The 57,671-nt window shown below is 58.3% G+C and carries 53 protein-coding genes and 4 pseudogenes (2 of these 57 running past the window's edge); 10 read left to right on the forward strand and 47 right to left on the reverse strand.

Annotation, left to right across the window (positions count from 1 at the left end):
• Positions 1-966, reverse strand: partial view of a zinc metallochaperone GTPase ZigA gene (gene zigA / locus BLU25_RS14465; RefSeq protein ID WP_016782911.1) — the 5' portion only. The gene continues 243 nt to the left of window position 1, outside the view; 966 of the gene's 1,209 nt are visible here — the first part of the coding sequence; it begins with the start codon at positions 964-966; its stop codon lies beyond the left edge, outside the window.
• Between the two features lie 93 nt (positions 967-1,059).
• A complete protein-coding gene (locus BLU25_RS14470; protein ID WP_016782910.1) occupies positions 1,060-2,271 on the reverse strand; it encodes an N-acetylmuramoyl-L-alanine amidase in 1,212 nt (403 codons plus the stop codon).
• A gap of 127 nt (positions 2,272-2,398) precedes the next feature.
• Between BLU25_RS14470 and folE2 the strand changes: the two genes are divergently transcribed.
• The 5 genes from folE2 to BLU25_RS14495 are packed head-to-tail and all read left to right on the forward strand — an operon-like array spanning position 2,399 to position 6,276.
• Positions 2,399-3,295, forward strand: coding sequence for a GTP cyclohydrolase FolE2 (gene folE2, locus BLU25_RS14475; RefSeq protein ID WP_016782909.1), 897 nt, complete (start codon positions 2,399-2,401; stop codon positions 3,293-3,295).
• Entirely contained in the window at positions 3,292-3,951 is a 660-nt protein-coding gene (locus BLU25_RS14480) for a metal ABC transporter ATP-binding protein (protein ID WP_016782908.1), read from the forward strand. The genes folE2 and BLU25_RS14480 overlap by 4 nt, the downstream gene beginning before the upstream one ends.
• Positions 3,951-4,817, forward strand: coding sequence for a metal ABC transporter permease (locus BLU25_RS14485; RefSeq protein WP_016782907.1), 867 nt, complete (start codon positions 3,951-3,953; stop codon positions 4,815-4,817). The genes BLU25_RS14480 and BLU25_RS14485 overlap by 1 nt, the downstream gene beginning before the upstream one ends.
• An 11-nt stretch (positions 4,818-4,828) precedes the next feature.
• The gene (locus BLU25_RS14490; protein WP_016782906.1) at positions 4,829-5,719 is read left to right on the forward strand and encodes a metal ABC transporter substrate-binding protein; all 891 of its coding nucleotides are present in this window, start codon (positions 4,829-4,831) and stop codon (positions 5,717-5,719) included.
• Positions 5,716-6,276, forward strand: a complete 561-nt coding sequence (locus tag BLU25_RS14495) for a gamma carbonic anhydrase family protein (protein ID WP_016782905.1) — start codon at positions 5,716-5,718, stop codon at positions 6,274-6,276. The genes BLU25_RS14490 and BLU25_RS14495 overlap by 4 nt, the downstream gene beginning before the upstream one ends.
• Here BLU25_RS14495 and BLU25_RS14500 read toward each other — a convergent pair whose 3' ends face one another.
• A complete protein-coding gene (locus BLU25_RS14500; protein ID WP_016782904.1) occupies positions 6,277-6,795 on the reverse strand; it encodes a DUF3617 domain-containing protein in 519 nt (172 codons plus the stop codon).
• A 134-nt stretch (positions 6,796-6,929) separates the two neighbouring features.
• Here BLU25_RS14500 and cls point away from each other — a divergent pair, with 134 nt between their 5' ends.
• Positions 6,930-8,369 carry a cardiolipin synthase gene (cls, locus tag BLU25_RS14505; protein ID WP_016782903.1) on the forward strand — a complete coding sequence of 480 codons (1,440 nt, stop codon included), beginning with the start codon at positions 6,930-6,932 and terminating at the stop codon, positions 8,367-8,369.
• Positions 8,370-8,479: 110 nt separating this feature from the next.
• Positions 8,480-8,965, forward strand: a complete 486-nt coding sequence (locus BLU25_RS14510) for a hypothetical protein (protein ID WP_016782902.1) — start codon at positions 8,480-8,482, stop codon at positions 8,963-8,965.
• Here the strand turns inward: BLU25_RS14510 and cfaB are convergent.
• From cfaB to BLU25_RS23750, 8 genes and pseudogenes are all read right to left on the reverse strand, one after another.
• On the reverse strand, positions 8,956-10,140 hold the full coding sequence (cfaB, locus tag BLU25_RS14515) for a C17 cyclopropane fatty acid synthase CfaB (protein WP_029611656.1): 1,185 nt from the start codon (positions 10,138-10,140) through the stop codon (positions 8,956-8,958). The genes BLU25_RS14510 and cfaB overlap by 10 nt on opposite strands.
• 119 nt (positions 10,141-10,259) lie before the next feature.
• Positions 10,260-12,170, reverse strand: coding sequence for a cation-translocating P-type ATPase (locus BLU25_RS14520; protein ID WP_083369695.1), 1,911 nt, complete (start codon positions 12,168-12,170; stop codon positions 10,260-10,262).
• Positions 12,167-13,225: a protease modulator HflK gene (gene hflK / locus BLU25_RS14525; protein ID WP_083369696.1), complete on the reverse strand. Its 1,059-nt coding sequence runs from the start codon at positions 13,223-13,225 to the stop codon at positions 12,167-12,169. The genes BLU25_RS14520 and hflK (BLU25_RS14525) overlap by 4 nt, the downstream gene beginning before the upstream one ends.
• Positions 13,222-14,130, reverse strand: a complete 909-nt coding sequence (gene hflC / locus BLU25_RS14530; protein WP_016782898.1) for a protease modulator HflC — start codon at positions 14,128-14,130, stop codon at positions 13,222-13,224. The genes hflK (BLU25_RS14525) and hflC overlap by 4 nt, the downstream gene beginning before the upstream one ends.
• A gap of 116 nt (positions 14,131-14,246) precedes the next feature.
• Entirely contained in the window at positions 14,247-16,181 is a 1,935-nt protein-coding gene (hflK, locus tag BLU25_RS14535; RefSeq protein WP_016782897.1) for a protease modulator HflK, read from the reverse strand.
• A 712-nt stretch (positions 16,182-16,893) separates the two neighbouring features.
• On the reverse strand, positions 16,894-18,228 hold the full coding sequence (locus BLU25_RS14540) for a serine hydrolase domain-containing protein (RefSeq protein WP_016782896.1): 1,335 nt from the start codon (positions 18,226-18,228) through the stop codon (positions 16,894-16,896).
• Positions 18,229-18,331: 103 nt separating this feature from the next.
• Positions 18,332-19,057: a LysR substrate-binding domain-containing protein gene (locus BLU25_RS14545; protein ID WP_228795948.1), complete on the reverse strand. Its 726-nt coding sequence runs from the start codon at positions 19,055-19,057 to the stop codon at positions 18,332-18,334.
• Positions 19,058-19,102: 45 nt separating this feature from the next.
• Positions 19,103-19,246, reverse strand: a pseudogene (locus BLU25_RS23750) (helix-turn-helix domain-containing protein); the annotation flags it as partial.
• A 246-nt stretch (positions 19,247-19,492) separates the two neighbouring features.
• On the opposite strand from BLU25_RS23750, the gene BLU25_RS14550 reads away from it, so the two are divergent.
• Positions 19,493-20,455, forward strand: coding sequence for a bifunctional GNAT family N-acetyltransferase/nucleoside diphosphate kinase regulator (locus BLU25_RS14550; RefSeq protein WP_016782894.1), 963 nt, complete (start codon positions 19,493-19,495; stop codon positions 20,453-20,455).
• A 621-nt stretch (positions 20,456-21,076) separates the two neighbouring features.
• On the opposite strand, the gene BLU25_RS14555 is transcribed toward BLU25_RS14550, so the two are convergent.
• The 15 genes and pseudogenes from BLU25_RS14555 to BLU25_RS14625 all read right to left on the reverse strand — a co-directional run bounded on the left by BLU25_RS14555 (position 21,077) and on the right by BLU25_RS14625 (position 35,160).
• Entirely contained in the window at positions 21,077-22,228 is a 1,152-nt protein-coding gene (locus BLU25_RS14555) for a S1C family serine protease (protein ID WP_003116645.1), read from the reverse strand.
• 19 nt (positions 22,229-22,247) lie between these two features.
• Positions 22,248-23,211: pseudogene (locus BLU25_RS14560) on the reverse strand (zinc metalloprotease HtpX).
• Entirely contained in the window at positions 23,198-23,686 is a 489-nt protein-coding gene (locus tag BLU25_RS14565; protein ID WP_004152114.1) for a phosphate-starvation-inducible PsiE family protein, read from the reverse strand. Before BLU25_RS14565 ends, BLU25_RS14560 begins: the two are co-directional and overlap by 14 nt.
• Positions 23,687-23,697: 11 nt before the next feature.
• Positions 23,698-23,829, reverse strand: a complete 132-nt coding sequence (locus tag BLU25_RS23850; RefSeq protein WP_255311540.1) for a diguanylate cyclase domain-containing protein — start codon at positions 23,827-23,829, stop codon at positions 23,698-23,700.
• A complete protein-coding gene (locus tag BLU25_RS23755) occupies positions 23,799-24,725 on the reverse strand; it encodes a GGDEF domain-containing protein (RefSeq protein WP_255311541.1) in 927 nt (308 codons plus the stop codon). Before BLU25_RS23755 ends, BLU25_RS23850 begins: the two co-directional genes overlap by 31 nt.
• Positions 24,722-26,428, reverse strand: coding sequence for a cation:proton antiporter domain-containing protein (locus BLU25_RS14580; RefSeq protein ID WP_016782893.1), 1,707 nt, complete (start codon positions 26,426-26,428; stop codon positions 24,722-24,724). Before BLU25_RS14580 ends, BLU25_RS23755 begins: the two co-directional genes overlap by 4 nt.
• 3 nt (positions 26,429-26,431) lie before the next feature.
• Positions 26,432-26,872, reverse strand: a complete 441-nt coding sequence (gene trx-GI / locus BLU25_RS14585; RefSeq protein WP_000787151.1) for a heat resistance system thioredoxin Trx-GI — start codon at positions 26,870-26,872, stop codon at positions 26,432-26,434.
• On the reverse strand, positions 26,862-28,007 hold the full coding sequence (locus BLU25_RS14590; RefSeq protein WP_029611654.1) for a hypothetical protein: 1,146 nt from the start codon (positions 28,005-28,007) through the stop codon (positions 26,862-26,864). Before BLU25_RS14590 ends, trx-GI begins: the two co-directional genes overlap by 11 nt.
• A 98-nt stretch (positions 28,008-28,105) precedes the next feature.
• Entirely contained in the window at positions 28,106-28,717 is a 612-nt protein-coding gene (locus BLU25_RS14595; RefSeq protein WP_000993372.1) for an HdeD family acid-resistance protein, read from the reverse strand.
• A gap of 85 nt (positions 28,718-28,802) precedes the next feature.
• Complete coding sequence (locus BLU25_RS14600; protein WP_016782891.1) at positions 28,803-29,690, reverse strand: YfdX family protein; 888 nt, start codon at positions 29,688-29,690, stop codon at positions 28,803-28,805.
• 102 nt (positions 29,691-29,792) lie between these two features.
• On the reverse strand, positions 29,793-30,701 hold the full coding sequence (yfdX1, locus tag BLU25_RS14605; RefSeq protein WP_016782890.1) for a heat resistance protein YfdX1: 909 nt from the start codon (positions 30,699-30,701) through the stop codon (positions 29,793-29,795).
• A 21-nt stretch (positions 30,702-30,722) separates the two neighbouring features.
• Positions 30,723-31,181: a small heat shock protein sHSP20-GI gene (hsp20-GI, locus tag BLU25_RS14610; RefSeq protein ID WP_016782889.1), complete on the reverse strand. Its 459-nt coding sequence runs from the start codon at positions 31,179-31,181 to the stop codon at positions 30,723-30,725.
• A gap of 146 nt (positions 31,182-31,327) precedes the next feature.
• Positions 31,328-34,177 carry a heat shock survival AAA family ATPase ClpK gene (gene clpK / locus BLU25_RS14615; protein ID WP_016782888.1) on the reverse strand — a complete coding sequence of 950 codons (2,850 nt, stop codon included), beginning with the start codon at positions 34,175-34,177 and terminating at the stop codon, positions 31,328-31,330.
• Positions 34,178-34,274: 97 nt separating this feature from the next.
• Positions 34,275-34,844, reverse strand: coding sequence for an Hsp20/alpha crystallin family protein (locus BLU25_RS14620; protein WP_016782887.1), 570 nt, complete (start codon positions 34,842-34,844; stop codon positions 34,275-34,277).
• Positions 34,845-34,878: 34 nt separating this feature from the next.
• A complete protein-coding gene (locus BLU25_RS14625; RefSeq protein ID WP_016782886.1) occupies positions 34,879-35,160 on the reverse strand; it encodes a helix-turn-helix domain-containing protein in 282 nt (93 codons plus the stop codon).
• Between the two features lie 501 nt (positions 35,161-35,661).
• Here BLU25_RS14625 and BLU25_RS23450 point away from each other — a divergent pair.
• On the forward strand, positions 35,662-35,925 hold the full coding sequence (locus BLU25_RS23450) for a transposase (protein WP_001446199.1): 264 nt from the start codon (positions 35,662-35,664) through the stop codon (positions 35,923-35,925).
• Positions 35,882-36,034, forward strand: a pseudogene (locus BLU25_RS23455) (transposase domain-containing protein); the annotation flags it as partial. The gene BLU25_RS23450 and the pseudogene BLU25_RS23455, both read left to right, overlap by 44 nt.
• Positions 36,035-36,324: 290 nt before the next feature.
• Here the strand turns inward: BLU25_RS23455 and BLU25_RS14635 are convergent.
• From BLU25_RS14635 to rsmG, 21 genes and pseudogenes are all read right to left on the reverse strand, one after another.
• A pseudogene (locus tag BLU25_RS14635) lies at positions 36,325-36,426 on the reverse strand (ATP-binding protein); the annotation flags it as partial.
• 91 nt (positions 36,427-36,517) lie between these two features.
• Positions 36,518-38,140, reverse strand: a complete 1,623-nt coding sequence (locus BLU25_RS14640) for a Tn7-like element transposition protein TnsE (RefSeq protein ID WP_016782884.1) — start codon at positions 38,138-38,140, stop codon at positions 36,518-36,520.
• Positions 38,133-39,635, reverse strand: a complete 1,503-nt coding sequence (locus BLU25_RS14645) for a TnsD family Tn7-like transposition protein (protein WP_000273849.1) — start codon at positions 39,633-39,635, stop codon at positions 38,133-38,135. The genes BLU25_RS14640 and BLU25_RS14645 overlap by 8 nt, the downstream gene beginning before the upstream one ends.
• Position 39,636: 1 nt before the next feature.
• Complete coding sequence (locus BLU25_RS14650; protein ID WP_016782883.1) at positions 39,637-41,247, reverse strand: ATP-binding protein; 1,611 nt, start codon at positions 41,245-41,247, stop codon at positions 39,637-39,639.
• On the reverse strand, positions 41,240-43,300 hold the full coding sequence (locus BLU25_RS14655) for a Mu transposase C-terminal domain-containing protein (protein ID WP_037001634.1): 2,061 nt from the start codon (positions 43,298-43,300) through the stop codon (positions 41,240-41,242). Before BLU25_RS14655 ends, BLU25_RS14650 begins: the two co-directional genes overlap by 8 nt.
• A 13-nt stretch (positions 43,301-43,313) precedes the next feature.
• Positions 43,314-44,141: a heteromeric transposase endonuclease subunit TnsA gene (locus tag BLU25_RS14660; RefSeq protein WP_000017067.1), complete on the reverse strand. Its 828-nt coding sequence runs from the start codon at positions 44,139-44,141 to the stop codon at positions 43,314-43,316.
• A 144-nt stretch (positions 44,142-44,285) separates the two neighbouring features.
• Complete coding sequence (glmS, locus tag BLU25_RS14665; protein WP_016782881.1) at positions 44,286-46,121, reverse strand: glutamine--fructose-6-phosphate transaminase (isomerizing); 1,836 nt, start codon at positions 46,119-46,121, stop codon at positions 44,286-44,288.
• 9 nt (positions 46,122-46,130) lie between these two features.
• The gene (locus BLU25_RS14670) at positions 46,131-46,898 is read right to left on the reverse strand and encodes a DeoR/GlpR family DNA-binding transcription regulator (RefSeq protein WP_016782880.1); all 768 of its coding nucleotides are present in this window, start codon (positions 46,896-46,898) and stop codon (positions 46,131-46,133) included.
• 269 nt (positions 46,899-47,167) lie between these two features.
• A complete protein-coding gene (gene glmU / locus BLU25_RS14675; protein ID WP_016782879.1) occupies positions 47,168-48,535 on the reverse strand; it encodes a bifunctional UDP-N-acetylglucosamine diphosphorylase/glucosamine-1-phosphate N-acetyltransferase GlmU in 1,368 nt (455 codons plus the stop codon).
• A 115-nt stretch (positions 48,536-48,650) separates the two neighbouring features.
• Positions 48,651-49,070: a F0F1 ATP synthase subunit epsilon gene (locus BLU25_RS14680; protein WP_029611653.1), complete on the reverse strand. Its 420-nt coding sequence runs from the start codon at positions 49,068-49,070 to the stop codon at positions 48,651-48,653.
• 56 nt (positions 49,071-49,126) lie between these two features.
• Positions 49,127-50,506: a F0F1 ATP synthase subunit beta gene (gene atpD, locus BLU25_RS14685; protein WP_016782877.1), complete on the reverse strand. Its 1,380-nt coding sequence runs from the start codon at positions 50,504-50,506 to the stop codon at positions 49,127-49,129.
• Positions 50,507-50,533: 27 nt separating this feature from the next.
• Entirely contained in the window at positions 50,534-51,394 is an 861-nt protein-coding gene (gene atpG, locus BLU25_RS14690; RefSeq protein ID WP_003438003.1) for a F0F1 ATP synthase subunit gamma, read from the reverse strand.
• A 50-nt stretch (positions 51,395-51,444) separates the two neighbouring features.
• Complete coding sequence (gene atpA, locus BLU25_RS14695; protein WP_016782876.1) at positions 51,445-52,989, reverse strand: F0F1 ATP synthase subunit alpha; 1,545 nt, start codon at positions 52,987-52,989, stop codon at positions 51,445-51,447.
• Between the two features lie 21 nt (positions 52,990-53,010).
• Positions 53,011-53,547, reverse strand: a complete 537-nt coding sequence (locus tag BLU25_RS14700; protein WP_016782875.1) for a F0F1 ATP synthase subunit delta — start codon at positions 53,545-53,547, stop codon at positions 53,011-53,013.
• Between the two features lie 12 nt (positions 53,548-53,559).
• Positions 53,560-54,030 (reverse strand): F0F1 ATP synthase subunit B, encoded by a 471-nt coding sequence (locus BLU25_RS14705; RefSeq protein ID WP_016782874.1) that lies wholly within the window; start codon positions 54,028-54,030, stop codon positions 53,560-53,562.
• 57 nt (positions 54,031-54,087) lie between these two features.
• On the reverse strand, positions 54,088-54,345 hold the full coding sequence (gene atpE, locus BLU25_RS14710) for a F0F1 ATP synthase subunit C (RefSeq protein WP_002555987.1): 258 nt from the start codon (positions 54,343-54,345) through the stop codon (positions 54,088-54,090).
• Positions 54,346-54,467: 122 nt separating this feature from the next.
• Entirely contained in the window at positions 54,468-55,337 is an 870-nt protein-coding gene (atpB, locus tag BLU25_RS14715) for a F0F1 ATP synthase subunit A (protein WP_016782873.1), read from the reverse strand.
• 16 nt (positions 55,338-55,353) lie between these two features.
• A complete protein-coding gene (locus tag BLU25_RS14720) occupies positions 55,354-55,761 on the reverse strand; it encodes a F0F1 ATP synthase subunit I (RefSeq protein WP_003437994.1) in 408 nt (135 codons plus the stop codon).
• 148 nt (positions 55,762-55,909) lie between these two features.
• Positions 55,910-56,782, reverse strand: coding sequence for a ParB/RepB/Spo0J family partition protein (locus BLU25_RS14725; protein WP_016782872.1), 873 nt, complete (start codon positions 56,780-56,782; stop codon positions 55,910-55,912).
• Positions 56,783-56,791: 9 nt separating this feature from the next.
• A complete protein-coding gene (locus tag BLU25_RS14730) occupies positions 56,792-57,583 on the reverse strand; it encodes a ParA family protein (protein ID WP_016782871.1) in 792 nt (263 codons plus the stop codon).
• Between the two features lie 18 nt (positions 57,584-57,601).
• Positions 57,602-57,671: the end of a 16S rRNA (guanine(527)-N(7))-methyltransferase RsmG gene (gene rsmG, locus BLU25_RS14735; protein WP_016782870.1), read on the reverse strand. Its footprint extends 575 nt past the window's final position; the window shows 70 of its 645 coding nt (coding positions 576-645); its start codon lies beyond the right edge, outside the window; its stop codon occupies positions 57,602-57,604.

Consider the following 57,671-nt stretch of genomic DNA (forward strand, 5'->3'; position numbering starts at 1 on the left):
AAAGCGCCACCAGCGCCCGGCAAACCCATAGCGCATCAACCCGCCCGCCTGGGACCAGCTACCCGCCTCCTGAAATTTACTGGCCAGCCAGAAAAAACCCTTGGAGCGCAGCAGCTTGCCGTTGGTCCAGGGGCGCTCGATAAAATCAAAAAAACGTTGTGGGTGAAAAGGTCGGCGCGCGCGATACGCACTGGAAGCGATGCCATATTCTTCGGTCTCAGGCACATGCTCACCGCGCAATTCTTGCAACCAGCCAGGTGCTTGCGCTGCCCGTTCAAAATCAAAACGCCCGGTATCGAGAATTTTATTGAGCGCAACTGCCCCCATGACCATCGGAATTATTTCGGCCTGAGCGTTCAGGCGTTGCAGAATGGCAATTAATTCTTGCCGTTCGTCGGAACTTATCAGGTCAATTTTGCTGATTAAAATGACGTCCGCGAACTCGACTTGTTCGATCAATAAATCAGTAATTGACCGTTCGTCGGATTCTCCAAGGGTTTCACCCCGTGAATCCAGGCTCTCAGCGGCTTGATAATCCTGCAGAAAATTCAACCCGTCGACCACCGTAACCATCGTATCCAGGCGGGCAATATCGGCCAGGCTTTGTCCTGATTCATCGCGAAAAGTAAAAGTTTCTGCCACAGGCAGCGGTTCTGAAATACCGGTCGATTCGATCAATAAATAATCAAATCGACCCTCCCTGGCCAGTGCGCTGACCTCTTCAAGCAAGTCTTCACGCAGGGTGCAACAGATGCAGCCGTTGCTCATTTCGACCAGTTTTTCTTCAGCCCGGTTCAAGGTCACATCGCGCTGAACTTCACCGCCATCAATATTTATTTCGCTCATGTCGTTAACGATCACGGCCACGCGCAAGTTGTCGCGGTTGCGCAAAATATAATTGAGCAGCGTGCTTTTACCTGCACCTAAAAAGCCTGAGAGAACAGTTACAGGAAGACGATTCGACATCTGGATATTTCCTCATCAGGGCTGCAGGTCAAAACGCCCGCTTGGCAGTCAATCCGATACCGGATCGACAAATGATACATTATAACAATGCATTCAAGACAACCCTGAAGTGACGAACGTACTGTTTTTCTGTTCGTTTACCCACGCCATATGGCTGTTGGTGGGCGGATTTTTCTGAAAATAAGCGATTAATCCGTTAAATAAACCGTCGGCTACCGCCTGTTGATGACGCGCCGTGATCAAGCGCTCGCTGTCGCGGGGGTTGGACATAAAGCCGGTTTCTACCAGAATCGACGGAATATCCGGCGACTTGAGCACGGCAAAACCGGCCTGTTCCACACGTTTTTGATGCAGTGAGGTGATGCCCGAAAGGCTGCCCAGAATGGTATTGCCCAACTGCAAACTGGCCGCGATGGTGGCATTCATGGACATATCGAGGATCACGCCAGCGAGCATCGGATCTTTGTCTTTGAGGTTCAAAAGGCGAGTGGCACCCAGCAAGTCCACGCCGTTTTCACGCTGTGCCATGTAGCGTGCTGTGGCCGATGTAGCCCCACCCTCCGAGAGCGCGTACACCGACGCTCCAGACGCCGTGAGACGCGGCGCGGCGTCTGCATGCACCGAAATAAACAGGTCGGCATTGTGCTTGTGGGCCACTTCTACTCGCTTGCGCAGGGGTACAAAAAAATCATCATTGCGCACCAGTCGCGCATCAAAGCCTTTCTCACGCTTGAGCCGCTTGGCCAGCAGCTGGGCGATAGACAACACAACATCTTTTTCGCGATGACCTTTGGCACTGGTCGCGCCCGGATCCTTGCCCCCGTGGCCGGGGTCAATCACCACAATAATGTCGCGTTTGGGGTGTACCTGGCTGGGCGTTGCCACTGCGGCGTTCAGTTGTGGGACCGCGCTTTTGGTCAGATCAAGCACCAGCCTGTGACCTTGCCCGTCCTTGGGCGGCAGCAGAAAACTGCTGAGCTGCACCGGCTCATCCAGATCCAGCACGATGCGCGTAATGCCCTGGCCAAAATGCCCGGAGCGAATGGCACGCAGGCCTGTATTGGCCAGTACCAACTCGCTGAAATCACCCCTCAGGCTGGCACCGCTCACATCAATAATCAGTCGCTCGGGAGCCGTCAAAGAGAAGGTTTTGTACTGCACCGGCCCACTCAGGTCCAGAACCAGACGCGAGGTCTTGCCGGTGCGCCATAGCCTGGCGTGCTGGATTTGGGCGGCTGAAACGCCCAGCGGTAATGTGAAGACGGAACTGGCAAGCAGCCAGTGGAGCAATTGACGTCTGTGCATGGCCTGTACCGCAGATAAGGGAGCATCCGTACTCAACATTGCTGTGTGTTTGCCCCAGCAAAAAAAGCATCGTCGACTTTATCGTTATAATATAACATGTCGAAATACTCTGTAACGGATCTCTCATATGAATGCGCTGACCTTGCCGGATATTGCCGCGCAGTCATCCCAACAAGCGATTGCGCTTGAGTGGGTGGGCATGTGTGGCATTGCTTCTCCCGTGCTGATTGACGGCCAACGTCTCAGCGCAAAAATCGACGCCGGGGTGAACCTGAAAGATGCCACTGCTCGGGGGATTCATATGTCTCGCCTGTATCTAGCGCTGGATATGCTGGAAACAGAAAACCTCACACCCGCCCTGCTAAGACGACTTCTGCAGCGTTTCCTCGATAGCCACCAAGGTCTATCTGATAAAGCCTATGTGCGGATTCACAGTGATTTACTGCTCAAACGCCCGGCGTTGGTCAGCCCATTGGCGGGCTGGAAAAGCTATCCGGTAACCCTCGAAGCGAGTTTGAAAAACGGAATGTTCCACGTGGAACTAAAAATTCTCGTGAGTTACTCGTCCACTTGCCCCTGCTCAGCAGCACTGGCCCGGCAATTAATTCAGCAACAATTTATCGATGACTTTGCCAACCAGGCCCTGCAACACGCCGATGTTTTGGCATGGCTCGGCAGCCCTAAAGGCATTGTCGCCACACCCCACAGCCAGCGCAGTTCGGCAGATTTGTCGATCATTCTGGATCATCAGCACCCCTGCCTACCCCTGAAAAACATTATCGACAACGCTGAAAGCTCGCTTGGCACTGCTGTACAAACCGCAGTCAAGCGCGCAGACGAGCAGGCTTTCGCCTTGGCCAACGGCCAAAACCTGATGTTCTGTGAAGATGCTGCGCGACGGCTGAATACGGCACTGCAGAAAACAACGGGCGTAAACGCCTTCAAACTGAAAGTGACCCACGCGGAAAGTTTGCACAGTCATGACGCCGTCGCTGAAAGTTTTTGGAACTGGGAGGCCCCATGATCCGCTGCCAGAACCTGACCTGGGGTGCGCCCGGTCAGCCGCTCACGCCGGCACTTGATGTTGCGATGGCCAAGGGCAGTTTGACTGCCGTTATTGGAGCCAACGGTTGCGGCAAAAGCAGCTTGCTTAAAGTCATTGCAGGCCTGCAAAAACCACTTACCGGCAAAGTCCTGCTGGATGTTCCACGGCGTGGCAACGTGGCGTATATGCCGCAACAGCAGTTCATGGATCGGCAATTCCCCATCAGTTTGCAAGCATTGGTGGCCGCAGGATTCTGGGGCAAGAAGCAAACAGCGCAGCAACGAAGTGCTCGGTTGAATACGGTATTGGCGAACTGGCATTTGAGCGGCCTGGAACATCGCCCACTGATGGCCTTGTCGGGTGGTGAATTGCAACGCGCTTTATTGGCGCGCTTATGCCTGGCCGATGCCCCGTTGTTATTGCTCGATGAGCCTCATGCAGCATTGGATGAACTGGGGCAGGAACTGCTCTGGCAGCACATCAACACTTGGCAGGCCGAGGGCCGAACATTGCTGGTGGTGTGTCATGACCTGGCCGCAGTGCGCAAACACATGCCCCAAACGCTGTTGATCAAAGGCAGCGGCAGCGTTCTGGCGGCGAGTACCCAACTGATAAAACCGCCGCAGGTCGCCTGATGGTTATCGCCAGCCAGTTATGGCAACCCTTTCAAGAGTTTGTGTTTATGCGCCGCGCCTTGTTCGGCGGTTTGCTTCTGGCGTGTAGCACGGCACCACTGGGTGTTTTTTTGATCTTGCGGCGAATGAGCCTGATTGGTGATGCCGTCGCACACGGCATTTTGCCGGGTGCGGCTCTGGGTTTTTGGTTCGCCGGTTTGAGCTTGCCCGCTCTAACCATGGGCGGATTGGGGGCGGGCTTGAGCATGGCCGGGCTGTCAGCGTGGATCACCCGGCGCACCGGTTTGCGTGAAGATGCCAGCCTCGCGGCGCTTTATCCGATCTCACTGGCCAGCGGCATATTGATTCTGGGCATCGCCGGTAAACGTCTGGACCTTCTCCATCTGCTGTTCGGTTCGGCTTTGGCCGTCGACAGCCAGACACTGACGGGCATGTTCTGGGTAACCACCTTCAGCATGCTGCTGATGGCAGCCATCTACCGCCCGTTGTTGCTGGATACCCTTGACCCCCTGTTCCTGCGCAGCGTCAGCCGACTGGGGCCATTGGCTCACGGGCTGTTCCTGACCCTTGTGGTATTGAACCTGGTGATCGGCTTTCAGGCCATCGGCGCATTAATGGTCGTGGGTCTGATGATGCTGCCCGCCATTGCCTCACGGTTCTGGAGCCGTCGGCTGCCTGTGCTGATCCTGATCTCGGCGGTGATTGGCTGCGTTTCAGTTTGGCTGGGCCTGCTGCTGTCGTTCTATTACTCACTGCCCAGCGGCCCGGCCATTGTGTTGATGGCGGGTTGTGGCTATGCGCTGTCTGTCATTTTCGGTCCGGTACACGGCTTGCTGCGCCGACCGCCTTTGCTGTCATCCCAATGAGGTGCTACACGATGCGCGCTCTACCCGTGTTGTTCAGTGTGTTTCTGGTAATGGGTTCTTCACTGTCGTTCGCCGCCGAAAACCCGAAAATCCCGGTCGTCACCAGCTTCAGTATTCTGGGGGACATCACCCGGAAAATAGGCGGTGAACGTATTCAGGTCATGGCCCTGGTCGGCCCAGATGAAGACGCTCACACCTACGAGCCTTCACCCGACGACGCCAAGGCTTTGCTCAAGGCCAGGCTGATTATTAAAAATGGATTGGGCTTTGAGCCCTGGCTTGATCGTCTGGTAACCAGTACCGAAACCAGGGCAACGCTGGTCACCGCCAGTGAAGGGGTAACTGCACATTCAATGGAGGAGGATGGCGCGATCATCCCCGACCCCCATGCCTGGCACGATCTGGCGAATGCCAAGTTGTATGTAAACAACATCACCCGGGCCTTGATCGAGGCTGACCCTGCCGACCAGGCCGACTACACCCGTAACAGCCAGGCCTACCTCAAGGCGCTGGATCATCTGCAAGCCCAGGCCAAAACCAAACTCGGCAACCTGCCCGCTGGCAACCGCCGTATCGTGACGTCCCACGATGCCTTCGGTTATTTGGGCCAGGCTTATGGCATCGACTTTATGGCGCCTCAAGGTCTGTCGACTGAACGGGAACCCTCTGCCGCTGAAGTCGCTGCGCTGATTCGCCAGATCCGCGACGACAAGGTCAAAGCCGTGTTTATGGAAAACATCAAGGACTCGCGCCTGTTGCAGCAAATTGCCGATGAAAGTGGCGCACAGATTGGCGGCACCCTGTACTCCGATGCCCTGGCGAGTAAAGGCCCGGCCAGCACCTTCCTGGGACTCTTCGAATACAACCTCGACACCCTGAACGCTGCATTGAGCAAACCATGATCAGAAAAAACCCTTCCGGGGATTTACCCGTGATTGCCGAGTCCGCCTATGTAGACCGCACCGCAATCATCTGCGGCAAGGTGGTGATTGGCGAGAATGTGTTTGTCGGGCCCTATGCCGTGATCCGTGCCGATGAAGTCGACCAGGACGGCGGCATGCAACCGATCAGCATCGGCGCCAATTCAAATATTCAGGACGGCGTAGTGATTCACTCAAAGTCCGGCGCCGCGGTCACTATCGGTGAAAGCACTTCGATTGCGCACCGCTCCATCGTTCACGGGCCATGCCGAGTGGGCGATCGAGTGTTTATCGGTTTCAACAGTGTGCTGTTCAATTGCGAGCTGGGTGACGGCTGCGTGGTGCGGCATAACTCGGTGGTCGATGGCCGCGACCTGCCGGACAACTTCTATGTGCCGTCCACGACCCGCATCGGACCCAACACTGACCTGAGCCAGTTTGCGCCGGTCAGTGTCAGCGCATCGGAGTTTTCAGAGGATGTAGCGCGCACCAATGTGGATTTGGTGCGCGGCTATAAAGCGCTGCAAAACGAGTTTTGATCAGGTGCGCGGTTTAACTGTTCCACAGTTTTGCCCCAACCACACAGCACGGGTATCCATGCTGCCCTTCTGCTGAATCCCGGTCGCATTAAAGGTGCCATTTACTTGGGTGGTGAATTCACGATCACTGGCAAACGTTGCCACACCTGCGCCCTGGGCTTTTGGACAACTAAAGCGAAACTTCCACTGATTTCCACTACGCTCAGTGATCTGCTGATTGCACCCTGACTTGGGGTCTGTCAGCGGAATGTTGTCTGACTTCACTTGCTCGGGCGTCAGGCACACTCGCACCCCTTTACCCGCCATGGTCAGCCCTTGGCTTTCCAGTTGGGCTTTTTGTTCCGGGGTCAGCATATTCTGTAATTGGCCTAACATTACCTGCAGTTCAGGCAACTGTTGGCCATCTACCTGCATATTGCTGGAGCTGAGCTCCCAAAGCCCCGGTTGCAGCATTTGGGCCTGAGCCACAGGAATCGACAAACCACAAGCCATGAACAGCCCAAGCAGACGAACATTCATCAAGCAACTCCTACGCGATTGTCAGCGTTAGACGTCAAAAAAGGGCAAGTGTTGCGCCCACAAACAAATAGGACATTCATAACAGATCCTGGTCTGTTAGTACTGGCATTAGACATTTTGGAGTAAGGAGACGCATGGATTATCTAGGCCCGCACGTACTTGGTTATCTGATTCTATTAATCCACAGCTTAGGCCTGATTGCCGCCGTGCATGCGGTGCTGACGGTCAGGACTGCGCAGGGCTCGATTGCCTGGGCCATGTCGCTGTTCTTTATTCCTTACTTCACGCTGATCCCGTATCTGATTTTTGGCCGTAGCACTTTTGACGATTACATTCGCGCCCGACGCGATGCCAACCAGGAAATGCGTGAAGCCATCACCCATTTGAGCTGGCGCCCGTGGGTCGAAGAAGCTCTCGCGGCACGCAGCTCCAAGGCATACGCCTCGCTGCGCGCGATGCCCAGGCTGGGGCGCATGCCTTGCCTGGCAAACAACTCGGTACGGTTGCTGATCAATGGCACGGCCACTTTCGACGCGATCTTCGCTGCCATCCGCAGTGCGAAAGAAGTGGTCCTGGTGCAGTTTTTCATTATCAAGGACGATGACCTGGGCATGAGGCTGCAGGCGCTGCTCCTTGAAAAAGCCGCTCAAGGGGTTGCGGTGCATGTGCTCTATGACAGCATCGGCAGCCATGCCCTGCCAAAAGTTTATGCCGAGACCTTGCGCGCAGGTGGCGTGCAAACTTATGCGTTTGCCACCCGTGGCGGCTGGATCAGTCGTTTCCAGGTCAACTTCCGTAACCATCGCAAAGTGGTGGTGGTGGATGGCGTGCGCGGTTTTGTCGGCGGGCACAACGTAGGTGACGAGTACCTTGGCGCCAAGCCGCCGTTGTCACCGTGGCGCGATACCCATGTGGAGGTCACCGGGCCTGTGGTCGCCTGCCTGCAGGAGTCCTTTGCCGAAGACTGGTTCTGGGCCGCCCGCAAACTGCCGCCTTTGCTTCTGCCACAGAGCTACCCCGACGGTGGCGTGCTTTGCCAGTTCCTGGCCAGCGGCCCGGCAGATCCATACGAAACCTGCTCGCTGTTTTTCGTTGAGGCCATCCATGCCGCCAATCAAAGGGTGTGGATTACCAGCCCCTACTTTGTGCCTGACGAAGCGGTGTTTTCCGCGCTCAGGCTGGCCGTTCTGCGCGGTGTGGATGTGCGCATCCTGATCCCGTCCCGCCCGGACCACAAGATTGTTTACGCAGCATCCAGCCTCTATGCCTTCGAAGCCGTTCGCGCAGGCGTGCGGATCTTCCGTTACCAGCCCGGTTTTGTGCATCAAAAAGTAGTGTTGATAGACGACGAAATCAGCGCCATCGGCAGCGCCAACATGGACAACCGTTCATTCCGTCTCAACTTTGAAGTGATGTTGCTGACCGTCGATGAAACGTTTGCCCGTGAGGTCGAGCATATGTTGCTCGATGACTTCGCCCTGGCGCGTGAAATCACCGAAGCGGATATCAAGTCCACGCACCGGCTACAGCAACTGGGCATGCGAGTAGCGCGGCTGGTTTCGCCTGTTCTATAAGCCTGTAGGAAGGGTCTGAATTTCTCGGAGCAGGCAAAAGCATCAAGCAGGTTTCCATAAACTGAACGGCCCGGAATACCCCGGGCCGTTCAGTGTAAGGAATAAAAACAATGCGATTCTCGTTACTGGGCATGCTCTTTAGCATCAGCACGCTGGCTTCAGCTCAAGCCAAGGTCACACCGCTCTCCCCGCCGCTAATCAACGTGGAAGTAGGCCAGCCGACATTTATCCACCGGCTGCACTACAAGAAGATGTACAGCGAAAAACCCTTTGAAGAAGCGGTGCTGTATTACTACGACAATGGTCTCTACAAAATCATCTCCCCGGGAGAGAACCACTACGGGGTGTATGTGGTGGAGGGAGCGTTCACTGACGACCAGTACCGCATCAGTTACATCTCCCTCCCCTCACCGGACTGGGGCGGCAATGTTGCCCGCCACGATCTTGTGTTCAACAAAAGCTCACTGACGTTTGAACAAAATGCCCTGGCCAAGGTTGACCAAAACATCGGCCTGCAGGATGGGCGCTTTGTCCTGGACCAAAACCGGGTACAGGACCCGCAACCCATCACCTGGGAAAACCACACTCAGCGATAAATGTCCGCCCGGGTCGGTGGCAGCTCCAGCGAGCCATCGGCATGGGGTTTGGTCGCCAGAATCTGGTCGATGTTGATCCAGCCGTGGGCAAAGGCGTAGGCACAGCCTGCCAGGTACAAACGCCAAATCCGCAGGGCTTGCTCCGGCACTTGCTTGGCGGCGGCATCCAGCTTTTGCTCCAGGCGCTGGCTCCAATGATCCAGCGTACGCGCGTAATGCAGACGCAAGCTTTCAACATCGACCACTTCCAGCCCGGCTTCGCTGATCTCGGCAGTCATCATCGACAGATGGGGCAACTCGCCGTTGGGGAACACATAACGGTCGATAAAATCCCCCGCGCCACGCCCGACCTGACGACCATCGGTGTGCTTGGAGGTGATGCCGTGGTTCATGACCAACCCGCCCTCGCGCACCGCTCTGGAGAGGATTTCGCAATATTCGCGCAGGTTGGCGTGCCCGACGTGTTCGAACATCCCGACGCTGACGATCTTGTCGAACCGGCCATCCTGCGGCAGGTCACGATAATCGAGCAGTTGCAGGTCGACCTTGTCTTGCAGGCCTTCGGCGTTGACCCGCTCGCGAGCGAGTTTGAGCTGCTCCTTGCTCAAGGTAATACCGAACACCTTGACGCCATATTCCCGCGCGGCAAAACGCGCCAGCCCACCCCAGCCACAGCCAACATCCAGCAAGTATTCGCCGGGCTTGAGCCGCAGCTTGCGGCACAGCAGGCGGAACTTGGCTTGCTGGGCTTCGTCCAGGCTCTCTTCCCCGGTTTCAAAATATCCACAGGAATAGGCCATGTCGCGGTCAAGCCACAACTGGTAGAAGTCGTTGGACAGGTCGTAGTGATAAGAGATGGATTCGGCGTCGGTCGCCTTGTCGTGGTAAACCCGCGGTGGCGGAGCGTAGTCATCATCGTCCACCAGTGCCTGGCTTAACTCATCGCATACGCGGATCGCTTCGCTGATGGAGCCCTCCAGCTCCAGCCGGCCCTCAACAAAAGCGCTGCCCAGCAAGTCGAGACTGGGGTGGGTGAATTGAGCTACCAGGGTCGGGTCCTTGACCACGATCGTGACGCTGGGCGTCGGGCCGAAATTGAACTCGTGTCCGTCCCAGAGCCTTAGCCGTAATGGAAGTTGAAGTTTCTGTAAGGCCGGTGGAAGTTGCGCGAGCATCTGTGTTCCTCCTTCATTTCAGATATCAAAACTATAGGTTAGCCGAATAACCAAAACTGTCAGTTTCGCGGACAGGAGGTCGACGCTAGAGCGGGCGCGACCGTTTATCCGAATCACTTTCACGCAGGCTTCAACGCCTGCAGGGGTTCATGAAAACGTAGCAGGCGCCCGGCATTGCCCAGCACCAACAATGTGCTGAGGTTATGCAGCACCGCGGCGATCATCGCCCCGGCAACACCCAGCCAGCCAAAAGCCGCAGCCGCGACAATGGCCAGGGTCCAGCCCAGGCCGATGATCACGTTGACCTGCAAGGTGTGACGGCACTCACGGCTCAGACGCACGCAGGTGCCCAGCCGACGCAAGTCACTGCCGATCAATACGATATCCGACGACGCCAGCGCGATATCCGCACCGCCTGCCCCCATCGCAACACCAACCACTCCGGCCTTGAGCGCCAGCGAATCGTTGATGCCATCGCCCACCACCATCGGCCGGAAACCGTTGCCGATTTCACTCAGTACTCGGTCGAGCTTGTCTTCGGGCAGCGCCTGCGCCTGGACTTCGTGGATGCCCACCGCGTGCGCCAAATGCTCAGCCACACTCTGGCGGTCACCGGTCAGCAGCACCTGGCGCCCGAGCCCCAGTTCGCGCAGCTCACTCAACGCCTGCCGGGCTTCGGGTTTGATGCTGTCAGCCAACAACATCCAGCCCAGAAACTGGCCATTGAGCGACAGCCCGGCGATGGGCCCGTCGTGCTCAGGCACGGCGGTGGTGGTGATCTGCAATTGGTGAAACAACTCGGGGCGGCCCAATGCCGCTTCGCCCTGCCCGGTGCCAGCCACAACCCCCAACCCCTGACGCTCGCGCACATCAGTGAGGGGCAGCATCTGCTCGTGGCTCACCAATCCGGCCAGGGCCCGGCTTACCGGGTGGCTACTGGCCGCGCCCAAACTGGCAGCCAGTTGCAGCAGCGGCTGCGGGTCTGTCACATCGGTTTCAACTGCTTGCAGATGCAAGGTGCCATAGGTCAGGGTGCCGGTTTTATCCACAACCAGTGACGTGAGGTCGGCCAGCTCTTCCAGAAACGCCGAACTGCGGATCAGGATCCCGTGACGTGCAGCCACGGCAATCCCGGCAATCGCCGTAGCCGGTGCCGACAACACCAACGCACACGGGCAGGCCGCCACCAGCACCGCGAGCATGGCCTGGGCATCGTTGGTGATAAACCAGGTGACAGCCGCGATCATCAACACCAGCACCATATAGCTGCCTGCATAGCGCTCGAGCAAACGGGTGATCGGAGGTTTTGCACGCTCGGCGCTTTGCATCAGGGCGATGACTTTACCCAGCGTCGATTCCTCGCCGGTACGGGTAACTTGCACCCGCAGCAGGCCATCCAGGTTAATGGCACCACCAAAGATCGGCATGCCGCTACTAACTTCCAGCGGCACTGACTCACCGGTAATCGAGGCCGTGTCGAGGCTGGCCTGCCCTGCCAGTACCAGGCCATCGGCGGGTACCCGGTCACCGGCACGCACCTCGACCTGATCACCGCTCTTGAGGGTGGCGTTATCGACTTCCCGCAAGCTGCCGTCAGCCTGAAACAATCGCGCCTGGCTGCGGGTCAGTTTGCCCAGGGCATGGATCGCTTCCTGGGAGCCAATCACACTGCGCTCTTCCAGCACATGGCCAAAAATCATGATGATCGGCAGCAAAGCTGCCGTCAGCAAATCGCCGGTAGCCCAGGCACCGAGCATGGCCAAGGCAATCAACTGATCAGTGATGCCATGCAAACTGGGGTAACGCAGGCTGTACCAGGCCGAACGCATCACCGGCACGGCCACCAATAATGAAGCCACGCCCAGCAGCAACTGACTGACACCGACCTGCGCAGGCATCAGCCAGCGCCACACCAGCCCCAAGGCCAAAAGGCCCAGCGCCAGCATGGCCAGGGTCAACTGGCGCGCAGCGCGACGTTGTTCAGTACCTGTCAGCAGGCTCGCGACGGGTTGAGTGGCAGACGCGTTCATTGTTCAGCTCCCTGAATAATCAGGCGGGAATCATCGTTGGGATCAACACTGGTGACCGATCCGGCCTGCCCCAGAATCCGTGGCATGCGTTCGCGATACAAACGCAGCATCAAGCCCGGGTCGTTGCCAGCCTGCTGCACCTTGGCCAGATTGCTGATGGTGGCTGTATCCGCCTGGGCCTTGGCCACACGCTCACTGGCCTGGGCTTGCGCCTGCTCGACGGCGCGATCGGCCTGTTGCGTGGCTGACTGAGTGACCTTGGCTGCCTCGTTGCGCGCCGTGGCCACCGCTTGCTCGGCATGCTGACTGGCCGTCAGTACCGCATTGAAGGCATTCACGGCCGGGCCGGGCAAACTCGATTGCACGTCCACCCGTACCACTTGCACACCAATGCCCTGCCCGGTGGTACTCAGGGCGGTAAGTTGCTGGTTGATGCCCTGTACCAGATCCCCACGCAAACGCTCACGGCGTTCGGCGGCCTGGCTGTCAGTGCCGATCAGCTCCGGGCGCGCCACCAGGATCGTGTCCAGATCGCGGGCGGCGGTCAGCGCCACGGCACTGCGCGTCACCAACCGGTCCAGCGCAGGCAGTACATGCTCGCCTTGCAGCACAAAGGCATAAGGCTCGGTAACGTTGTAGAACACCCGCACATCCAGTTGCACCACCCCGGCATCGCCGGTTAACAAATACCCGGAGCCGGCCAGGGCATCGCTGACCGGTGTGGCAAACGAAGCTTTGCGATCGGCCTGCAACGCCACATCCGAACGCAGCAGGTTTTCAATCCGGCGTTCGCTCACGCGATCAGCTGCCGGCACGATCACCACTTGCTCGAAAGGCCTTGGCCAGGCCCACAACAAACCGGAATTTTGAATGCGATCCAGCGCGCCCATGCGCAACACCACGGCGCGGTTTTGCGGATCGATCTGACGCACGTTGGAAACACCCCAGGCAACCGCCGCGAACACCGTCACCGCGTACAAGCCCAAAAATGCCAACCGCCCGGCCTGTTGCCAGGGGCTGCTGACACCTTTTATCTCGTCATGGGCCTGGCTCATGGTTGCAACTCGGCCTTGGCGTCCAGCGTCGGTGGGCCGTCAACCAACACCCGGAACGGCGCCGCATCGGTGCGCAAAATAATTTTTGTGCCCGGATTGACCATGCTGCCCAGGGTATCCAGGGAGCGCAGCTCGTTGTACAGCGCAGGCGAACTGGCATAGGCGCGGCCGTAGATTTGCGCAGCTTCGACCCGGGACTGGGCTTCGATATCAGCCGCCTTGATGCTGGCATCGGCCTGCAGGATGCGCGCATCGCGCTCGGCAGCGGAGCGGATTTGCGCCGCTTCGCGTTTGCCTACGGCAGTGCGTTCAGTGGCGATGGTTTCGCGCTCGGCGCGCATGCGGTCAACGGTGGCCGTGAGCGTGACCGAGGGCAACGTCAGGCGCTCAACCCCCACCTGCAACACACGCACACCATAAGTGCTGAGCAATTGCTGTTCGATCTGCTGGCGCAGTTGCGCTTCGAAGTCGGCAATTCTGACCTGGCTGGCATCGGTATTTACCAGGCTTGAAAGGTCGAAACTGGCAGCGGTGGTTTCCAGTGCCGAGCCTACAAAGGTACGAATCTGACGGGCCGCTTCATCAGGCTGATTTTGCACGGCGCGCATAAAGCGCTGCACATTGTCGGCATCGGGCTGCACCTGCCACGCCACATAAGCCTGCACAATAATCCGCAGACCATCGCGGGTGCCCACATCTTGCAAGCCGCTGGAAGTGGTGCGCAAACGCAGATCCACCGGCACGCTGACTTCGAACGGCGCCGGCCAGCGCCAGCCCAGGCCGGGCTCCAGCAGCACCCGGGCCGGGTTGCCGAAGCGGGTAATCACCGTCGCTTCTCCGGAGCGCACTTGCACCAGGCTCGCCGCCGCAACGGCAAACAGCACCAGCAACGCCGCCCAGCCCATGCGTCGCCACGGGAAGGGGCCTGGCTCATGGGCATCGCCCGGGTGGTGATGGCCGTGGTGTGAACAGCCGTGATGATGGCCGCTGTGATCGTGGGATTGAGACAAGAGAAGGCTCCTTACTGAGCAGCTTTACGCGGCGCGACAGGATCGGCCGGCAGCGTGAAAGAACGCAGGTCGAGGGTCGGCGCACTGCTGCCCCCGAGGCGATGGTCGAGGATCAGCAATTTGGCGTTGTTCAGCCCCAGGCTTAACTGGCTTAGGTACTGTTCCAACAGGAACGCATGACCGGCACTGGCGTAGGCTTTTTGCTCGGCGCCAAAGCGCAGGTCGGCCGTTTGCGCGGTGGCGTTGACTTCACGCGCCAGCGCATGGGCCTGGTCCAGTTCAACGCTGGCCTGCAATTGCGCCACATTGGTTTGTTCGCTAGCCGCTCCCCGCTCGCGGGCAATCAGCGCCTGGGCACTGATCTGCGCAGCCTGGACACCGTGATAGGCATTGGCTGCCCCCGCCGGCGGGTGAATGGCTTCCACTACCGTGGCAAGAATTTCGACGCCGCTGTCCAGAGCATCAAGATCGGCCTGTACCGCGCGGCCGATATCATCGGCCAATGCACTGCGCTGCTCGCCCAGCACGCCATCGAGCGTGCGTGAGGCAAAGTCATGAACCAGAATGCGACTCGCGGTGCTGCGAATCAGCGTCGGTACATCGGCGCTGTGATACGTGGCGGCAATCGCGGCGCGGTCGCCCAGGCCAATGCGGTAGACAAAGCGCACATCCATATTGACGATCTGAAAGCCCTGCTTGTCGCCGCTGCCGCTGGCAATTACCTGGGACTTGTCGTTCACATGGGTTGCATCCCACAGGCGATTGGCTGTCAGCGGTGGCAAAGCATCGGCAGGCGTTAACAACGGATCGACAGTCGATTCCGTGCTAGTGGCCAGCTCATGCACCACACCGTTTTCCACCGCCAGCACCCGCCCCAGAGGCCAAGGCAAACCCGCGTGCAAACCGGGGCCCAACACGGCAACCGGCTCGCCAAAACGCTCATAAATCCCACGACCTTGCAGCGGGATTTCATTCACGCCGCTCAATACCCAACCGACAGCAGCAACCACCGCCAGTACCGGCAAGAAGGCTTTGCGCATATAGGTAAAGGCCCAGATTTGCCGCAGGTCAATGCCAAACCGGTTATGCAATTCGCTCTGCAGCGCCAGCAATGGCTGCGGCGGCCAACGCAACATGCCGGCAACAAAGCTTTGCCCGATCATGCGCGGTTCCAGCCTGTCGCGGCGTGGGCTGAAGAGCGCTGCCAGCGCCCGCAGAATCAGCTCAATGGCCACGGCTGCAGGCAGCAGCCCCGTCAATACAGCCAGGCGTGCCGGCCACACCGCATCGTCGCTGCTGAAAATCAGGCATACGGCGCTCAGCAGCAAAGTCAGGATGGGCACGCGCACCAGCGGTGCCAGCAAGCGGGCTTCCGGCCATTGGCCGGGTTGCTGCTGGGCCAGGTAACGTTCAAACACCAGCAGCGCAAACGCGAGCAAAACAGCGATGCCTGCCGCGACGCTACCCCAAGTCCCCAGTGCCAAACCCGGCAAGGCCAGGTTCCAGGTGTGTTGCACGCTCCACCAGGCGGCCCCACTTACACCTGTCAGCCACAAGACAGGCGCGCCGATGGTAACCAGCAAACGCCTGGCCCCGGCATCGACCCGCTGGTTAAAACGCTCAATGCCACGCACCTGTTCGTCGGGCGCGGCCGCAATCGCTGGTGGTGGGGGGTTGAGTGCGCCATTGCGCCAGTCCGCCACCCAAAAAGCCGATTGGGCACCTGCGGCCAGCACCAGCATGGCGGCTGCGTTATTGCCCAGCAGTACCGGCCACAGTGACTCCGATGAAAACAGACCAATAAAAAAAGCCAGCGCCCACGCCAGCAGCGCCAGAAGCGCCAGTGCCACCCCCAACTGATAGAGCTGACGGGCCTGAACTGCGGCGCTTTGAAAACGGGGCAAGGACTCAAGCCTCACCTCCTCGGCATCTAAATCGACGCGCATGGAAACACTCACTTATGAAATATCTAGTAACGATATCGCACAAATGATCAAACTTTTGTCCAGCTTACCGATTCTTCATCTTGGCTTGAAAACGGCGCGTTAGCCTGTGGGGTTGGGCTTTTTGCCATCGCGGGCAAGCCCGCTCCCACAATGGCTGGGGGGGAATTGCAGATTATGTGCGCACCGCACTACCTGTGGGAGCAGGCTTGCCTGCGATGCAAACACTGCGGTCTGTCTGTTAAACCGCAGGGATGCCATCGCGGGCAAGCCCGCTCCCACAAATGTTGGGGGGGAGTTGCAGATTGCGCGCGCACCGCTCTGCCTGTGGGAGCTGGCTTGCCTGCGATGCAAACACTGCGGTCTGTCTGTTAAACCGCAGGGATGCCATCGCGGGCAAGCCCGCTCCTACAAAGGTTGGGGGGGGGAATTGCAGATTGCGCGCGCACCGCTCTGCCTGTGGGAGCTGGCTTGCCTGCGATGCCAACACTGCGGTCTGTCTGTTAAACCGCAGGGATGCCATCGCAGGTAAGCCCGCTCCCACAAAGGTTGGGGGGGGAATTGCAGATTGTGCGCGCACCGCTCTGCCTGTGGGAGCTGGCTTGCCTGCGATGCCAACACTGCGGTCTGTCTGTTAAACCGCAGGGATGCCATCGCGGGCAAGCCCGCTCCCACAAAGGCGGGTGGGGATGCCAGCCACAGATTTTTGCGTTAATCAGTCAGGGTGGCTGATCAGCTGTTTGGCCAAGGCCTCGAATGCCGGGATCGTTACCGGGTCGTTTGCCGAGTTGCTGGCAATCGGGTTGGAGGCGTAACGCACAATAACCATCTCGGCTTTTGGATCGATATAAGTGCGCTGGCCGTAAACACCACGCGCCATAAAGGCACCATCAGCGTTGTGCGTCACCCACCACATGTCTCGATAGCTGGCGCCCTTGAGCAAATCGTAACCGGCCTTGGCAAAGGCCGCTTTATCACCACCGCCACGAATGTCGTCGACCACCGCCTTGGGCACAATTTGCTGGCCAAGATACTGGCCATTATTGCGGATCATTTCGCCAAACCGCGCCATATCGCGCAGTCCGGTATTCAAACCGCCGCCGGCAAACGGTGTGCCGATGGAATCGACGGTGAAATATGCCGATTGTTCAGCGCCGATACGCTGCCAGATTTTCTCCGAGAGCAGTTGCGCAACGTTGCGCCCTGTCACCCGTGCAATCACCCAGCCCAACACATCCGTGTTGACGGTTTTATAGGCGAATGCCTCGCCGTGCTCACCTTCTGGCTCAACCGTTTGCAAATATTCCATATAACTTTGCGGGCCGGTGTAGTCCTTGGGCTTTGGCAGCGGGTTACCGGCCTGGGCATGCTTCCAGACTTCCGCATTGGGGTCGGCATAATCCTCGCTGTATTTAAGCCCTGTGGTCATGTCCAGCACCTGGCGCAGGGTGGCGTTGCCAAACGCAGACTTGGCCAGCTCGGGCACATAGTCGACGATTTTTTTATTGGCATCGAGGGTGCCATCAGCCACCAGCATTGCGCCCATCGTGCCCACCACCGATTTGGTCATGGACATGGCGCCGTGCTGGCCTTCGGGGGTCAACACACCAAAGTAACGCTCATAAATAATTTTGCCGCGGTGCAACACGACTATGCCGTCGGTGTAATTCGCAGCCAGTGACTGCTCCCAGGTCATCGGCTCCTTGCTGCCCAACGGCAGGAAGGTCAATGCGTCGATATCCGTGCGCAAGGCTTTGGCCAGCGGTACCGGCGCGCCCAGGCCACGGGAGACATTGGTGGTGGGCATCAATTGACGGAAGTTGGAAACACTCCAGCGCATGGCCGGAAACTGGAAATAACTGCCGTCGGCAAACCGCACGATGCGATCCGGCGGTGGCGGCGCGCCGACCATCCAGCCCATCTTCGCCGGGTCGCTGGCAGCAGCATCCGGGTAAGAGGTTTTTTCAGAGGCACAGGCGATGGAAGCGGCCAGGCAAGACAGTAAAAAAACCGCGCTGACACGCGCCGGTTTTAGAAAGTGTTTAAACATCGAATTTTCCTTTTCAGTTCAAGGCCGCACACCACCTTGCGATAGAAGCAGTGGGAATGTATAGCCCACCCCGGCGCCCACAGGTTGGGCAGCCGGGTTTTATTCATGTTTTTATTTTTTCGATCAGCGCTTCCAGCTCATGAAAGTCGCTGTGGACAGTTCGCTCACGGCTCCAGATCAGGTCCAGAGTAAAGGTCGGAAACCCGGGCGGCGGCTGGAGTATTTTGACGGTTGGCGGCACATTCAGGGTCGCCACTATTTTTTCCGGGATCACGATCAGTGCCGGTACCGCCAATAAAATATTCACCCCGGCGTGATAGGAATTGGCCCGGGTAAAAATATTTCTGGATCGCGACTGTTTTTCCAGCCAGCCATCTACCATGTTTTTTTCCGACAGCCACGGCGTAGGAAATATGTGTGGCGCGTCACAAAACTCATCAATATCCAAAAAAGATTTGGGCCGATGTTTTGCCACGCTGGACAGGCACACAAAAGAATCTTCAGTAAGGCTGCGATAGCCCAGCAACGGATGCCGTTGGTGATAGCCCGGGCCGAAGCCAAAGCAAACGTCGGTGTCAGAAGCCAGTAACTCATTGATGGGCAAATCCTTGCCCAGGCGGCTCACACTCAACGACCAGTTGCGTCCGGTTGAGCGCACCTGCTGCAACAATGCGGGCAACATGAGAATTTCAAAATATTCCGGGCCCGTGATATTCCACTGACGCAGCGCGGTGCCCTGCCCTGCTCCTTCCTTGGCACACTGGTTGATGCACTGCAGAATGTTTTGCAGATAGGGCTTTATCGCCAACACCCGTGCCGTGGGCTGCATGGCGCCCTCAGTGTTCTCGAACAGTTTGTCGTCAAAACAATGCCGAAGTTTTTTCAGGCTGTAACTGATGCTCGACTGGCTCAGATTCAATATTTCTGCAACGCGTTTGGCACTGCGGTTTTCGATCAACAACAAAACAATCGAAATATCCTGCATATCCAATTGTTTCAACGCATTGGTGTACAGCATGCCAGCTCCTTGCTGATTTTATCCACAGCCCAACTACCACTCGACCCGCAGCGCGGGTCGGGTGGGTGCTGAATTTAGAGAATTAGAACTGTTGCTCCCAGTAATCACAAGACAAGTTGATGGCGCCGCCGGGGCGAGAATCCGGGGCGGATCAAGGGGGCAAAACGATGATTTCCTCGAACGCCCCAGGCTATTCGGCTTTACTCGCGATATATCTTAAAATAGCCGGTTGCCGAAAGAACCGTCATGGCCGTAGCCATGAAGGGCTTTCATCCCTTGAAAATAAGTGTGGTGAAGATGAACAAGCCTTTCATTTCGCTGTGCCCTGAAATTACTCGGGCGCATGCGTTGACGTTGATGGACTGGTTGGAGGATGAGCGCGTCACCTGTTATCTGAGCGATTCACGTCATGTCTCCCGCTCAATCGAGCAAGCCATCGATCGAACCCAGTTGCCAATCCTGACCCATCTGTTCAACCAGGGTGGCCGATTCTTCATGGCTTATGACCGGCATGACGCCCCGGTGGGCTTTGTCCGTCTCATCAAGACCGGCTCAAATTGCGAGATAGTCCTGGTCATCGGAGACAGCGACAAATGGGGCAGAAACCTTGGCGCACGCACGATCCGCGAAGGCATGAAACTGGCCTTCCTCGACATGCGGGCCAAAAAACTCATCGCCAAGATCCACCCGGACAACGCACGCTCGCTGAAAGCCTTTGTGCGCAGCGGTTTTGTGCTTGAGAGCGAAACGCCGACATTGAAGTCGTTTTCCATGACGGCAGGGCGCTATCTCCAGTTCTTGCGCGAAGGTTCCGTTAGCGATAGCACCAAGATCTACATCACTGAAATCGACAAGGCCAGGCTCGAGAATCTAATCGCTCTTGAGCAAGGTCCGACGGTTGTTGAGCTCGAACATGAGCTTGAACGCGCCATTGTCGTCAAGCCGCAGCAGGTGGCGAGCAATGTCGTCACGATGAATTCCAGGGCTTTGGTGCAACTGGACGACGAAGAGATCGAAGTGGCCTTGGTCTACCCGCAGGACGCGGACAGCAACTCAGGGAAGCACTCTGTGTATTCCGACATTGGTGCTGCCATCCTGGGTTATCAGGAGGGGGACGCCATTGACTGGCGAATTTCTGATCGGACCCGCCGGATTGAGATCAGGAAAGTGCTTTACCAGCCGGAGGCAGCGGGGCATTTCCATCTGTAATTGAATCTTTTGCTCAGTGTTGGTCAAGCAACCTGGAAGAAGGGAGCCAGTTAGTGGCTCCCTTTATTCGCGACAGTTTTAACTCTCAAAAACCACTGATGTGGGATGCAAATAAAGTTTCATCCTAACCCTAAAAACAGAGAGAAACGTCGCGCGCTCTCCTATTCATAAAAAATCCCTTTTATATCAGTATGTTGTGAGCACTTACACCCGAGACTGGATCGTTTTGCCTTTCATGGGAGAATGATTAAGGGCGCTAAAGTATCATCCTAATTTTCGCCCAGGCTCGAAAAATACGGTAAATGGTGAAAATAAAGATTCATCCTTTTCCGATGTTGCCCGTTTCAACACGTAAGCAGTCAGTCAGAAAAAACACATAGATCCAATCCCTAGCGAGCATTGAGCTCTCTCATCCGTGCCAACTGCTCCAACCCTTGGACGCCCTAAATGCTTACCCAAAAAAATCAACACCTTCTTTTAAAAACACAATCAAAAATGACACCCTTATATCCATTTAACCTAAACAGCCTTCCCCCCACTGCACTAGCTAGGGCTCGTAGTTCGGCGCAAGGCTGAAGTCGCTTGGCTGCTTCGCTGTGCAGATCCATGACCCACTTTCCATCAAACTCCCGGTTGTAGTTCCACAAGCATCTCGCGAGTCTTGCCGGCCCGCTCCACTAACAAGACCACAACATCTCCAACGTTCTTGTCGTCTAGCCGGGCCTGTAATGTGGTGACGTCGTCGACGGCGATACCGTCGATGCTGATAACGCGATCGCCGGGCACGATGCCGCCTGCGGTGACCTCGACGCCGACGAGCCCGGCCCTGTGCGCCGCCGAGCCCGGCGTCACGCGCAATACGAATACGCCCTTACTGCCGGTCAGCGCCTGCAGACGCGCGTTGAGCTGCTCATCCACCTCGATGCCCAGCGCCGGACGGATGTACTTGCCGGTCTTTATGAGTTGCGGCACCACGCGCATGACGGTATCGACCGGCACCGCAAAGCCGATGCCGGCCGAGGCGCCAGACGGACTGTAGATGGCGGTATTGATGCCGATCAGCCGCCCAGCCGAATCGAGCAGCGGGCCACCGGAATTGCCGGGGTTGATAGCGGCGTCGGTCTGGATCAGGTGGTCAATGGCCGGGCCACTGGCGTCGCCGGAAAGGGTGCGGTCAAGCGCCGAGACGATGCCGGTGGTGAGCGTCCAGTCGAGCCCGAAGGGATTGCCAATGGCAAAGACCTTTTGCCCCACCTTGAGATCGGCACTGGTGCCCACCGGCACCGCCGGCGGGCGCTTGAAGCCGACGCCAATCTTGAGTACCGCGATGTCGTGCGCAGGACTGGCGCCAACGAGCGCAGCCTGATAATCGCGACCGTCGGCCAGTTTGACCGTGGCAGACGATGCCCCCTGGATCACGTGGAAGTTGGTCACCACGTGGCCGGCATCGTCCCAGATGAAGCCGGAGCCGGTGCCGCGCGGCACGGAAAAGACATTGCGCGACCAGACGTCACGCACTAGTTGTGCCGTGGTGATGTAAACCACCGACCCGCGCGATTTTTCGAACAGCTCGATGGTGGTTTTTTCGTCGGCGGCCAGGTCGCCGCGCGGCGTCACCGTGCGCTCCTGCGTTTCGTGGGGACTGAACCAGGCTTCGATGGCGGGCAGGAACTGCCACAGCAGCATGAGTGCGGCGATGCAGCCAGTGATGACGAGCCAGCGCCGGATGAAGCGGTCCGGCGCCGGGCGGCTGTAGGGGTCGGGGTAGGTCACGTCATTCTCCATGTTGAAATCAGCGCCAAAGGCCGCCGGTGCGCCAGCGTGGCGGACGTGGTGATACGGTCACCTCGGGGACGAAACGGGCCGATGGAAACGGCGGCATCGCGGGCGGCGGAGCAAGTTCCAGCAAGCGCTCAATGCGTTCAGCCGTCGCCGGATGCGTGCGCAACCAGGAGGGTTCCGGATTGCCCCATCCGGGCAGCAGCCAGGCGCGCCAGGAGCGGCTCACCCGCTCGATCTTGGCGAGCGCCGAGGCCAGCCCGTGCGGGTCGCCGGTCAATTCGGCAGCGAGCCGGTCGGCGTCGAATTCGCGCACCCTGGACAAGCCCAACTGAGCCAGCAAGGCTAGCTGTGGCGCGACCGCCAGTAGAAGCAACGCGGGCCAATTGACTTCCGTGACTCCAAGCAATAGCGCTGGCAAGCTGAGCACGATCGCAAGCTGCCCCAACAAGGCTAGAAGATGGGTGAGCCGGCTGATGGAATCGGCCAAGCCCATGACACGCAAATCCTCGTTCGCAATATGCGCGATTTCGTGGCCGAGCACGCCGGTCAACTCGCGGGGCGTGAGGCTACGCAGCAGGCCGTCGGTCAGCGCGATGGCCGCGTGATGCTTCGAACCGGTGGCGAAGGCGTTGACGACCCCGCTGGGCACGTAGTGCGGTACCGGCACGGCAGGCAGCCCGGCCCGCGCCGCCAGTTCCGCGCAACACAGCCCAAAGATCGGGCGCTTCATCCGGGTGCAGGGGGCGTGCGCCATACAGCCGCAAGGTCAGCCCGGAGGCGGCCGCCGGTTCGAGCAGCAGGGTGAACCCCGCGGCCGCAAGCGCCAGCCAAAGCCCGCCGTCACCCAACAGCAGGCTGCCAGCGACGGCGGCAATCCCGAGCAGGGTCAGCACCAACAGCGCGGTTTGCAGGCGATTGAGCCAGCGATGCCGCGCGCCGACATTCTGCGCGTGGCGCAGATCACGACTGATCATCTGAGCTTTCCCCGGCTGTCCGGTCATCGCGCTCGCGCAGCAGCCAGTAAGTCGCCCCGAGGGCCAGTGTCGCGCCTGCGAGCGCCGCGACCTTGGCGGGGCCGGTCTCCGGGTCGAGGATCACGAATTTACGCGCCAGGGCGATCAGCCCGATCAGGATCACCGTCTTGACCTGGATGATGCTGTCGCGCCGCAAGGCCACCCGCACGATGGAATGCTTGAACTCCATGGCGATGAGCAGCGTCATGATCATGCCGAACACGGTCTGGAAGACCTTGTGATCGAGCGGATTGAACGCATCAATGATCAGCAGGCTGAAGACGATCGAGATCAGCTGCAGCAGCGAGACCACGATAATCACGGCAATGATTGCGGACAGCGCGAGCGCGATCACCTGTTCGAAGCGCTCGTAGAACGTCATCACTGCCCATTGGGCGCGAAATGTTTTGATCGGGTCTGCTTGCTTTTCCTTCATCGCCACTCCTCTCAATTCTGAAATACTTGTGCACCCACAACTTGGTTGCGCCCTTGTCTTTTTGCCTGGTAGAGCGCGCTGTCCGCCTGCTGCATCACCTGCTCGGAAGAGTTTAAGCGGACGTCGAGGGGAGCCACCCCCATGCTGGCGCTATAGCTGATCGAACCTCTCCACACACCAGCGCTGTCGCCGCAACGTCCTGACGAAATCGCTCCGCCCATACTTGGGCGTCTTCTATCGATGCCGCTTCCAACAACACAGCGAATTCCTCCCCCCCAATCCGTGCAGCCATGTCGGTTGCGCGAACATGTTCCCTCAACCGTGAAGCAAAGTGCTTGAGCACCTCATCGCCGCATCCGTGCCCATAGGTATCATTGATGCGCTTGAAGTGATCGATATCGCAGAGCACAAGTGCTGCTTGTATCTCCGGGCTGCGTTTGAGGCGCGCCCATTCCAGCTGTAATCGTTCGTTAAAAGCCCGCCGGTTCGACAAGCCGGTCAAGGGGTCGGTGATCGCCATGCGCAGCAACCGCTGCTCCATTTCCTTGCGAGAAGAGATGTCGAGCAGAGAGCCCACCATCAATTGCCTGCCCGTGTCACCCAGCCAACGACCGCGATCCAGCACCCAAATCCAAACGCCGGATCGATGACGAACGCGGTACTCGCACTCCAATCGCTCCGACGGATTTTCTTGGTAAGCGCGCACCTTTGCCAGAACGACCGGTAAATCCTCCGGATGAATACGCGCTTGCCATGCGGCATGGGTGGCGCCAATCTCCTCGTCGGAGGTCAAGCCGAACATCGCCAGACTGCGGGCAGAAAGCCTGAAGCTGTCGGTGGCAAGATCCCACTCCCAGAATCCCAACTCTGCGCCTTCCAGGGCGATGGCGATCCGTTCGTTGTCGTCGATTTTCGCTTGTTGGCGATGCTTCAGCTCGTCACGCCTGTGGCGATTGGTACGAGCAAAACGCCATAACGCAACCGCCATGCCAACATTGGCAAGTAGCGACACCATCAGCCAGATGGTCGGCCCGTTCATGGTCTATCCCCGCCTGACTGACTGAGTGCCTGCCGTAATTCCTCGATCCGGTGGTCGACTTGGTCGGCGTTGATGCCCAACATCAACAGTACCTGCTCGGCCAGTCCCAGTCCCGCAGCCAGGTACAACGGGTACAGTCTGACATTGGGCAGATTACGCAAAAGCTGGGCATCCGTTACGCGCTCAGTGGCCACCACCACGGACAAGCTCAGGCGGCGGTCGAGAACCGCCTGAGCGATACGCAGGGCCGTCTGCGGACGGGCAAACGTCAGCACCACCAGGCGGGCATGGGCCAATCCGGCGGCGGCCAGGGTGTCGAGCCGACTGGCATCGCCATACGACACCGGCGCCCCCATCGCACGCCCCGCTTCGACCCGTTGGCGGTCCGATTCCAGCAGCAAATGCGGTATGCCTGCCAGGCGCAGCGTTCGGCTCAGCAGCAGCCCGACGTCATCCGCCCCACAGATGATCACATGGTCGCGCAACGACCGCGCCCGCTCGGCGACTTCGCCTTCTTCGGCCTGCGGTGGCTGACCGAGTGCGCCCGAGCGGCTGAAAGCCCGCGCCCATCGGTCATGGTGTCGGATCAGGAGCGGTGCCAACCCCATGCTCAACACCAGCGCCACCAGCATCGGTTGCACCATGGTGGCGGCGATCAGGTGCTGCTGCATGACCATGCCCAGGAGCAGCAGCGCAAACTCGCCGCCATGACCCAGCACGATGCCTGCGCGCCAGGCGTCGAGCGCCGACAGGCGGGTTGCGCGCAGCGCCAGAAAGTTCAGCCCCATCTTGAGAGGCACCAAGGCCAACAGCCAACCCAGTACCGCCAGCGGTGCGGCCACGATCTGCGCGGTGTCCAGCTGCAGGCCAATGGTCACGAAGAACAGGCCCGACAGCACATCACGAAAGGGCTTGAGGTGGCTTTCCATGTGGTGCCGGAAGTCGCTCTCGCCCAGGACCATGCCGGCGAGAAAGGCCCCCAGGGCGGCGGATACGCCGACGGCGTGTGCAGCAGCGGCTGCCGCCACGACCACGCACAAGGAGACCAGCACGAAGGATTCTTCGTGGCCCTGCCGCGCCACCCAGCCCAGCAGGCCATGCAACAGACGACGCGAGGCAACCGCCGCTGCCGCGAACAACACCAGCACGCCCAACACTTCGAGCAGCACGCTCTCGATCTTCGGCGAGTCGCCGCGCGCCCAGATCGCCAGCAGGGCCAGCAGGGGCACGCTGGCCAGGTCCTGAAAGACCAGCACGGCGATGGCACTGCGGCCGTGGCGGGTGGTGAGCTCGCCTTGGTCGGCCAGCTGTCGGCTGACCAGCGCCGTGGACGACATGGCCGCTGCGGCGCCGAGCAGTGCAGCGCTCTGAGCTGGCTGACCCAACCCGATCAGCACCAGGGTCAGTGGCGCGGCCACGACGACCATCTGCAAGCTGCCGGACGCCAGTACGGTCTTGCGAGTGAGCCAGAAGTGCCCCAGCGAGAATTCCAGTCCGACCATGAACAGCAGCAGGGCCACACCCAGTTCGGATATGAAAGTCAACGCCTCTCCCGGCGCGATCACACCGCTGACCGAGGGGCCCAGCAAGGCGCCGACGGCGAGGTAACCCAGCAAGGCGGGTACTCTGAACGCCGCCGTCGCCACCACCGCGAGGCTGCACGCCGCCAGCAGGATCAGGGTAGTGCCGAGCAAATCCTGCATCGGTCAGCGTCCCACCTGTGCAGAGGCCCAGCGCACGATGTCCTGCGAGCCCATGGCGCCTGCCTGGCGGGCGATCTCACGTCCGCCCTGGAACAGGGCGAGCGTCGGAATGCTGCGGATACCGAACTGCGCGGCCAGGTGGGGCTCAGCCTCGGTGTTCACCTTTGCCAGCCTGATCCCGGGTTCGAGCTGGCGCGCGGCTTGTTGAAACTGCGGCGCCATCATCTTGCACGGCCCGCACCAGGGCGCCCAGAAATCGACCAGCAGCGGCAGATCGCTGCGCTCCACGTGGCGCGAGAACGTCGCCGTCGTCAACTCGATGGGCTCGCCGGTGAACAAGGGCTGCTGGCAGCGGCCGCAGTTGGGACGATCCGCGAGCTTGGCGGCCGGCACGCTGTTGATGGACTGGCAATGTGGGCAGACGATGTGGAGTTCATTTTTCATGGTTCGCTTCCTTGGACTGCGGTGAGGTTGCCTCGCTTCGGATCACCGACATCGCCGACCAATTTACGCCTTTGATCCAATCGTTCCCGTCTTCGCTCACGCCGGCATCTTCCACGTGAGCCGCAATGAAGGCTTCGGCTTGAATGAGCCCCGCTCTGACAGCATCTATCTTATTAGGCATCCGCAGGATTTCAGCAGCGCAGCCTGCATCCAGCCCATCCACCCGGATAAGCAGAAAAATGCGGCGCCACAAGTGCGGCATACCCTTCATCAGGTCGAATGCAAATGCGAATTCGCTCGATCTGTCACCAATTTCCTCCTGTTCGGCGATTGCTGCTGGGTCGGGAAGCCGACTATCAGCCATGACGTCGGCCAGGCTGAGTGCGTCATCAGGCTGATAAAACTCGTAGAACTCTTCCTCTACCATGGCCTCCGCCATGTCCTGCGCATCCGCTTCGACCGGCGCATCCAGCGAAACGGCCTCGCCATATTGCCGGCTGTTTGCCACTTCGCGATCAATGACGGCAAAAAGATGCTTCAAAAGATCGAGGTAAGCGGCATTTTCTTCTGGAACGGATGTCCATACCGATTCAGCCAGAGCAATCGCTTCGTCCACCACGTCGTGCAGCGTCGGATAATCGCGAGGCAAATCACCGGCGGCATGCAGATAAGCCAACTCGCGTTGCGCAACGGCCTCAACCTTCGGCAGCAGCGTCTCGATTATCCCGCGTGCTTGCTGGACGACAGAGGCAGGTTGAGTGTCGATCCGCGCCTTGAGCTCGCGCAAGCGTTCACGACGCGCCTTACGCTTGATTTGATCCTGAGCGCTCAGCCGATCAAAGTGCTTCTTGGCCTGCCGGAACAACGCCTGCGCTAGCATGTGCGCGAGAGGCGTCAGATCGTTATGCGATGCAGTGACGCTGACGATTTTTTTGCCCGGCAAGTGCATGTGGCCACTGGCCGTTAAGCGAGATCCTTTTTTCGCGCGTTCGAGGACGATTTGAAGACGTACCGAATCTTCGGAGCGCTTTTCGATCAGCGGCTTGAGAGCGGGTTCAACCGCTTTTTCTACAGACATTCGCCAAGGTTCATGAAATTCTTTTTCGACGAGTCGATAGCTATATTGTATACGCATGCTCAAGCCCTTTAGGGTTGTCCGCCCAGGTGAGTGGACCCGGGTGATTGGATATGTTGATTTTCAAAGATGATCTTACGGTTTGGTTTTTCACGCCCTTACCGCTGACGCGCTTTGCGCAAACGCCAACTAAGAAGCAAAAGAGTCATACCGAAGATCGCAGCATGGAAACCCAATACCCAGCCCGCGGCCAGAAATGATTCGATCGGGCGGGTAAAAAACATCCATAGGATGATCGCACCGAGGAGCACGGAAAGCAGCCCGCTGAGGGCAAGCCAGATCTCGCCCTTGATTTCCCGGCGCAGACGAACGGCGGCGGATATCTCCAGCATACCGGTGAAAATTGCCCAGAATGCCACGCTTACCCACAAGAAATAGGCCAACGCCAAAGTGGCAGCCAGAGGGGCAACTACCACAACGACACCGGTGAGTATGCCGACGATGCCGCTGAACAACAGCCAGCCCCAGCGCTGCTTTTGCCGCATTTGCCGCACCGCTGCAACCAGGTTGAACGCACCATTGACCAAAGAAAATGCGCCGAACACTATCGTCATGGCGAACAAAGCCGAGTGTGGCATCCAGAATGCGAGGACTGCAAAAATCAACGCGAATATGCCGCGCAGCGCAAACAACCACCAATTTTGGGTCAGTGAACACACGGCATCGGCAGGGTTATCCGCATTCGAATCGGCGATGGTATTTGCATTCATGCGATATCTCCTTGATGGATCATGAGATCAGGAAAATCAAGCCTTCATGGCGAAGAGAGGGGCTATTCGCCCCTCTCTTGCGGTTTTAGAACAGCTTTGACAGTCTCGCCTTGATTTCATCGAGCCAGCCTTTTCCGCTCCCGCCTCCGGCCGTCTTTTCCTTGACTTTCTTGAGTTCAGAGTACAGGGGCTCAAAGTCCTTCTTTTTACCATAGCCCAGCAGTTCTGCCATTTCCAACTGCTGCCGGGCTTCGTTTAACAAGTCCTGCAGGCGTTCACCGGACGCCTCGCTGCGCTGGCCATCTTCTGTCAAGGTCTCGGCGCGCTTGACGAGCAGTTTGGCGCGCAGGATGGGCAGCGGGATGACGCTGAGTGTCTCGACGAGCGTGCCGAGCGCCAACTGCAGCGCGGCCTTGGCCTCTTCGATCTTGCCCTGATCGATCAGCGGCACGACGGATTTCACGGCTGCCGGGTAAGTCGCCAGAGGGATGTTGGTGACCGCAATCACGATTTCGCTGGCCAGCAATGCCAACACGCGACGAGCGCGTTGCACCTCGCCATGTTTGAGGGCATCCAGCGCCTCGTCAGTCATCGCCTCAACGGTTTCCGTGTTGGCGAACAAGTCGTGCACGATGGTGCGCACATCAACGGGGGCCAGGGCGAGCGTGGGTTCGCGTGCAACGATCAGCTCCAGCTTTCCCGTCACTTCGGCCAGCGTTGCCAGTGCTCGCGCGGATTCTTTTTCGTCCAGGGCCGCCAGCGCTGATTTGGTCAGCGCCAAGGCCGAGACGGCCTCATCGAGGACTTGTTTACGTTTGTCTGCCGCTTGCGAGTCCGTTTCCTTCTGAACCTCAGGCTGTACCTCCGTGACGACTTCAGGCTTGGGCTCTGGTCTGGCAGGAAGGCTGCTTACCGCGGCCTGTTCGTTCGTGCCTTCGTTGATCGCGTTGGGATTCGATGTTTGCTCATTCATGGTGATATGCCTCGTATGAGATAGTGAAAATAGGGGAATCTATTGGGGCCTACTGCGAATATCGCGAGACTGACCGATGGAGCAGTCGGCCCCTTCATCACCTCAAAACAGCTTTTGGATGCGCGTCTTCAACTCGTCGAACCATCCATTGCCGCTTTTGCCACCAGCCGACTTTTGCTCAATGGACTTCACCTGATCGAAGATGGGTTTGAAGTCCTCCTTCTTGCCATAACCCAGGATTTGCGCCAGCTCGATCTCCGTGCGCACGGACGACAGCAAGGTGCTGAGCTCCTCGTTCTGCTTGGCATCGCGCTTGTCAGTCTCGGCCAGCTTTTCAGCTTTTGCTATCGCGGCCTCGGCCCGTAGCACGGGCAGAGGGAGTACAACTTGGATGACCACCAGCGTGTTCAGTGCTCGGGCGAGCTCTGCTTTGGCTTCGTCGATCTTGCCGCTGTCGACGAGCCGTGCAGCCGACTTGATCGCTGCCGGGTACGTTGCCATGGGCAGGTTGTCGGTTTCGATCACGATTTCGCTGGCCAGATTGGCAACGATGGGCCGGGCCTTTTGCACCTCGCCATCACCCAACAACTCCCGAGACAACTTGACCGCTTTCTTTACCGATTCCACGTTGGCGTGGATATCATGGGTGATGACGCGTACATCGACCGGCGCCAAAGCAAGTTTGGCGTCGCGTGCCAATACCAGTTCCAGCTTTCCGGTGGCCAGTTCCAGCGCAGCGAGCGCCTCCTTGGTCTTATTTGCATCAAGGAGGGTCAAAGCCTCCTGGGTCTTGGTGAGCGCCGTGATGGCGTCCTGAGTGAGCTCGGAACGCTTTTTTTCGGCTTCCTGGGCGGCCTTGTCGTCTACTTGTGGCTGCGCCGCCTTGGGTGCGACAGAGGGCGCTGCAGCGCTTGGACTTGCCGCCGATTGGGCCAAAACCGGTCCACTCAGTCCGATGCAGACCGCCAGGGCAAGTGCGGAACGGATGTATTGGGGCTGTTTGATATTCATGATGTTGGACTCCAATTGAAGTTAATTGACTGAAATTTCAATCTGCTTCGGCTTGGCTTGCTCGGCCTTGACAAGCCGCACTTCCAGCACGCCGTCTTTCATCGAAGCCGTCACCTTGGTCGGATCAACGTTGTCAGGTAAGACAAAGCTGCGCACAAAGCGGCCATACGCACGTTCGATGCGGTGGAATTTCTTGCCCTGCTCCTCTTTTTCCAGTTTGCGCTCGCCGCTGATGGTGAGTACGCCGTTTTCCGCGCTGACGCGCACGGCATCCTTGGGGACCTCCGGCAGATCCAGTTTGAGGAGGAATGCGTTCTCATCCTCGCTGATGTCCACCATTGGTGCCCAGTCCGCCGTGGTCATGGCTTCGTTGCCGGTACGGGCGCCCTGTCGCTGGGGGGGCCGTCCCAACATCGTCGCCAGGCGGTTTTGCAATTCATCCAGTTCCCGGAAGGGGTCCCACGGAGTCAATGCAGACATATCGGTTCTCCTTGAACAATGCCGGCGAATTGGATGACGCACCGAACAGAGCCGCCGGCGCACTCTGAATAGCGCCTGCTACTTTTCGTTTCCATCAAGAACAAGTCCTTGGGTCAATTGAAGGATCACGACAGCCTCCCCATGACTCAAGATTCGCCGCCCGCTGACTTTTTCTTGCGCGCAGGCTTGCTCGCGTCGCTCGGCGGCGTCTCGGCCACGTTCGCGACATCGGGCTTCTCAGGCTCGGCCGGCTTTGCGGGTGGCTCCTGGCGCTCGAAGACCACCCGTTCGGCCTTGTCGTCCCAGCGTGCGCTGGCGTGATCGCCCTTGCCGATTCCGCCGCCGAGCATCTCGCGTGCCAGCGCGGTTTCCAGCTCGCTGCGGATCAGGCGCTTGAGTTCACGCGCACCGAACTCGGGCTTGTAGCCTTCCTCCGCGAAGTGGTCGATCAAGGTCTGATCGAAGGTCAGCGTCACGCCCTGGCTGGCGGCGTTGCGGGCCACACGATCGAGCTGCAGGCCGACGATATGGCGGATCTCCTCCTTGCCCAGCGCATGGAAGACGATGATCTCGTCGATGCGGTTGATGAACTCGGGGCGGAAGTGTCCGCGCAGCACGTCCATCACCTCGGACTTGGTCTTCTCGTATTCCTCGCCGGCGGCGCTACGGGCCTTCAGCCGACGCTGGATGATGTCCGAGCCCAAGTTCGAGGTGGCGATGATGATGGTATTGGTGAAATCCACCACCCGGCCCTTGCCGTCGGTGAGCCGCCCGTCGTCGAACACCTGCAGCAGGATGTTGTAGACGTCGGGGTGAGCCTTCTCGATCTCGTCCAGCAGCAACACGCTGTAGGGCTTGCGACGCACCTTCTCGGTGAGCTGGCCGCCCTCGTCATAGCCCACATAACCCGGAGGCGCGCCCACCAGGCGTGCCACGGTATGGCGTTCCCCGTACTCGGACATGTCGATGCGCAGCAGCGCACCTTCATCGCCATAGATGGACTCGGCCAGCGCCTTGGCGAGCTCGGTCTTGCCCACGCCGGTCGGCCCGAGGAACAGAAAAGTCGCCACCGGCTTGCCGCCTTCGCGCAGCCCCGCGCGCGACAACCGCACGGCATCGGCCACCGCGCGCACCGCTTCGTCCTGGCCCACCAGGCGCTCGTGCAGCCGCTGTTCCAGATGCAACAGCTTCTCGCGTTCTTCCACCGTCAGCTCGTTGACCGGAATGCCGGTCAGGCGCGAGACGATCTGCGCGACATGCTCGGCCTTGACTTCGGCGCTGCCCGAGGCGCGCTCGCGCTCCCAATCTTCGATGAGCTTCTTGAGTTCGGCCTCTTTTGCCTCGATGCGCTTGCCCAGCTCGGCGGCCTTGTCGTACTGCTTGCGCGAGGCCATGTAGTCCTGCTCACGCCGCAACTGGTGCAGTTCGGACTCCAGCTCTTGTACGGCCACTGGGCGAGCCGTGGCCGACAGCTTCACGCGTGCGGCCGCCTGGTCAAGCAGGTCGATGGCCTTGTCAGGCAAAAAGCGCGCGGTGATGTAGCGGTCCGACAACTCGGCGGCGGCGATGATCGCATCCTCGGTGATGCTGACCTTGTGGTGCGCCTCGAAGGTGTCGCGCAGGCCGCGCAGGATCATCATGGTCTGCGCTACCGTCGGCTCGGGCACCATCACCGGCTGGAAACGACGCTCCAGCGCGGCGTCCTTCTCGATGTACTTCTGATACTCGTTGAGCGTGGTGGCGCCGATCAGGTTCAGCTCGCCGCGCGCCATCATCGGCTTGAACACGTTGGCCACGTCCAGCCCGCCTTCGCCGCCACCCTGGCCGGCACCGACGATGGTGTGCACTTCATCGATGAAGAGAATCATCTCGCCCTGGTGCTCGGTCACTTCCTTGAGCACCTTCTGCACGCGCTCCTCGAACTCGCCGCGATACTTGGCGCCGGCCACCATGGCGTTGATGTTGAGTTCCACCAGACGCTTGTCGCGCAGCGTCTCGGGCACTTCGCCGGCGACCATCCGCTGCGCCAGTCCTTCGACAATGGCGGTCTTGCCGACGCCGGGCTCACCGATCAACACCGGGTTGTTTTTCTTGCGCCGGGCCAGCACCTCGATGGTGGTCTCGATCTCCTGCGCACGGCCGATGACCGGATCGAGCTTGCCCTCGCGCGCCATCTTGGTGAGGTCGCGCGAATACTTGTCGAGTTCCGGCGTATTGGTCGGCGTCTCGGTACGGCCGTCCTCGGCCCCCTTGCCGACCACCTTGCTTACCTGCTGGCGCAGCGCTTGCGGCGTGAGGCCGTAACGGCGCAGCAGGTTGGCCGCCAAACCTTCGCCTTCCTCGGCGAGCCCGATCAGGAAATGCTCCGGCCCGACATAAGAGTGGCCGAGTTCGTTGGATGCCACGAAAGCGCGGCTGAGCGCGTCCTTGACCCGGGGCGACACGCCGATCTCGCCCTCGAACGGCTTGTCGCCGCGCTTGGCTTCGGATTCGATCTGGCGCTTGAGGTCATCGACCTTGATCTTGAACTGCCCCAGGATGGTCTTGACCACATCGCTGTCGGATAGCGCCAGCAGCAGGTGTTCGGTATCAACTTCGGCGCGCCCGAACTCTGCAGCGTGTCGGGCGGCCTCCTGCAATAGGGCCTCGGACTGTTCGCTGATACGGCTGGCGAGCCCACTGCCGCGACGGCGCGCAGTGCCCGTACCGGCCGGGGCGGGTTCGCCGAACGAGGCATCGACCACCTCGTCGCTATCGGCCGCCATGGACGGCGAATCGTCACCGATGCGGAAGAAGTCGCTGCCGAGGAAGTCTTCGAACAAGCCGCTGCGCGAGCCAAACAAGGCTTCCAGCGGCGAGACGGTGCGCTTTTGCTGGCGCACCAGTTGGCGATAGTGATCGTCACACAACAGCATGGTGCTGTGACGACCATTGAGATTGGCTTCCACCCGCACTGTGGCGGGCTGGCCGCAGACCTGGCATTGTTTTCTGGCCATGCTCATGCTCCTTGAGAGGACTGATTTGACGAGGCGCCGAAGGTCACGGCGCCTCGCCATTCACTTGGTTTTTCTGTAGAGAACGAGCCGATCGGCGTCAGCCGTTGATCGGGATCGAGCGGCCCTGCTTGGGCGCACTGGCCTCGCGCTTTTCCATCGTGATCGTGAGTACGCCGTTCTTGAAAGCGGCCTTGATCGTGTCCTGGTTGGCATCGGTCGGCAGGTTCAGAGCGCGCTGAAAGCTGCCGTAGGAGCGCTCTACCCGGTGGAAACCGCCGTCTTTCGTTTCCTGCTCCTGACGCTTTTCACCGCGAACCAGCAGCACGTCGTTGTCGAGCGTGATCTGGATGTCTTTTTCCTCGACGCCGGGTACTTCCAGGGCGATCTTGTACTGCTTGTCGGTCTCCTGGATGTCCAGCGCCGGCTTCAGCAGGCCCGGCCAGTCCGACGGCCAGCGTGGCATGGCCAGCGCCGGAAAGCCGAAGCCTCGAAACGTGTCGTCGAACAGGCGGTCGATCTCGCGGTGCAATTGCAGGATGGGACTGACGGGCCCACCCGCTACCGGCAGGTCATTGCGCTGCACCGGCAGCGAGGCAGTGCTCTGTTGTTCTTCCTGCTCCTTCTTGAACCAGTTCCAGGGAGCCAACTTCTTGAAATCAATGTCCATGTCACACCTCCAGAAAAATTGAAAAACGAGTTACTCAAGCCCTTTGCCTGCTGCGACGGGCAGTGCGCCCAGGCGACACGGGCTGCTCGGATGACTTCTGCTGTTCACGCTTGCGCATCACCTCCTTCTTTGCTCCGGCTCGGGTCTGATCATTGATCCACTGATCGATTTCACTTTGACGAAACCGCCACGTCCCGCCCACCTTGAAAGCCGGAATTTCCCCGTGCGCGGCGAGCCGATAAAGCGTCCGCTTGCCGACTTTCAAGTACGCAGCCAATTCATCGAGCGTGAAAATCACCTGTAGGTGCGCTTTCATCTCACCCTCTCCAATCGCGTCGCTTTGCGGTTCCGGCCAAGGAAATCCTTGCAAGACTTTGCAAGATATTGCGCTTACCAGGACAAACTTCAAGAGTCAATGTACAGCGATCTCCCGCCCCATTGATGCAGGTCAACTGCTCAGGCAAGGCGCAGCGGGGCGGCCTGATCAGGCCATGGACAGCGCCTGGCTCGTCAGCCTGCGTGTGCCACAGGCGCCTCGATCAAACACCGATCCTCACGTTGTAGCCGAGTGCCCGCAGCCCCTTGCTCGTCTGCATGTTCCTTGGCGGAAACTCGTCTGGGCGCGCCCAGCCGACGCTTTCCCCGAGGCTGCTCAGGCCAACGTGCGGAATTGCCCAGTCGTCGCTGCGGATCGCGTTCCAGAGTCGGGCCGAAACACTTCCGTTGCCCCAGACAGCGTAGTTCAACAGTATCCGTCCGGCCAACACACCTTCCCGACACCGCCGCCGAAGGCCATGGCCCATCAAGCGGATTTTCCATGCCCCCTCAGCGCCGTACCTACAGCAAATCTTTCAAGGCCCAGGTCATTCAGGAGTGTTCTGAACCCGGTGCCTCCATCGCAAACATCGCCTTGGGCTACAGCCTCAATGCCAACCTCGTCCACAAATGGATTCGGCTGCATACCCAGAAAACCACGGCTATCCAGCCAGCGTTCATCCCGTTGCCTTCTCAAATGCTCGGCGCGGGATCGCATGCTCAAGTGCGCTGCTGCGATCATGAGTTTGATCCAGTCGGCCCGTAATAATGGGCACGATCCGTATGCCTATCTCAAGGATGTGCTGACACGGTTGCCGACGCAGCGGGCGAGTGAGATTGCAGAGCTGCTGCCGCATAGGTGGCATCCGGCATAGTCGCGCAAGACGGTTTGCCCGCACGCTTACGTTCAACAGCTCAAGCACCGTCCGCCCTTCGCGGGATCGTTGCCGCCAGAGCCACACGCCGAACTTTTCCACCTTGTCGTCGCCGGCCTGCGGTCAGTCAGGCAAGCCCAGGTGCTCGTTTTCCTGCTTGATCGCGTGGTCTCGGATCGCGTGCACCCGGGAAACGGCATCCACGAACTGCCACCATCTCTTAGCTTGGCGGGGTCAAGCCAGCCGGGATGCCCGGACGGTTACGCTGGTCCGCGCCCAGTTGCAGCACCAAGGTCGGCCGCAGTGATGAAGCGGGTCTTGATGCCGCACTGCGCCGCCCGATAGCGCAGTGCGATGGCCAGATGCGTCTTGCCGACTCCCAAGGGGCCTATATCGCCTTGGCACGGCTCCGGGCAGTTTCGGGGAGGCTGCACGCAGTGCGCGACAAGATGTATCGCAGCCGAACTGCGGTGTATTCTGCAATCAGCCTAGGGCCGCGCGTATCCGCTGCTTCCAGTCGAACACCCGGGCATGGTTGGCCCCAGGTGAGCTTTCTTTCGGGTGATGCACAGAGTGCAAAGGCTCACAGTACTTCGCCATGGTGCCTGGCCAACGCAACGAGCCTTTCACTGTCTCCCTCAAGATCCTGTCTATGCATTTTCCTGCCTCAACACCTGCTTTGAAGCCCATGATCCGCGTTGACATGGTCTTCCGGTTGTCTGAGGTATCTATTTCTAGAAGGTAGCGTTGATCGCCGTTTTGCAGCTTGAACCTTGCCAGCAGATAGCAGCGTGATTTTTCGTGATCAATCATGTGGTAGCTGCAACGTGGAACGGGCGGCAGAGGCCTCACTTCCAGTGCTACCAGCGCAACTCCAGACTCTTGGGTGATTTGTTCAAGAATCTCTCGGAGCAGCGAGAAGCGATCTGCAAGCCGTTCATGCTCGTCCCCATCACCCTCTCCCTCACCCAATTGTTGGAATTCTCCTGACGCTATGCTGCCCTCGCTCACAGGATCAGCCACGCCGAAGAGTTGGCTTTCTCTGCTCGGGCATTGCTCGTCGTCGACCTTCTTGCCATGACCGTTGGCACGCTCCCCGTTGTAGGCGATCTTGGTGCGCAGCTGAGCATCAAACGTGACTCCCTCAACGGGCAGATGAATCAACCTCTGCTCCTTGGCAGCAGTCGGCTCTTCGTCAGCATCCACCTCCAACTCTTTCGCTCCCGATGGCACGGATACACAGCCTGTGTTCTCTCCCCTGACGGGTAACTTGAGAGCAGGGTGATGGAAAAAAATATCACCGCGATGGCTAAACCGGAGCCCCTGAAGCTTTTCGATCTCCCAGACCAGCAATTCGTTGCTTTCCGGATCAAAGGGGCCTCGCACATCCATGGTGGTACCCGCGAGGGAAGTGGGTGCCTGAAAGTCGAACTGCCACCTGGCATACGCCGACTCTTGCAGTACCCGCTCTTGCCTTTGATTGAGGCTTTGCCAGATTGACTCGAAGGATCGCCTCACATCCTGATTCAGCAGCAGCCAACTGAAATGGTCTCTGTATCCCTTGATTTTGAGAAGCTGACTTGGGGCCCCCGTCTTCGGGGGCGTATGGATATGAACAACATCGCCCTCTCTGTAGATCGTGAAGGCCATGTCCAAGCCATTCGGTGCGAAGGCTGCACGAACGATGAAGGCTGCGTGGAAGAACATTTTTCGTGCCAGCTCGAATTTCGGCAGCCAGACGGTCAGACCATCGACCTCGAACACAAAGCATCGCTGTCCAGATATCTCAGGATTTGCAGCAAGCCTTCTGGCCAGACGTGGGCACTCACCCAACTGCCTTTCCCGCCAGGTATCTATTGCAGGAAGCACCACCGTCTTCTTGAAACCACTGGGACGATAAGGAGCCCCTTCTTCGCCAAGAAACTCGCGACCAACGGCCAAGACACACGACATCTCCTGTGCGAACCGCTGCAGCTGCAGCTGACCGTTACGCTCAAAGAGAGCCGCCAACTGCCACTGGGCCGCCGGAGTCTTGGCCCTGAAAAAATTTCCAACGGCCAGCAACCTGGATCCGTTCGGGATCTGACGAAATACTGTCCTATTCAATCCATCTTCCTATCAATCGAATGAACGCAGTGGTCAGTGGTGCCACCCTGCTTTTTTCCAATCCACAACGCTTTTCCAGCTCCCAGCGCCTAGACGTTATGCCTGTCTGTACATCCTTCAGCATCGCTGCAGTCAGGCGACGGATCTGATACTCGCCGACGGACTCGGCATAGCGATCCAGGAAGGTGCAGCAAAGAGGCAATTGATCGAGACGGTGCTCGACTGATGCCCGATGGGGTAGCTGCTGCAGGAACCAGTTGCGACTCCTGCGCGGAAGGCCCAGGTCTTCTTCGCTACCTCTACCAATCCGGATCAGCAGGCGCACCAACCTTATGTCACGCGCTCGCCAGTCGATGTGGCTGTTGTTGCCCTGTCGGCGCTGCCTGACCTGGTTCGCAACCATCAGCCAGTGTCGGTCATGACGATAGAGCCAGGCGTAACATGCCCCTGCTCCGTCTTGCCTGGCTGCCTTGGCTCCACCGTGATTAGCCAGTGCTTGCAGCCAAATGGCTCGGTACTGCTGCTTTTGCTCAAACTCAGCAGGGAGCAGCTGCACTGACCGCTCGGAGGCAAGGTCGACCTGGCGAGTCTTCGCCTCGCTGATCAGCTCGCCAGCATGCTGGCCAGGGCGCAGGCTGGTCCAGACGATCAGATGCTGCAGCGCACTGAATCCCTTGCGATGCTTCCTGAACATCGCCAACAGCCAAGGTGGAGGCTCTCCGGATGTCAGCAGACCGTTCGCAGCAAGCCAATCCCTTTGATGGGATGCCAGGATCTTCTCCCAGATGACTTCAGCCCTGACCTGCCGGCCTCGCCTGGCGCCGCACTCTGTAGCCAGGTACCGGTACAGGTTGGTCCAGCGTCCGTAGCCAGGCGATTGCACCTCTTCGAGCGCCAGCAGCTGCATAGCAGCCTTGGCGAGCCTGATAGCCTCTTCGCCCACGGGACTCACGCGAAGATCACGGGGCAGAAACAGTGGAGAGGCTGTATGAAACTCGTGCCGCTGCGCTCGACGGAACGGGATAGGTGAGTTCAGGAGCTGACAGCCATGCTCGGGACAGGCATCTATCCCTTGAATCTGCCAGCTACGCCGCCAGTAGGGTTCACCGTAGCGCGCAGCCATATCTTCAAAGCAGATCGGGCAGTAACGCAGCCAATCGGGCCACTTGACCAAGGCCGTCGAGGCCCCAGACAGACCAATCGTCGGCCGGTCGGGAGCAAGCATGGCCTGAAAAAGATCGGTACGGCGCTCCGGCGGAATGAAAGGGGCATAGAGCGGGAACAGCGTGTGATTCAGGATCATGCCTTCCGCATCCAAGCCCGTGTTGTTCGCCAACGCAGTCAGGTGTGTGGGCAGATCGGTGATCGCGGCAACCTTGCTGTCACCGAAAAGCATGTGCAGCAAGGTCTTGTGGCTGCCTATCCCCAGATGTACCCGGCACCGGGCAATACCGCTGTAAAGCAGTTCGTCCGGGTAGAGCCTGGGGAAGTACATGTCAGCTCGCTCTCAGCAGAGGCCGCAGATCGAGGATCAAGCCAGCCTGCTTGAATCTGTCATAGGCCTCGCTTTCAGGCCCATCGGCATAACGTCGGCGCAGATCCTCCTCGGATAGGCACCCCCACTCCGTCCGCTTAACTCTGGAAATGCCGGGCCTCTTGGGAGCGTCCTGCGCGAGGTAGGCCGTGGCCTTGTGAATCAGGGCCGCCAGCGGGATGTCCGGATTCTCCGCCAACAATTCATCGGCCATGGGAATGGCGATGTCCCTCGGGATTTCCATACCTTCGAGCAGGGCGGCCAACCGCTTTGCCTTGTCATCAGCCGGAGGGGCCGGTGGTTTAGGTTGGGGGACGCTATCCAGAGAGCGAGTCAGGGTCAGCAACCGTCCCTCGATCTCTGGCATCAGCAGGTCGTCATATTTGGCGATCAGCTCGGGCCTACCGCTCCGCAAGGCCGCCAGCATCGGATGGACCGGTTTGAACTCGTCCTCGAAAACCCTGCGCAGCAACAGCGGCTTAATGCACTCGACACCTGTCACTATCGCCCGGATCTGCGCCAGCGCGAACAGCTTGATGACGATGTCCATGACCCCTTGGGTGAGGTCGTACATCGTAGCCTCCAGTTCATCATCCAGCGGCGCCGCATTTCGCAGCCACTGATACTTCCAAAGCCGCTTCAACAGACGCTTCCAATGCTCGTCCCGAGGCAACCTATCCCAGCGGATGCTGCCCAACCCGGAGACCCGCCGAGCAGCCCGGAACGTGCGCTGGAAGAACTTGCTGGCCCGGTGGGTGCCGACCTGAATGATCGGAACACCGATGGTGTTCACCAGCGACACGAAGAAATTGTGCATTTTTTCGGCACCACCGGAGCGTGCCTCGTTGAGGTTCTGAACCTCGTCGATGATCAGCACTCCGAGCGTGTGCAGATTGGCCACCTGGCACATGGATGCCAGCAGACGTTTGGTACCCAGCTTCTTGCGTCCGTGGCTACGGCTGTAGTGGGTACCCAGGATCTTGTCTACTTCGTTGAAGAAGCTCAGGCACAGCTCATCCAAGTCACCGTCAATTGGGCAGTCGATCTTCAGGTAGACCAGTTGGGTGATGTTGTAATCAGGGTGATGGAGAGCTTGGGGGTACATGCCCAGAATCCGCTCCAGCGTGCGCGTCTTGCCGCAACCGGAGCAGCCGAACAGCGACAGGCTGTTGGCCGTAGAGGAGACACTCTGGTACACCGCCGCATCCAGATCCTCCTCCTCGACACGGCGATAGCCATTCTGCAGGTGCGCATACCAGGCACCGCTGGCCGGATTCCGACCGATGTACCCTTGACGGATCATCAGGCTGATCTTGCTCTCCAGCTCCAAGTGATGGCTCAGCGGCTGGAAGAAGCCGTGCAACAGGCGGGCAATCGCATGTGCCCTGAGCCGACCATCCAGAAGCGCCTCCTGCGGCTCGAAACCGGGAAGCTGCTGCAATAGATCGACCACCTCCTGCAGATCAGGAATCGGAGGCAATGCGCTGATGAGCGGATTGTCCTGATACTCGGGAAGCTGCTGCTCCTGGTAACGCGCCAGGGGAATGACTCCGCGCTGGAATTCTTCAGTCATCCTCTTCCTCCTTGAATATCAGGTCACTGAGATCTGGGAAGGCATAATCTTCCTGCTTCTCGCCCCGCAGTGGGATCACCTCGGCTGGCTTTTCCTGCTGTGCTTTATCCGGTTTGAATGCTGCTTTCTGGCGTTCCTGGCGCTTTTCCTGCTGCTTGTTCTCGCGGATCTGGGTTCCCAGATCCTTCGTGGTCATACCCGTTTTGACCGGACTGGCATCCTCTGCCTGGGCAACGATGGACTCGATCTGCTTCAGAAGATTGCCTCTCTCTACCAAAGCTTCCGCCGCCGCGTTGGTATCGCTACGCCGTTCCTCTCTGGACAGCAGCCAGACATCCCAGAAGGTCATCCCCCTGAAGCGTCGACTGCGGTCGGCAAGATCGCAAACCCAGTAGTCCTTGAGACTATTGGACGGCCGCAGGTAGATGTGGTCGGCGCTACGCGGATCGTATGCGACCGTTACCCCTGTCGGCCGGCGCCCCTGGCCTCGGTGAAACCAACCCTCCCTGATTGCTTCCTGGCAGGTGTAGAAGCAGCCGAACAGCCTGATTCCCAGCTCCGAAACCGTGGCCGACTCATGGGGCAAGAGATTTATCCGCACCAGCTCCTCGGGCGCAGTACGTAACCGGCCGGTCAAGTTGGCCAAGCCCCAGTTCCACAGCATGACCGGGATGGCTGGCAGATCGCCCGGCATACCAGAGGTTCTGTCGTATTTGCTCAAGGTATGAAAGTTGTTGTGGTAGAGGATGCCGGCAATGATGATCTGGGTGAACTCGGGCAAGGTCAGACTGGCATCAAGTCTGTAGTCGTGGCCACCCCGCTTCCGGCTGGTGGTGTCCTCGACCACACCGCTGGCATAGGGCTTGAAACGCTCCTGCACCGTCCGGAAATAACGCTCGACGATCCCCTTGGCATCTCCTCGCCTGGCCGGTGCATTCTCGATGCGAACGCCGAAGGCTTGGGAAAATGCTTCCACCTTGGTGCCATTCAGTTCGCCCTTATCGGCCAGCACCACATCCGGCAAGCCTTTGACCGGCCAGTCGCTGGCATCGATCTCCACGCTATACTGGCGGCAATACTCAACCTTGTCGGCGACCGTGTTGGCCAATGCCACCATGGCACTGACCCAGGAAGGTCCCTCGAATCCGACGTACATACCAACGACCATGCGGCTGAACACGTCGATCACCATGTAAACGACAGGCCTGCCGACGATAAGGCTGCGATCATGTTCTGAAACCAGATAGATATCGGCGATGGTGGCATCGATCTGGTAGCGGTATCCGGGCCCCAGTGCCTCGGTCGTCGATGTACTGCTGAGCGGTCGGAAGTCCTTGGCAAAATCCACTGCGGACACCCTGCATGGCAAGGTGTCGGTGAAGTGATATTCGCGCCCATAGAAGTAACGGAACTGCCCCAATGTAGGCAGTTCGGAGGTCGGCAGCTCCGTCAGAACAGCACGGAGCAGATTCAGCCCGGCGGCGTAGGCATCAGGAATGGACGGATGTTTTTCCTTGAGCAAACGTTCCTCGATGACCCGGCGAAAAATGCGCTCGATGTCCGGCGTGACATTGCTCCCTTTCCCCTCCATCACCACTCTGGGCCTGCCCAGCTTGGCCTGGTTCGGCTTTCTGCGCTTGCCACGGGCGCCCGAGTTGACATAGTCCGGCAAGAGGGCATTCCTGCACATGCCTCGCTGCCAGTAGCGCCTCAGTAACCTATACACCGTCTGATTGGTGACACCATGGCGCTCCATGATGCCTCTGACAATGAGCCCTCTGGGGCGCCGCACGAAAAGCTGGGGGTCGTGCACAAAATCCGCCAGCATTCCCCAAGCTTCATCACGCTTCTGCTGATCAAGGGAACCTTCCTCAACCTCCCGTAGGACTGTTTCCTCGAAGGGATCGGCAATGCTCTCCAGCTCCCGCTCCATGATCAGACGCTCCAGCTCTACAATCGATATCGGTTCGGGCAACGCCGTGTCCGAATCGATATCGATCCAGATTGCCTGCTCGGTACCGGACCAAAGCAGGCGCTTTCGCAGTTCCCCCATCCGGAACACCTGATTAACGGGCAACACTGCTCAGCTCCTGATGCATTTGATGAGAGTTGGCAACCAGGTCTTTCGGCTTCAGCTCCCGGTAAGGAGTGTCAAGATCGAAAAGGAAACAGTGCCGGGCCAGCAACTGGCGTAGCCAATAGAGCGCCTGACCGGCCTCCAGCTGGCCGGAGGTATCCAGTCCTTGGGCAATAGCGGTCAGCTTCCGGTCTGGGTGACGCTGAAACTCGAGCAGAAACAGCTGCTGGTAATGGGCGAGATCGTCCTGAGCGATGTCGCCTTCAGCATGGGCAGGATAGAGCCATTGGATATTGGCAAATGCCACCTTGGATACCTCGCGCTCCGTGACGATGACCCAGGGAATACCTTTTTCCTGCCAGTAGCGCCTTTCAAGCTCAAGCCTCTCGATAACTTCAGGCTTCTGCAGGTCGGTACTGTACTTGGCCTGAATCGCGATGCTCGGGCGCTGAGGATCTTCGAAATCCACCAGAAAGTCGCTGGTCAGTACCTGCGGGGTACCCTTGTAACAACCGTGGGGCAGGCCAAGCTCCTCGGCGATGCGCACCGTATCTTCGACTCGCATCGGAAACTGTTCACGGATATCGGTGACATGGGGAGACCGATCCAAGGTCAGGAAGATGGCCAGTTCAAGATCGGATAGAAGATGGTGTAAACGCCGGGTCTTGCTGCCAGGCAGGCGGTGGGAGCGACCCAGCGAGGACACGTCCCTGGTGTAGATGAACGGCTTGTAGTCTGATCCCTGGCCTTGGCCACGCCCGTCCTTGAGCCTTCTATCGATCTGGGCCTGGGTCAGCCCCTTGAATGTTCCAGACATGAGAAAGCCTGCCCCCGCTGTGTCGATGACCTCAACATAGCGGATGCAGGCTCAGAATGAAACTTTATTTATACGGACGATACTTTATTTATACGGATGAACCTTTATTTGCATCCCACAACTGAGTAGTGTCGCAGCTGCGATTTATTCCACAGTCACGGATTTAGCCAGGTTACGCGGCTGGTCCACGTCGGTGCCTTTAAGTACGGCAACGTAGTACGACAGCAGTTGCAGCGGGATGGTGTAGAGGATCGGCGCCAGCACATCGTGGATATGCGGCATGTTGATCACATGGGTGCCTTCGCCGTTGCTCATACCTGCCTGTTCATCAGCAAACACGATCAGCTCGCCACCGCGGGCACGCACTTCTTGCAGGTTGGATTTCAGTTTTTCCAACAGCTCATTGTTCGGTGCAACAGTTACCACCGGCATGTCGTTATCCACAAGCGCCAGCGGACCGTGCTTCAACTCGCCCGCCGGATACGCTTCGGCGTGGATGTACGAAATTTCTTTGAGTTTGAGTGCGCCTTCCATTGCTACCGGGAACTGAGCGCCGCGACCCAGGAACAGGGTGTGGTGTTTGTCGGCAAACAACTCAGCTACTTTTTCAACCACCGAATCCATCGCCAGGGCTTCACCCAGACGCGCTGGCAAACGGCGCAGCTCTTCAACCAGCTGTGCTTCGACACCCTCTTCCAGGGTGCCGCGCACTTGACCCAGGGACAGGGTCAGCAGCAACAGGCCTACCAGCTGAGTGGTAAATGCCTTGGTGGAAGCTACACCGATTTCGCGACCGGCTTGGGTCAGCAGCGTCAGATCCGACTCACGAACCAAGGAGCTGATACCGACGTTGCAAATCGCCAGGCTACCCAGGAAGCCCAATTCTTTGGCATTGCGCAGTGCGGCCAGGGTGTCGGCGGTTTCGCCCGATTGCGAGATTGAAACAAACAGGGTGTCCGGTTGCACCACAACTTTGCGGTAGCGGAACTCGCTGGCCACTTCGACCTGGCACGGAATACCGGCCAGGCTTTCGAGCCAGTAACGGGCAACCATACCTGCGTGGTAGCTGGTACCACAGGCGACGATCTGAACATTGCGGACTTTAGCGAACAATTCTTTCGCCTGTGGACCGAAAGCCTGAACCAGTACATGGTCCTGGCCCAGACGGTTTTCCAGGGTGCGCTGCACGACTGCAGGCTGCTCGTGGATTTCCTTGAGCATGTAGTGGCGGTATTCGCCCTTGTCGGCCGCTTCTGCGCCATCGCTGTATTGCACGGCTTCGCGCTGAACGCTCTGACCGTTCACATCCCAGATCTGCACGCTGTCACGACGGATTTCAGCGATGTCGCCTTCTTCCAGGTACATGAAACGGTCAGTGACCTGGCGCAGTGCCAGTTGGTCGGAGGCCAGGAAGTTTTCACCCAGGCCCAGGCCAATCACCAGCGGGCTGCCGCTGCGGGCTGCAACCAGACGGTCAGGTTGTTTGGCGCTGATCACGGCCAAACCGTAGGCACCGTGCAACTCCTTGACGGTGGCCTTGAGCGCCGCAGTCAGGTCGTTGTGGTCTTTGAGTTTGTGGTTGAGCAGGTGAGCAATCACTTCGGTATCGGTATCCGAGGTGAATGTGTAGCCCAGGCCTTTGAGCTGTTCACGCAGGGCTTCATGGTTTTCGATGATGCCGTTGTGCACTACAGCCAGATCGGAACCGGAGAAATGCGGGTGAGCGTTACGCTCGCAAGGCGCACCGTGAGTTGCCCAACGGGTGTGGGCAATACCCAGGCGGCCGGCCAGGGGTTCACCGGCCAGGGCTTGCTCCAGCTCGGCCACTTTACCGTTGCGGCGCATGCGCTCCAGGGTGCCATTGTTGGTGAAGACAGCCACACCTGCGCTGTCGTAACCACGGTATTCAAGACGTTTCAGGCCTTCCAGCAGAATGGCCGTGATATTACGTTCAGCGACTGCGCCAACGATCCCACACATAAAGTTCTCCTAGCTTAGAGCCGCGCATAACAGTGTTATGCCCCGGGCCTGAATCTGTTCGCGTGCCTCAAGGGGCAGGCGATCATCGGTAATAAGGGTATGGACGCTGCTCCAGGGCAGTTCCAGGTTGGGTATTTTGCGACCAATCTTGTCCGACTCGACCATCACGATCACTTCACGCGCAACGTCAGCCATGACCCGGCTCAGACCCAACAACTCGTTAAAAGTTGTCGTGCCGCGCTGCAGGTCTATGCCGTCAGCACCGATGAACAGTTGATCGAAGTCGTAGGAGCGCAACACCTGCTCGGCAACCTGTCCCTGAAAGGACTCGGAATGCGGATCCCAGGTGCCCCCGGTCATCAGCAATACAGGCTCATGTTCCAGTTCGCTGAGTGCATTGGCGACGTGCAGGGAGTTGGTCATCACTACCAGGCCAGGTTGCAGGCCCAGTTGTGGAATCATCGAGGCTGTGGTGCTGCCACTGTCGATGATGATGCGGGCGTGCTCTTTAATCAGCCCCACTGCCGCGCGGGCAATGGCTTGCTTATAAAGAGAAACAGGTTGCGGTACATCACTGACCAGTTCTTGCGGCATGGTGATGGCACCGCCATAACGACGTAATAACAGCCCGTTACTTTCGAGTGCAGCCAGATCCTTGCGAATCGTAACCTCAGAGGTTTCGAATCGCTTGGCCAGTTCATCCACACTGACTTCGCCCTGCTCGGCAAGCAGGGCCAGAATGTTGTGTCTGCGTTGTGGCGTATTACGTTTAGACATAACGGCTTAAGTTTCGTTTCGAAAGATAACGAAAGCAATGAAACCGTATCTCGAAACCTTCGTCAAGAAAATGTTGCGGGTTATTTTCTGTGAATAAGTCGATATAGGCCTGTATTTATTGGCCAAAACCCTTGTTTATCCTCGCAAAAAATAAAGCCTTATCCACAGGGCGCGGATAAGGCTTTAGGTAACCTATTGATTTAAAACAGTTATAGGATAACTTGTTAATAACGCTAAATCGTCACCCCGTAGCTGTGGATAAGTTTAAATCAAGGCTTTGATTGTTTGACCGGACGCTTCCAGCCATCAATATTGCGCTGGCGCGCACGACCAACGGCCAGTTGCTCCTGGGCGACGTACTGGTTGATGGTCGAACCCGCTGCAGTGGTGGCACCGTTGGAGATATCCACAGGTGCAACCAGCGAGTTGTTGGAACCGATAAATACATCGGCGCCCAACACGGTCTTCCACTTGTTGGCGCCATCGTAGTTGCAGGTGATGGTGCCCGCACCGATATTGGTGCGTGGGCCGACTTCGGCATCACCCAGGTAAGTCAGGTGGCCGCACTTGGCGTCTTCACCCAGGTGGGCGTTTTTCAATTCGACAAAGTTACCCACATGGGCACGGGCATCCAGCACGCTGCCCGGGCGCAGACGGGCGAACGGGCCGGCATCGCTATGCTCACCCATCACGGCACCGTCGAGATGGCTATTGGCTTTGACCACCACCCCCTTGCGCAGGGTGCTGTCCTTGATCACGCAGTTCGGGCCGATGACCACGTCGTCTTCAATCACCACGCGACCTTCAAGAATCACGTTGATATCGATCAGCACATCACGACCAACGGTCACTTCACCACGCACATCGAAACGGGCCGGGTCACGCAAAGTCACACCCAATGCCATCAGACGACGGGCTTCGCGCAACTGATAATGACGCTCCAGCTCACTGAGCTGTTTACGGTCGTTGGCGCCCTGCACTTCCATCGGGTCCAGTGCATGCTCGGTGGCCACCACCAGGCCATCGTTCACCGCCATCGCAATTACGTCAGTCAGGTAGTACTCACCCTGTGCATTGTTGTTCGACAGACGGCCCATCCAGTCAGCCAGACGCTGAGTCGGCAAGGCCAGGATTCCGGTGTTGCCTTCGGTGATGGCACGTTGAGCTTCAGTCGCATCCTTGTGCTCAACAATAGCGCTGACCTTGCCGCTGGCATCACGCACGATACGGCCATAGCCAGTCGGGTCGGCCAGGTTGACGGTCAGCAGGCCCAGTTGCTCGGGGCCCACTTGCTTGAGCAAACGCTGCAGGGTCTCGACCTCGATCAGCGGTACATCGCCGTACAGGATCAACACATTTTGCGCGGTCAAAAACGGCAACGCCTGAGCCACGGCGTGGCCGGTACCCAGTTGCTTGTCTTGCAGGACAAAATTCAGATCATCGGCTGCCAGGCGTTCACGCACCAGTTCGGCACCGTGGCCGATAACAACATGGATGCCGGTCGGCTTGAGCTGGCGGGCGCTGTGGATAACATGACCCAGCATGGAATTGCCGGCTACGGGGTGCAGAACCTTGGGCAGGGCGGAACGCATGCGGGTGCCCTGACCTGCGGCGAGAATAACGATATCGAGAGACATGACTGGCTACCAATCCTGGGTGGTCAGCGGTTGCGACCAAAAAGTATTTCGCGGAAAAAGAAAAAGGGTAGCCGAGGCTACCCTTTTTAATCAATCACACAATAAGACAGGAGGCTTAGCCGCCGAACTTCTTGCGGATTTGCTGGACGGTGCGCAGCTGAGCTGCGGCTTCGGCCAGACGTGCAGCAGCAGATCCGTAATCGAAATCTGCGCCTTTTTCGTTCAGTGCCTTCTCGGCAGCCTTTACGGCTTCCTGAGCAGAGGCTTCATCCAGGTCGGCAGCACGTTGCACGGTGTCGGCAAGAACCTTGACCATGTTCGGCTGAACCTCGAGGTAACCACCGGAGATGTAAAACACCTCCGATTCCCCGCCCAGCTTGATCAGGCGGATCGGACCTGGCTTGAGTTCAGTGATCAGCGGAGCGTGACCCAGAGCGATACCAAGATCACCCAGGCTGCCGTGCGCAATCACCATCTCGACCTGACCGGAAAAGATTTCTCCTTCCGCACTGACGATATCGCAATGGACTGTCATCATATTAGCCATCTGATTGCCTCAACCTGATTAGCGCCCGTTGCCGGGCGCTGGAATTACAGTTTCTTGGCTTTCTCGATCGCTTCTTCGATGCCGCCGACCATGTAGAACGCTTGTTCTGGCAGGTGGTCGTAGTCACCGTTGAGGATGCCTTTGAAGCCAGCAATGGTGTCTTTCAGGGAAACGTATTTACCCGAAGCGCCAGTGAAGACTTCAGCCACGAAGAACGGCTGAGACAAGAAACGCTGGATCTTACGAGCGCGGGATACCAACTGCTTGTCGGTTTCCGACAGCTCGTCCATACCCAGGATCGCAATGATGTCCTTCAGTTCTTTGTAACGCTGCAACACGTACTGAACGCCGCGAGCGGTGTCGTAGTGTTCCTGACCGATTACGTTCGGGTCCAGCTGGCGCGAAGTCGAATCCAGTGGATCTACTGCTGGGTAGATACCCAGGGAAGCGATGTCACGGGACAGAACGACGGTGGCGTCCAAGTGGGCAAACGTGGTCGCAGGCGAAGGGTCAGTCAAGTCATCCGCAGGTACGTATACCGCTTGGATCGAAGTGATCGAACCGTTCTTGGTCGAAGTGATGCGCTCTTGCAGAGTACCCATCTCTTCAGCCAGAGTCGGCTGGTAACCTACTGCAGAAGGCATACGGCCCAGCAGTGCGGATACTTCAGTACCGGCCAAGGTGTAACGGTAGATGTTGTCAACGAACAACAGTACGTCGTTACCTTCGTCACGGAACTTCTCGGCCATGGTCAGGCCGGTCAGTGCTACGCGCAGACGGTTACCCGGCGGCTCGTTCATCTGACCGTAAACCAGTGCCACTTTGTCCAGTACGCTGGAATCCTTCATCTCGTGGTAGAAGTCGTTACCCTCACGGGTACGCTCGCCCACACCAGCAAACACAGAGTAACCGCTGTGTTCCATGGCGATGTTACGGATCAGTTCCATCATGTTTACGGTTTTGCCTACACCGGCACCACCGAACAGACCAACCTTACCGCCTTTTGCAAACGGGCAGATCAGGTCGATAACCTTGATGCCGGTTTCCAGCAGGTCGTTGCCGCCAGCTTGCTCAGCGAAGGACGGCGCCGGGCGGTGAATGCCCCAACGCTCTTCGGTGTCAATCGGGCCAGCTTCGTCGATCGGGTTGCCCAGAACGTCCATGATCCGGCCCAGAGTCGCTTTACCGACTGGAACGGAGATGGCTGCGCCAGAGTCGGTGACTTCCAGACCGCGCTTCAAGCCCTCGGTGGAACCCATCGCAATGGTACGAACCACGCCGTCGCCCAGCTGTTGCTGAACTTCCAGAGTGGTTCCGGCCGCGCTTTGTACTTTCAGCGCGTTGTAGATGCTCGGTACGTTTTCGCGTGGAAATTCCACGTCGATCACGGCGCCGATGATTTGAACGATACGTCCGCTACTCATAGCTGGATCCTCTGAATATTTGAACCGTTAAACCGCGGCAGCGCCGCCGACGATTTCCGAGATCTCTTGGGTGATCGCAGCCTGACGCGCCTTGTTGTAGATCAGCTGCAAATCGCTGATCAAGTCACCGGCGTTATCAGTGGCGTTCTTCATTGCGATCATCCGCGCAGCTTGTTCAGCTGCACTGTTCTCGACCACCGCCTGGTACACCTGCGACTCCACGTAACGCACCATCAAGCCGTCAAGCAGCTCTTTGGCATCCGGTTCGTAGAGATAGTCCCAGTGGTGCTTGAGTTCTTGATCCGGGGTCGCCACCAGTGGAATCAATTGCTCCACAGTAGGCTGTTGCGTCATGGTGTTGATGAACTTGTTGGATACCACGGACAGGCGGTCAATACGGCCTTCCAGGTAAGCATCCAGCATCACCTTAACGCTGCCGATCAAATCATTGATCGACGGTTCTTCACCCAGATGGCTGATAGCAGCGACGACGTTACCGCCGAAGTTACGGAAAAATGCCGCACCCTTGCTGCCGACCACGCACAGATCAATCTCGACGCCGTTTTCACGGTTTACCGCCATGTCCTTGACCAAAGCCTTGAACAGGTTGGTATTCAAACCACCGCACAAACCACGGTCACTGCTCACAACCACATAACCCACACGCTTAACTTCGCGGTCGATCATGAACGGGTGGCGGTATTCCGGGTTGGCGTTGGCCAAATGCCCAATAACCTGGCGGATACGCTCCGCATAAGGACGGCTAGCAGCCATGCGCATTTGTGCCTTGCGCATTTTGCTGACCGCCACTTTTTCCATGGCGCTGGTAATCTTTTGCGTGCTTTTGATGCTCGCAATCTTACTGCGAATCTCTTTTGCGCCTGCCATGTAACACCTATCAGGTTAGCAAGCGGGAGCCTTGCGGCTCCCGCTGCGGCTTACCAGGTTTGGGTGGCCTTGAACTTCTCGATACCGGCTTTGATGCCAGCGTCGATTTCGTCATTGAAGTCACCTTTAACGTTGATCTTCGCCATAAGCTCGGCGTGATCGCGGTTGAAGTAAGCAATCAGCGCTTGTTCAAAGCTACCGACCTTGGTGATTTCGACGTCAGTCAGGAACCCACGCTCAGCGGCATACAGCGACAGCGCCATGTCAGCGATCGACATTGGTGCGTATTGCTTCTGCTTCATCAGCTCGGTAACGCGCTGACCATGCTCAAGTTGCTTACGGGTCGCTTCGTCCAGGTCAGAAGCGAACTGGGCAAATGCTGCCAGTTCACGGTACTGAGCCAGAGCGGTACGGATACCACCGGACAGCTTCTTGATGATCTTGGTCTGAGCGGCACCACCCACACGGGATACCGAAACACCGGCGTTCACTGCAGGACGGATCCCGGAGTTGAACATGGCCGATTCCAGGAAGATCTGACCGTCAGTGATGGAAATCACGTTGGTCGGAACGAACGCGGAAACGTCGCCAGCCTGGGTTTCGATGATCGGCAGTGCGGTCAGGGAACCGGTTTTGCCGGTCACTGCGCCGTTGGTGAACTTCTCTACGTATTCTTCGGATACGCGGGATGCGCGCTCCAGAAGACGGGAGTGGAGATAGAACACGTCGCCTGGGTAAGCTTCACGGCCTGGTGGACGGCGCAGCAGCAGGGAAATCTGGCGGTAAGCCACTGCTTGCTTGGACAGATCGTCATAAACGATCAGCGCGTCTTTACCGCGGTCGCGGAAGTATTCGCCCATGGTGCAACCGGAGTACGGTGCCAGGAACTGCAGCGCTGCGGATTCGGATGCACTGGCAGCAACGACGATGGTGTTAGCCAGCGCGCCGTTTTCTTCCAGCTTGCGAACCACGTTGGCGATGGTCGATTGCTTCTGACCGATCGCTACGTATACACAGAAAATGCCGCTGTTCTTCTGGTTGATGATCGCGTCGATCGCCAGAGCGGTTTTACCGATCTGACGGTCACCGATGATCAGCTCACGCTGGCCACGGCCGACAGGGATCATGGCATCGACAGCCTTGTAGCCAGTCTGTACAGGCTGGTCTACCGACTTACGCCAGATCACGCCTGGAGCAACTTTCTCGACTGCATCAGTCTCGGTGTTGCCCAGTGGACCTTTACCATCAACAGGGTTACCCAGTGCGTCGACAACGCGACCCAGCAGTTCCTTACCAACCGGAACTTCCAGGATACGGCCAGTGCACTTGGCGCTCATGCCTTCAGCCAGAGTCGTGTATGCGCCCAGTACTACGGCACCTACAGAGTCTTGCTCGAGGTTGAGAGCCATACCGAAGACGCTGCCCGGAAACTCGATCATCTCGCCGTACATTACGTCGGCCAGACCGTGAATCCGCACAATGCCGTCAGATACGCTGACGACAGTGCCTTCGTTACGGGCTTGGGAGGTCACATCGAGTTTTTCGATGCGGCCCTTGATAATTTCACTTATTTCGGAAGGATTGAGTTGCTGCATTGCTCTGCTGCCCCTTCAAACTCAAGATTTCAATGCTTCGGCAAGGCTTGCGAGTTTCCCGCGAACCGAGCCATCGATAACCAGGTCGCCGGCGCGGATGATGACACCACCTATAAGGCTGGCATCCTCCGCAACTTGCAGGCGCACTTCCCGGTCGAGTCGTGCACTGAGAACCTTGGCGAGTTTGTCTTGCTGTTCTTGGTTCAATGCAAAAGCACTGGTCACTTCAACGTCTACCGATTTCTCTTGTTCGGCCTTGTACAGGTCAAACAGAGCGGCGATCTCCGGCAAAAGCGGGAGACGGTCGTTTTCGGCAACGACGTTGATGAAGTTCTGTGCTTCTACAGTGAACTTGTCGCCGCACACATCAATAAATGTGGCGGCCTTTTCTGCGCTCGTCAGTCGCGGGGCCTTGAGCACGCGCTGCATAGTGTCGTCTTGCGACACTGCTGCAGCCAGGCCGAGCATGGCTGACCAAGAGGCCAGTTGCTGGTGGGCCTGGGCGTGCTCGAAGGCTGCCTTAGCGTAAGGTCGGGCCAACGTGGTCAATTCTGCCATGATCGCCCTCGCTTAAATTTCAGCAGCCAGTTTAGTAACCAGCTCCGCGTGCGCGTTTTGATCGATTGTGGCACCCAGGATCTTCTCTGCGCCTTCAACAGCCAGGCTACCCAATTGGGCACGCAGGGCGTCTTTAACGCTGTTCAGTTCCTGTTCGATCTCGGCCTGAGCCTGAGCCTTCACACGGTCAGCTTCAACGCGAGCCTGTTCACGGGCTTCGTCTACGATCTGAGTACCGCGTTTCTTGGCTTGCTCAATGATTTCAGCTGCTTGAGCCTTAGCTTCGCGCAGTTGTTGACCCGCTTTATCTTGGGCCAACTCCAGGTCGCGAGCTGCTCGGTTAGCAGCGTCCAGTCCAGCCGCAATCTTCTTCTGACGTTCTTGCAATGCCGCGATGACCGGAGGCCACACGAACTTCATGCAAAACAGTACAAAAATGAAGAACGCAACGGACTGGCCAATCAGGGTTGCATTAATGTTCACGCCAACACCTCGCTCGTTCGTTGTCCATCACTCTAATCAACTCGAAAATTCGAGTGATTAGCCAGCGAGTTGACCAACGAAAGGATTAGCGAAGGTGAAGAACAGTGCGATACCAACACCGATCATGGTTACGGCGTCGAGCAGACCGGCAACGATGAACATTTTAACTTGCAGCATTGGAACCATTTCTGGTTGACGCGCTGCGCCTTCCAGGAACTTGCCACCCAACAGGCCGAAACCAATTGCGGTACCCAGTGCGCCCAGGCCGATCAACAGTGCAACAGCGATAGCGGTTAGACCAACTACAGTTTCCATCTTTCCTCCCGACTTTTACGTCGTATGGTTTAGGTTTTTAGATTAAAGCGGTAAAACAAAATCATTTTGCGACGCCCTCTCACCCGAGGGTGAGAGGAGCACCAGATTCGCCGAAGCGGATCTTAGTGATTATCTTCGTGTGCCATCGACAGGTAGACGATGGTCAACATCATGAAGATGAACGCTTGCAAGGTGATGATCAGGATGTGGAATACAGCCCACGCCCATTGCAGCACCACGCCCAGACCGCTAAGCCAAAGCAGGCCGCTGCCGAACATTACGGCGATCAGGATAAACACCAGTTCGCCAGCGTACATGTTGCCGAACAGACGCAGAGCCAACGAAATAGGCTTGGCAATCAACGTCACGAATTCGAGCAGGAAGTTCACCGGAATCAGCAGCGCCTGAACAAAAATGTTCTTGCTGCCGAATGGGTGCAGGGTCAGTTCACCGATGAAGCCGCCGATGCCCTTGATCTTGATGCTGTAGAAGATGATCAGTGCAAACACCGACAGGGCCATGCCCATTGTCGCGTTTGGATCTGTCGTCGGTACGGCACGGAACGGGAAGTGTTCGTCGCCCGTGATCAGGATCGCCAACTGAGGAATCCAGTCAACCGGGATCAGGTCGATGGCGTTCATCAGGAACACCCACACGAAAATGGTCAGCGCCAGCGGTGCGATAACAGCACTGCGACCGTGGAAACTGTCTTTTACGCTGCCATCAACGAATTCCACCAGGACTTCTACGAAGTTCTGCAGTGCGCCTGGCTGACCGGAAGTTGCCTTCTTGGCCGCCATGCGGAATACGAGGATGAAGATCAGACCAACAAACAGCGACCAGCCGAGGGTATCGACGTGGAACGCCCAAAAGCCCATTGATTTAGCTTCTGCAACGGTGTGGGCAAAGCCCCAGCCGCCATCAGGTAGCTGCCCAAAGGTCAGGTTCTGTAAGTGGTGCTGGATATAGCCCGAAGCGGTTGTTTCTGCCATGGTTGCCTCAAACGCCCTAAGGTCTCGAAAGTGTTGTTCTCATTAGCAGGGGAGCGAACCAGCTGACCAGTTGGGTCAACACGAAGACGCCGAATACAGCTAGCGGCGCCAATGGCTTCACACCTGCAAACGTCAGCGCGAACAGCACTGCCGTCAAAATTAACTTGCCTGCCTCACCGGCGTAAAACGACCGGACGATGGCTTGCGCTGCTCGGGCGCCGGAAAACCGAAAAGCCCTGTGAGCAAAATACACATTGGGTAGCAAAGCTATCAGGCCTCCGCAGAGTCCTGAATATCCGGCGACGACTCCATGCCATTGCCAGAGCCCCAGAGCAGCCAGCAATAAAACGACAAATTGAGCCAGCAAAACCGGAAAAACCGCCAAGCGATGGAACGGCAAGCGGTTTGGCGTGCGGGTTTCCATCACAACTGCTCCTCAAAGGTCGGCTACCAAAGATTGAAAACTTGGCATAATTTGTGCCGACAAAATGCGCGCAGAGTATAGGGGCGACGAAGCCCCTATTCAACTGTCAGGTAGTGATTTCCGACTGCGCGCTACATGAGGAAATGTTTCAGCGGATGTGAGCAAGCACTCCTTGCAGCTCATCCAGAGAATTGTAACCAATCACTAACTGGCCTTTTCCCTTCTTTCCGTGGCGGATCTGCACCGCAGAGCCTAGCCGCTCTGCCAGACGCTGTTCGAGCCTGGCAATGTCCGGATCGGCTTTTACCGGTTCAGCGGGCTCTTGTTTGCCGCTCAACCACTGGCGAACCAGGGCTTCAGTCTGACGTACCGTCAGGCCGCGTGCGACAACGTGTCGCGCCCCTTCAACCTGCTGAGTATCAGGCAAACCGAGCAGTGCGCGTGCGTGGCCCATTTCCAGGTCGCCGTGGGACAGCATGGTCTTGATCACTTCCGGCAAGGAAATCAATCGCAACAAGTTGGCCACAGACACCCGGGACTTGCCCACAGCGTCGGCCACTTGCTGTTGAGTCAGCTGGAACTCTTGCTGCAAGCGCTGCAAGGCGACGGCTTCTTCAATCGGATTGAGGTCTTCGCGCTGGATGTTCTCGATCAACGCCATCGCAATGGCGGTTTCGTCCGGCACGTCTTTGACCATCGCCGGGATCGTGTCTTTGCCAGCCTGCTGGCTGGCACGCCAGCGACGCTCACCTGCGATGATCTCGAAGCGATTGCCTTCGATCGGGCGCACCACGATCGGCTGCATCACGCCCTGGGTGCGGATCGAGCTGGCCAGTTCTTCAAGCGCCTGCGGATCCATGTCGCGACGAGGCTGGTACTTGCCGCGCTGGATCAGGTCCAGGGGCAGGTGTTGCAGTTCGCTTTGATCAACCTTGACCGCTTGCTCTTCCAGCGAGCTGACCGTTGGACCACTCAGGAGTGCATCCAGTCCGCGTCCGAGACCTCGTTTCTTGACGGCCATGGGATTTCCTTAAGTTGGCTGAGGCGTGCGGGTAGAACGACGTTGACGACGAACCAGCTCGCCCGCCAGGGCAAGGTAAGCAATCGCGCCACGGGAATTTTTGTCATACGCCAGCGCCGGCATGCCGTAGCTCGGTGCTTCGGCCAGGCGGATGTTGCGCGGAATCACGGTGTCGTAGAGCTGCTCACCGAAGTGTTCCTTGAGCTGCGCCGAAACATCGTTCATCAGGCTCAGGCGCGGGTCATACATGGTCCGCAACAGGCCTTCGATCTTCAGGTTCGGGTTCAGCAGCTCGGCGATGCGCTTGATGTTATCCACAAGGTCGCTCAAGCCTTCGAGTGCGAAGTACTCGCACTGCATGGGGATAATGACCCCATCGGCAGCCACCAGAGCATTCAGGGTCAACATCGACAGCGACGGCGGGCAATCGATCAGGATGTAATCGTAGCTCTCGCGAACCGGTGCCAGGGCCGTGCGCAGACGGCTTTCCTTCATCTGCATTTCGAGCAGCACGACTTCGGCTGCCGTCAGATCGCGGTTGGCCGGCAGAAGCTGGTAACCACCGTGCTCGGATACGTGCATGGCTTGCGCCAGGTCGCATTCGCCGATCAACAGGTCGTAGACCGAATTCTCCAGACCGTGTTTATCCACACCGCTACCCATGGTGGCGTTGCCCTGTGGATCGAGGTCGATCAGCAGCACGCGGCGCTTGGTGGCGACCAGCGATGCTGCGAGGTTGATACAGGTGGTGGTTTTACCCACACCACCCTTTTGGTTCGCTATTGCGAATACCTTAGCCATTCTTGCTTGCGTTCCCAATCATGCCGTGCGGCGCAGTATCAGCAGATGGCGTTGGCCTTGGCAACCCGGAACGGTCAAGGCGTGTTCG

This window comes from Pseudomonas fragi (assembly GCF_900105835.1).
GTDB classification, from domain to species: Bacteria; Pseudomonadota; Gammaproteobacteria; order Pseudomonadales; family Pseudomonadaceae; genus Aquipseudomonas; species Aquipseudomonas fragi.

Coding starts and splice junctions, on each gene's coding strand:
- BLU25_RS14470 (WP_016782910.1), bottom strand. CDS start 2,271: ATGCACAGACGTCAATTGCTCCACTGGCTGCTTGCCAGTTCCGTCTTC.
- folE2 (WP_016782909.1), top strand. CDS start 2,399: ATGAATGCGCTGACCTTGCCGGATATTGCCGCGCAGTCATCCCAACAA.
- BLU25_RS14480 (WP_016782908.1), top strand. CDS start 3,292: ATGATCCGCTGCCAGAACCTGACCTGGGGTGCGCCCGGTCAGCCGCTC.
- BLU25_RS14485 (WP_016782907.1), top strand. CDS start 3,951: ATGGTTATCGCCAGCCAGTTATGGCAACCCTTTCAAGAGTTTGTGTTT.
- BLU25_RS14490 (WP_016782906.1), top strand. CDS start 4,829: ATGCGCGCTCTACCCGTGTTGTTCAGTGTGTTTCTGGTAATGGGTTCT.
- BLU25_RS14495 (WP_016782905.1), top strand. CDS start 5,716: ATGATCAGAAAAAACCCTTCCGGGGATTTACCCGTGATTGCCGAGTCC.
- BLU25_RS14500 (WP_016782904.1), bottom strand. CDS start 6,795: ATGAATGTTCGTCTGCTTGGGCTGTTCATGGCTTGTGGTTTGTCGATT.
- cls (WP_016782903.1), top strand. CDS start 6,930: ATGGATTATCTAGGCCCGCACGTACTTGGTTATCTGATTCTATTAATC.
- BLU25_RS14510 (WP_016782902.1), top strand. CDS start 8,480: ATGCGATTCTCGTTACTGGGCATGCTCTTTAGCATCAGCACGCTGGCT.
- cfaB (WP_029611656.1), bottom strand. CDS start 10,140: ATGCTCGCGCAACTTCCACCGGCCTTACAGAAACTTCAACTTCCATTA.
- BLU25_RS14520 (WP_083369695.1), bottom strand. CDS start 12,170: ATGAACGCGTCTGCCACTCAACCCGTCGCGAGCCTGCTGACAGGTACT.
- hflK (WP_083369696.1), bottom strand. CDS start 13,225: ATGAGCCAGGCCCATGACGAGATAAAAGGTGTCAGCAGCCCCTGGCAA.
- hflC (WP_016782898.1), bottom strand. CDS start 14,130: ATGGGCTGGGCGGCGTTGCTGGTGCTGTTTGCCGTTGCGGCGGCGAGC.
- hflK (WP_016782897.1), bottom strand. CDS start 16,181: ATGCGCGTCGATTTAGATGCCGAGGAGGTGAGGCTTGAGTCCTTGCCC.
- BLU25_RS14540 (WP_016782896.1), bottom strand. CDS start 18,228: ATGTTTAAACACTTTCTAAAACCGGCGCGTGTCAGCGCGGTTTTTTTA.
- BLU25_RS14545 (WP_228795948.1), bottom strand. CDS start 19,057: ATGCAGCCCACGGCACGGGTGTTGGCGATAAAGCCCTATCTGCAAAAC.
- BLU25_RS14550 (WP_016782894.1), top strand. CDS start 19,493: ATGGCCGTAGCCATGAAGGGCTTTCATCCCTTGAAAATAAGTGTGGTG.
- BLU25_RS14565 (WP_004152114.1), bottom strand. CDS start 23,686: ATGAAGGAAAAGCAAGCAGACCCGATCAAAACATTTCGCGCCCAATGG.
- BLU25_RS23850 (WP_255311540.1), bottom strand. CDS start 23,829: ATGGGGGTGGCTCCCCTCGACGTCCGCTTAAACTCTTCCGAGCAGGTG.
- BLU25_RS23755 (WP_255311541.1), bottom strand. CDS start 24,725: ATGAACGGGCCGACCATCTGGCTGATGGTGTCGCTACTTGCCAATGTT.
- BLU25_RS14580 (WP_016782893.1), bottom strand. CDS start 26,428: ATGCAGGATTTGCTCGGCACTACCCTGATCCTGCTGGCGGCGTGCAGC.
- trx-GI (WP_000787151.1), bottom strand. CDS start 26,872: ATGAAAAATGAACTCCACATCGTCTGCCCACATTGCCAGTCCATCAAC.
- BLU25_RS14590 (WP_029611654.1), bottom strand. CDS start 28,007: ATGCGTATACAATATAGCTATCGACTCGTCGAAAAAGAATTTCATGAA.
- BLU25_RS14595 (WP_000993372.1), bottom strand. CDS start 28,717: ATGAATGCAAATACCATCGCCGATTCGAATGCGGATAACCCTGCCGAT.
- BLU25_RS14600 (WP_016782891.1), bottom strand. CDS start 29,690: ATGAATGAGCAAACATCGAATCCCAACGCGATCAACGAAGGCACGAAC.
- yfdX1 (WP_016782890.1), bottom strand. CDS start 30,701: ATGAATATCAAACAGCCCCAATACATCCGTTCCGCACTTGCCCTGGCG.
- hsp20-GI (WP_016782889.1), bottom strand. CDS start 31,181: ATGTCTGCATTGACTCCGTGGGACCCCTTCCGGGAACTGGATGAATTG.
- clpK (WP_016782888.1), bottom strand. CDS start 34,177: ATGGCCAGAAAACAATGCCAGGTCTGCGGCCAGCCCGCCACAGTGCGG.
- BLU25_RS14620 (WP_016782887.1), bottom strand. CDS start 34,844: ATGGACATTGATTTCAAGAAGTTGGCTCCCTGGAACTGGTTCAAGAAG.
- BLU25_RS14625 (WP_016782886.1), bottom strand. CDS start 35,160: ATGAAAGCGCACCTACAGGTGATTTTCACGCTCGATGAATTGGCTGCG.
- BLU25_RS23450 (WP_001446199.1), top strand. CDS start 35,662: ATGCCCCCTCAGCGCCGTACCTACAGCAAATCTTTCAAGGCCCAGGTC.
- BLU25_RS14645 (WP_000273849.1), bottom strand. CDS start 39,635: ATGTACTTCCCCAGGCTCTACCCGGACGAACTGCTTTACAGCGGTATT.
- BLU25_RS14650 (WP_016782883.1), bottom strand. CDS start 41,247: ATGACTGAAGAATTCCAGCGCGGAGTCATTCCCCTGGCGCGTTACCAG.
- BLU25_RS14655 (WP_037001634.1), bottom strand. CDS start 43,300: ATGGGGGAACTGCGAAAGCGCCTGCTTTGGTCCGGTACCGAGCAGGCA.
- BLU25_RS14660 (WP_000017067.1), bottom strand. CDS start 44,141: ATGTCTGGAACATTCAAGGGGCTGACCCAGGCCCAGATCGATAGAAGG.
- glmS (WP_016782881.1), bottom strand. CDS start 46,121: ATGTGTGGGATCGTTGGCGCAGTCGCTGAACGTAATATCACGGCCATT.
- BLU25_RS14670 (WP_016782880.1), bottom strand. CDS start 46,898: ATGTCTAAACGTAATACGCCACAACGCAGACACAACATTCTGGCCCTG.
- glmU (WP_016782879.1), bottom strand. CDS start 48,535: ATGTCTCTCGATATCGTTATTCTCGCCGCAGGTCAGGGCACCCGCATG.
- BLU25_RS14680 (WP_029611653.1), bottom strand. CDS start 49,070: ATGACAGTCCATTGCGATATCGTCAGTGCGGAAGGAGAAATCTTTTCC.
- atpD (WP_016782877.1), bottom strand. CDS start 50,506: ATGAGTAGCGGACGTATCGTTCAAATCATCGGCGCCGTGATCGACGTG.
- atpG (WP_003438003.1), bottom strand. CDS start 51,394: ATGGCAGGCGCAAAAGAGATTCGCAGTAAGATTGCGAGCATCAAAAGC.
- atpA (WP_016782876.1), bottom strand. CDS start 52,989: ATGCAGCAACTCAATCCTTCCGAAATAAGTGAAATTATCAAGGGCCGC.
- BLU25_RS14700 (WP_016782875.1), bottom strand. CDS start 53,547: ATGGCAGAATTGACCACGTTGGCCCGACCTTACGCTAAGGCAGCCTTC.
- atpE (WP_002555987.1), bottom strand. CDS start 54,345: ATGGAAACTGTAGTTGGTCTAACCGCTATCGCTGTTGCACTGTTGATC.
- atpB (WP_016782873.1), bottom strand. CDS start 55,337: ATGGCAGAAACAACCGCTTCGGGCTATATCCAGCACCACTTACAGAAC.
- BLU25_RS14720 (WP_003437994.1), bottom strand. CDS start 55,761: ATGGAAACCCGCACGCCAAACCGCTTGCCGTTCCATCGCTTGGCGGTT.
- BLU25_RS14725 (WP_016782872.1), bottom strand. CDS start 56,782: ATGGCCGTCAAGAAACGAGGTCTCGGACGCGGACTGGATGCACTCCTG.
- BLU25_RS14730 (WP_016782871.1), bottom strand. CDS start 57,583: ATGGCTAAGGTATTCGCAATAGCGAACCAAAAGGGTGGTGTGGGTAAA.